General features: G+C 62.0%; 54 protein-coding genes and 1 pseudogene (1 of these 55 only partly in view). 33 read left to right on the top strand and 22 right to left on the bottom strand.

The window, feature by feature from the left end:
- The 4 genes from IT775_RS18000 to gap all read right to left on the bottom strand — a co-directional run.
- Positions 1–31: the 5' portion of a RuBisCO large subunit C-terminal-like domain-containing protein gene (locus tag IT775_RS18000; protein ID WP_212702624.1), read on the bottom strand. It extends 1100 nt beyond the left edge of the window; the window shows 31 of its 1131 coding nt (coding positions 1–31); it begins with the start codon at positions 29–31; its stop codon lies beyond the left edge, outside the window.
- Complete coding sequence (locus IT775_RS17995; protein ID WP_212702623.1) at positions 31–1035, bottom strand: transketolase family protein; 1005 nt, start codon at positions 1033–1035, stop codon at positions 31–33. The genes IT775_RS18000 and IT775_RS17995 overlap by 1 nt, the downstream gene beginning before the upstream one ends.
- An 11-nt stretch (positions 1036–1046) precedes the next feature.
- Positions 1047–1964, bottom strand: a complete 918-nt coding sequence (locus IT775_RS17990) for a transketolase (RefSeq protein ID WP_343231165.1) — start codon at positions 1962–1964, stop codon at positions 1047–1049.
- A 196-nt stretch (positions 1965–2160) separates the two neighbouring features.
- Positions 2161–3198 (bottom strand): type I glyceraldehyde-3-phosphate dehydrogenase, encoded by a 1038-nt coding sequence (gap, locus tag IT775_RS17985; RefSeq protein ID WP_212702621.1) that lies wholly within the window; start codon positions 3196–3198, stop codon positions 2161–2163.
- A gap of 201 nt (positions 3199–3399) precedes the next feature.
- On the opposite strand from gap, the gene IT775_RS17980 reads away from it, so the two are divergent.
- From IT775_RS17980 to IT775_RS17970, 3 genes and pseudogenes are all read left to right on the top strand, one after another.
- Entirely contained in the window at positions 3400–4404 is a 1005-nt protein-coding gene (locus tag IT775_RS17980) for a LacI family DNA-binding transcriptional regulator (RefSeq protein WP_212702620.1), read from the top strand.
- A gap of 250 nt (positions 4405–4654) precedes the next feature.
- A pseudogene (locus IT775_RS21670) lies at positions 4655–4783 on the top strand (hypothetical protein); the annotation flags it as partial.
- 100 nt (positions 4784–4883) lie between these two features.
- Positions 4884–5213 (top strand): hypothetical protein, encoded by a 330-nt coding sequence (locus tag IT775_RS17970; RefSeq protein ID WP_425519564.1) that lies wholly within the window; start codon positions 4884–4886, stop codon positions 5211–5213.
- 239 nt (positions 5214–5452) lie between these two features.
- Here IT775_RS17970 and IT775_RS21615 read toward each other — a convergent pair whose 3' ends face one another.
- The gene (locus IT775_RS21615; protein ID WP_212702619.1) at positions 5453–6454 is read right to left on the bottom strand and encodes an AraC family transcriptional regulator; all 1002 of its coding nucleotides are present in this window, start codon (positions 6452–6454) and stop codon (positions 5453–5455) included.
- A gap of 239 nt (positions 6455–6693) precedes the next feature.
- Between IT775_RS21615 and IT775_RS17960 the strand changes: the two genes are divergently transcribed.
- The 8 genes from IT775_RS17960 to IT775_RS17925 all read left to right on the top strand — a co-directional run bounded on the left by IT775_RS17960 (position 6694) and on the right by IT775_RS17925 (position 13466).
- Complete coding sequence (locus tag IT775_RS17960) at positions 6694–6870, top strand: hypothetical protein (protein ID WP_212702618.1); 177 nt, start codon at positions 6694–6696, stop codon at positions 6868–6870.
- A 289-nt stretch (positions 6871–7159) separates the two neighbouring features.
- Complete coding sequence (locus IT775_RS17955; protein WP_212702617.1) at positions 7160–7345, top strand: hypothetical protein; 186 nt, start codon at positions 7160–7162, stop codon at positions 7343–7345.
- A gap of 241 nt (positions 7346–7586) precedes the next feature.
- A complete protein-coding gene (locus tag IT775_RS17950) occupies positions 7587–7892 on the top strand; it encodes a ribbon-helix-helix domain-containing protein (protein WP_212702643.1) in 306 nt (101 codons plus the stop codon).
- Positions 7893–7999: 107 nt separating this feature from the next.
- Positions 8000–8395: a VOC family protein gene (locus IT775_RS17945; protein ID WP_212702616.1), complete on the top strand. Its 396-nt coding sequence runs from the start codon at positions 8000–8002 to the stop codon at positions 8393–8395.
- A 37-nt stretch (positions 8396–8432) separates the two neighbouring features.
- Positions 8433–8957 carry a twin-arginine translocation signal domain-containing protein gene (locus tag IT775_RS17940; RefSeq protein ID WP_212702615.1) on the top strand — a complete coding sequence of 175 codons (525 nt, stop codon included), beginning with the start codon at positions 8433–8435 and terminating at the stop codon, positions 8955–8957.
- A 24-nt stretch (positions 8958–8981) separates the two neighbouring features.
- A complete protein-coding gene (locus IT775_RS17935; protein WP_212702614.1) occupies positions 8982–10553 on the top strand; it encodes a GMC family oxidoreductase in 1572 nt (523 codons plus the stop codon).
- A gap of 729 nt (positions 10554–11282) precedes the next feature.
- Positions 11283–11807 carry a c-type cytochrome gene (locus IT775_RS17930; protein ID WP_212702613.1) on the top strand — a complete coding sequence of 175 codons (525 nt, stop codon included), beginning with the start codon at positions 11283–11285 and terminating at the stop codon, positions 11805–11807.
- 747 nt (positions 11808–12554) lie between these two features.
- The gene (locus IT775_RS17925; protein ID WP_212702612.1) at positions 12555–13466 is read left to right on the top strand and encodes a LysR family transcriptional regulator; all 912 of its coding nucleotides are present in this window, start codon (positions 12555–12557) and stop codon (positions 13464–13466) included.
- Here the strand turns inward: IT775_RS17925 and IT775_RS17920 are convergent.
- Positions 13457–14053, bottom strand: a complete 597-nt coding sequence (locus IT775_RS17920; protein ID WP_212702611.1) for a DJ-1/PfpI family protein — start codon at positions 14051–14053, stop codon at positions 13457–13459. The genes IT775_RS17925 and IT775_RS17920 overlap by 10 nt on opposite strands.
- A 463-nt stretch (positions 14054–14516) precedes the next feature.
- On the opposite strand from IT775_RS17920, the gene IT775_RS17915 reads away from it, so the two are divergent.
- The 4 genes from IT775_RS17915 to IT775_RS17900 all read left to right on the top strand — a co-directional run bounded on the left by IT775_RS17915 (position 14517) and on the right by IT775_RS17900 (position 18963).
- A complete protein-coding gene (locus IT775_RS17915) occupies positions 14517–15647 on the top strand; it encodes an MFS transporter (RefSeq protein WP_212702610.1) in 1131 nt (376 codons plus the stop codon).
- Between the two features lie 223 nt (positions 15648–15870).
- On the top strand, positions 15871–16203 hold the full coding sequence (locus IT775_RS17910) for a YrdB family protein (RefSeq protein WP_212702609.1): 333 nt from the start codon (positions 15871–15873) through the stop codon (positions 16201–16203).
- Positions 16204–16489: 286 nt separating this feature from the next.
- Positions 16490–17506, top strand: a complete 1017-nt coding sequence (locus IT775_RS17905; protein WP_212702608.1) for a medium chain dehydrogenase/reductase family protein — start codon at positions 16490–16492, stop codon at positions 17504–17506.
- The gene (locus tag IT775_RS17900; protein ID WP_212702607.1) at positions 17503–18963 is read left to right on the top strand and encodes a serine hydrolase domain-containing protein; all 1461 of its coding nucleotides are present in this window, start codon (positions 17503–17505) and stop codon (positions 18961–18963) included. Before IT775_RS17905 ends, IT775_RS17900 begins: the two co-directional genes overlap by 4 nt.
- Positions 18964–19089: 126 nt before the next feature.
- Here IT775_RS17900 and IT775_RS17895 read toward each other — a convergent pair whose 3' ends face one another.
- From IT775_RS17895 to IT775_RS17870, 6 genes are all read right to left on the bottom strand, one after another.
- Entirely contained in the window at positions 19090–19851 is a 762-nt protein-coding gene (locus IT775_RS17895) for an HAD-IIA family hydrolase (RefSeq protein ID WP_212702606.1), read from the bottom strand.
- Positions 19848–20714, bottom strand: a complete 867-nt coding sequence (locus tag IT775_RS17890; protein WP_212702605.1) for a phosphodiesterase — start codon at positions 20712–20714, stop codon at positions 19848–19850. Before IT775_RS17890 ends, IT775_RS17895 begins: the two co-directional genes overlap by 4 nt.
- A gap of 67 nt (positions 20715–20781) precedes the next feature.
- Positions 20782–22035: an ABC transporter substrate-binding protein gene (locus IT775_RS17885; RefSeq protein WP_212702604.1), complete on the bottom strand. Its 1254-nt coding sequence runs from the start codon at positions 22033–22035 to the stop codon at positions 20782–20784.
- Positions 22036–22130: 95 nt separating this feature from the next.
- Positions 22131–23099: a carbohydrate ABC transporter permease gene (locus tag IT775_RS17880; protein WP_212702603.1), complete on the bottom strand. Its 969-nt coding sequence runs from the start codon at positions 23097–23099 to the stop codon at positions 22131–22133.
- Positions 23096–24049 (bottom strand): carbohydrate ABC transporter permease, encoded by a 954-nt coding sequence (locus IT775_RS17875; RefSeq protein WP_246525706.1) that lies wholly within the window; start codon positions 24047–24049, stop codon positions 23096–23098. The genes IT775_RS17880 and IT775_RS17875 overlap by 4 nt, the downstream gene beginning before the upstream one ends.
- 17 nt (positions 24050–24066) lie before the next feature.
- On the bottom strand, positions 24067–25224 hold the full coding sequence (locus tag IT775_RS17870) for an ABC transporter ATP-binding protein (RefSeq protein WP_212702642.1): 1158 nt from the start codon (positions 25222–25224) through the stop codon (positions 24067–24069).
- A gap of 106 nt (positions 25225–25330) precedes the next feature.
- Between IT775_RS17870 and IT775_RS17865 the strand changes: the two genes are divergently transcribed.
- On the top strand, positions 25331–26221 hold the full coding sequence (locus IT775_RS17865) for a LysR family transcriptional regulator (RefSeq protein ID WP_212702601.1): 891 nt from the start codon (positions 25331–25333) through the stop codon (positions 26219–26221).
- A 262-nt stretch (positions 26222–26483) separates the two neighbouring features.
- On the opposite strand, the gene IT775_RS17860 is transcribed toward IT775_RS17865, so the two are convergent.
- The 3 genes from IT775_RS17860 to IT775_RS17850 form a co-directional block, all read right to left on the bottom strand.
- Complete coding sequence (locus IT775_RS17860) at positions 26484–28277, bottom strand: TRAP transporter permease (RefSeq protein WP_212702600.1); 1794 nt, start codon at positions 28275–28277, stop codon at positions 26484–26486.
- A gap of 73 nt (positions 28278–28350) precedes the next feature.
- Positions 28351–29310 (bottom strand): TAXI family TRAP transporter solute-binding subunit, encoded by a 960-nt coding sequence (locus IT775_RS17855; protein ID WP_373051343.1) that lies wholly within the window; start codon positions 29308–29310, stop codon positions 28351–28353.
- 281 nt (positions 29311–29591) lie between these two features.
- Entirely contained in the window at positions 29592–29825 is a 234-nt protein-coding gene (locus tag IT775_RS17850; protein ID WP_212702599.1) for a hypothetical protein, read from the bottom strand.
- Between IT775_RS17850 and IT775_RS17845 the strand changes: the two genes are divergently transcribed.
- Together IT775_RS17845 and IT775_RS17840 are read left to right on the top strand one after the other, a co-directional pair.
- A complete protein-coding gene (locus IT775_RS17845) occupies positions 29803–30486 on the top strand; it encodes a DUF4386 domain-containing protein (RefSeq protein ID WP_281414375.1) in 684 nt (227 codons plus the stop codon). The two genes, IT775_RS17850 and IT775_RS17845, sit on opposite strands and share 23 nt — an antisense overlap.
- A 91-nt stretch (positions 30487–30577) precedes the next feature.
- Positions 30578–31165 carry a hypothetical protein gene (locus tag IT775_RS17840; protein WP_212702597.1) on the top strand — a complete coding sequence of 196 codons (588 nt, stop codon included), beginning with the start codon at positions 30578–30580 and terminating at the stop codon, positions 31163–31165.
- 125 nt (positions 31166–31290) lie between these two features.
- Here the strand turns inward: IT775_RS17840 and IT775_RS17835 are convergent, their stop codons facing one another.
- The 4 genes from IT775_RS17835 to IT775_RS21610 form a co-directional block, all read right to left on the bottom strand.
- On the bottom strand, positions 31291–31575 hold the full coding sequence (locus tag IT775_RS17835) for a hypothetical protein (RefSeq protein WP_212702596.1): 285 nt from the start codon (positions 31573–31575) through the stop codon (positions 31291–31293).
- 137 nt (positions 31576–31712) lie between these two features.
- The gene (locus IT775_RS17830; RefSeq protein ID WP_212702595.1) at positions 31713–32309 is read right to left on the bottom strand and encodes a LysE family translocator; all 597 of its coding nucleotides are present in this window, start codon (positions 32307–32309) and stop codon (positions 31713–31715) included.
- 192 nt (positions 32310–32501) lie between these two features.
- Complete coding sequence (locus IT775_RS17825; RefSeq protein ID WP_212702594.1) at positions 32502–33308, bottom strand: AraC family transcriptional regulator; 807 nt, start codon at positions 33306–33308, stop codon at positions 32502–32504.
- A gap of 312 nt (positions 33309–33620) precedes the next feature.
- The gene (locus tag IT775_RS21610; protein ID WP_212702593.1) at positions 33621–34568 is read right to left on the bottom strand and encodes a helix-turn-helix domain-containing protein; all 948 of its coding nucleotides are present in this window, start codon (positions 34566–34568) and stop codon (positions 33621–33623) included.
- Positions 34569–34984: 416 nt separating this feature from the next.
- Here IT775_RS21610 and IT775_RS17815 point away from each other — a divergent pair, with 416 nt between their 5' ends.
- From IT775_RS17815 to IT775_RS17805, 3 genes are read left to right on the top strand one after another with little or no spacing between them, the layout of a single operon-like run.
- On the top strand, positions 34985–38974 hold the full coding sequence (locus tag IT775_RS17815) for an Ig-like domain-containing protein (protein ID WP_246525712.1): 3990 nt from the start codon (positions 34985–34987) through the stop codon (positions 38972–38974).
- Positions 38943–39569, top strand: a complete 627-nt coding sequence (locus tag IT775_RS17810) for an autotransporter outer membrane beta-barrel domain-containing protein (RefSeq protein WP_212702591.1) — start codon at positions 38943–38945, stop codon at positions 39567–39569. Before IT775_RS17815 ends, IT775_RS17810 begins: the two co-directional genes overlap by 32 nt.
- Positions 39570–39600: 31 nt before the next feature.
- The gene (locus IT775_RS17805; protein ID WP_212702590.1) at positions 39601–40008 is read left to right on the top strand and encodes a GFA family protein; all 408 of its coding nucleotides are present in this window, start codon (positions 39601–39603) and stop codon (positions 40006–40008) included.
- An 84-nt stretch (positions 40009–40092) separates the two neighbouring features.
- Here the strand turns inward: IT775_RS17805 and IT775_RS17800 are convergent, their stop codons facing one another.
- Positions 40093–42063 (bottom strand): hypothetical protein, encoded by a 1971-nt coding sequence (locus tag IT775_RS17800; RefSeq protein WP_212702589.1) that lies wholly within the window; start codon positions 42061–42063, stop codon positions 40093–40095.
- A gap of 79 nt (positions 42064–42142) precedes the next feature.
- A complete protein-coding gene (locus tag IT775_RS17795) occupies positions 42143–42931 on the bottom strand; it encodes an O-methyltransferase (RefSeq protein WP_212702588.1) in 789 nt (262 codons plus the stop codon).
- Positions 42932–43169: 238 nt separating this feature from the next.
- On the opposite strand from IT775_RS17795, the gene IT775_RS17790 reads away from it, so the two are divergent.
- The 3 genes from IT775_RS17790 to IT775_RS17780 are packed head-to-tail and all read left to right on the top strand — an operon-like array spanning position 43170 to position 46384.
- The gene (locus IT775_RS17790; protein ID WP_212702587.1) at positions 43170–44126 is read left to right on the top strand and encodes a lysylphosphatidylglycerol synthase domain-containing protein; all 957 of its coding nucleotides are present in this window, start codon (positions 43170–43172) and stop codon (positions 44124–44126) included.
- A gap of 7 nt (positions 44127–44133) precedes the next feature.
- Positions 44134–45420: a glycosyltransferase family 2 protein gene (locus tag IT775_RS17785; RefSeq protein ID WP_343231163.1), complete on the top strand. Its 1287-nt coding sequence runs from the start codon at positions 44134–44136 to the stop codon at positions 45418–45420.
- Between the two features lie 4 nt (positions 45421–45424).
- Positions 45425–46384: a glycosyltransferase gene (locus IT775_RS17780; protein ID WP_212702585.1), complete on the top strand. Its 960-nt coding sequence runs from the start codon at positions 45425–45427 to the stop codon at positions 46382–46384.
- Positions 46385–46576: 192 nt separating this feature from the next.
- Here IT775_RS17780 and IT775_RS17775 read toward each other — a convergent pair whose 3' ends face one another.
- A complete protein-coding gene (locus tag IT775_RS17775) occupies positions 46577–47344 on the bottom strand; it encodes a DeoR/GlpR family DNA-binding transcription regulator (protein ID WP_212702584.1) in 768 nt (255 codons plus the stop codon).
- 192 nt (positions 47345–47536) lie between these two features.
- Here IT775_RS17775 and IT775_RS17770 point away from each other — a divergent pair, with 192 nt between their 5' ends.
- The 9 genes from IT775_RS17770 (at position 47537) to IT775_RS17730 (ending at position 55611) form a co-directional block, all read left to right on the top strand.
- Complete coding sequence (locus tag IT775_RS17770) at positions 47537–48508, top strand: ABC transporter substrate-binding protein (RefSeq protein WP_212702583.1); 972 nt, start codon at positions 47537–47539, stop codon at positions 48506–48508.
- Positions 48505–50211, top strand: a complete 1707-nt coding sequence (locus IT775_RS17765; protein WP_212702582.1) for an ABC transporter permease — start codon at positions 48505–48507, stop codon at positions 50209–50211. Before IT775_RS17770 ends, IT775_RS17765 begins: the two co-directional genes overlap by 4 nt.
- Positions 50199–51275 carry an ABC transporter ATP-binding protein gene (locus IT775_RS17760; RefSeq protein WP_212702581.1) on the top strand — a complete coding sequence of 359 codons (1077 nt, stop codon included), beginning with the start codon at positions 50199–50201 and terminating at the stop codon, positions 51273–51275. The genes IT775_RS17765 and IT775_RS17760 overlap by 13 nt, the downstream gene beginning before the upstream one ends.
- Positions 51268–52353 (top strand): MBL fold metallo-hydrolase, encoded by a 1086-nt coding sequence (locus tag IT775_RS17755; protein WP_212702580.1) that lies wholly within the window; start codon positions 51268–51270, stop codon positions 52351–52353. Before IT775_RS17760 ends, IT775_RS17755 begins: the two co-directional genes overlap by 8 nt.
- The gene (locus IT775_RS17750) at positions 52350–52913 is read left to right on the top strand and encodes a histidine phosphatase family protein (RefSeq protein WP_343231162.1); all 564 of its coding nucleotides are present in this window, start codon (positions 52350–52352) and stop codon (positions 52911–52913) included. Before IT775_RS17755 ends, IT775_RS17750 begins: the two co-directional genes overlap by 4 nt.
- The gene (locus tag IT775_RS17745) at positions 52901–53347 is read left to right on the top strand and encodes a phosphatase domain-containing protein (RefSeq protein ID WP_212702578.1); all 447 of its coding nucleotides are present in this window, start codon (positions 52901–52903) and stop codon (positions 53345–53347) included. The genes IT775_RS17750 and IT775_RS17745 overlap by 13 nt, the downstream gene beginning before the upstream one ends.
- A 185-nt stretch (positions 53348–53532) precedes the next feature.
- Positions 53533–54363: a M90 family metallopeptidase gene (locus IT775_RS17740; RefSeq protein WP_212702577.1), complete on the top strand. Its 831-nt coding sequence runs from the start codon at positions 53533–53535 to the stop codon at positions 54361–54363.
- A gap of 137 nt (positions 54364–54500) precedes the next feature.
- The gene (gene ybaK, locus IT775_RS17735; protein ID WP_212702576.1) at positions 54501–54974 is read left to right on the top strand and encodes a Cys-tRNA(Pro) deacylase; all 474 of its coding nucleotides are present in this window, start codon (positions 54501–54503) and stop codon (positions 54972–54974) included.
- A gap of 124 nt (positions 54975–55098) precedes the next feature.
- The gene (locus IT775_RS17730) at positions 55099–55611 is read left to right on the top strand and encodes a GNAT family N-acetyltransferase (protein WP_212702575.1); all 513 of its coding nucleotides are present in this window, start codon (positions 55099–55101) and stop codon (positions 55609–55611) included.
- Positions 55612–55908: the final 297 nt, after the last annotated feature.

Below are 55908 nucleotides of genomic sequence, written 5' to 3'. Positions count from 1 at the left end.
AGATGCGATAGGTAACGGTGAAGCGGGCCATTACAGGGCCTCGGCCTTGACGGCGGAATGCACCGCCTCGACCCGGACCGCGTCCAGCGCCCCCTCGTCGATGCCGGTTTTCTCGCCGGTCAGCCGTTCGATCCCGCGCACCAGCGCCAGCGCGTCCAGCCCGTAATAGTTCATCAGGTAGGGGCGCGACCCGCCATGGGCATAGGTATCCTGCAGCCCCAGCCGGATCAGCTTCTTGGCCAAACCGGCCTCGGCCAGCGCCTCGGCGGTCATCGACCCGATACCGCCCGCGACAAGGTGGTTTTCTAGCGTGATGACGCCGTGTTTCACGCTTGCCGCATGGGCTACGATGGCGTCGGCGTTGAAGGGCTTCAGCGTCGACAGGTGCAGGTGGCGCACCGATACGCCCGCCTTGTCCAGCGCGCCGCGGGCGCGGATCGCTTCCTCGGTGGTGATGCCGGCGGTGATCACCAGAACATCGGTGCCCTCGGACAGAACCCGCATCTGCCCCACCTTCAGCGGGCTGTTGAACAGCCGCGGGACCGACCCGCGCAGCACCCGGCAATAGACCGGGCCGTCGATGCTGTCGGCGGCTTCGACTATGCCTTCGACCTCGGTCGCGTCGCCGGTTTCCAGCACGGTCATGTTGGGGATCGTGCGCATGATAGAAATATCCTCGATCGCCTGGTGCGTCATGCCGCCGGGCGTGGTGATGCCGGGCAGGAACCCCATCAGCCGCACCTTGCGCCGCGGATAGGCGACCGAGGCCATCAGCTGATCATAGGGGCGCCGATAGAGGAACACGCCGAAGGTGTGGATGAAGGGGCGAAAACCCGACAGGCCCAGCCCGCCAGCGAAGGACAGCATGTTCTGCTCGGCCATGCCCATGGACAGGAACTGGTCCGGGTGGCGGTCGCGGAAACCATCGATTTCGCAACTTGAGGTGAGGTCGGCGGACAGGCACAGCACCTCGGGGTGCTGCACCGCGTATTTTTCGAAAGCGCCGGCATAGGGGCGGTTGACCATTTCGACCATCGCGTTTCTCCTCACTGGCCGTAGTTGATCGGGTCGATGCCCAATTCGGCGGCGATTGCGTGGTTCATGTCGGCGCGTTCCTGTTCGGATTTGAAACGCACGTAATGCAGGCGTGGGAAGCGCTGCTGCAGGAATTCCATGCCCTTGGTCGGGCTGGAATGGGCCAGCATGATCAGCGGGCGGCCTTCATGCGGTTCGGCCTTTGCCTGACGCATCGCGCCGATGTCATGGGCATCGATTTCGACCACCACGGCGCCGAAATTACGCAGCTTGGTGGCGATGTCGCCCACTTCCATCACGCTGTCCATCGCGCCGTCGCATTGCTGGCGGTTGACGTCCATGATGGCCCAGAGGTTGTCGATCCCGTGATGGGCGGCGGCCTGCACGGCCTCCCAGGTCTGGCCTTCCTGAACTTCGCCGTCGGACATGAAAACGCAGACCTCGCCGGTTTCGCCCCGCCGCTTGCGGCCCCAGGCCAGCCCCGCGCCGGTCGACAGGCCGATCCCCAGCGTGCCGTTATGCACCTCCATGCCGGGGCTGTGCTCGGCACCGATCATTTCGACCGAAGACCCGTCCTTGTTGAACATTTCAAGCCCCTCTGGCGCCATGCGACCGACCTCGATCAGGGTGGCGTAGGCGACCAGCGCGTAATGCGCGGGGGCGATGAACAGCCGGTCGTAATGCGGCTCGAACGGGCCGTTATAGCCGGCGCCGGTCACGTAGTCGGGATTGTCGGCCGAAGGCACGCCCGAAAAGGGACGCGGGATCATCGGCAGCGTCGGCTGACCGAGGTTCAGCGCCTCGTTGTAGAGAAAAGCCAGCTGTTCGGCGGCTGAACAGGCCTGGCTGAGATAGCCGCCATTGTTGCGCATCGAATGTTCAAACACCCGCCGCCGGATGCCGAGAGCGACCTCTTCGGTGGTTTTCACGTTCTGCAAGCCAGGCCCCCGTTTCATAAACTCTGTTCGTCCCCCTTATCCGACAGGGATCATACAATAGTCAATAGAGTTTGACTAATGATAATGATTGACCTGTCAGGCAAGGTGGTATCGGGCAGGGAAGGGCGGTTTTCGGACTTCGCGGTCATAGAAAAAGGCGCGCAGAAGATTCGCGCGCCTCAGTGGCTCAGCCGGCCACAAGCTCCGGCATCTTGGCCGTCTTGCGCATCAGCGCGGCGATGCGCCGTGCGGTGTCGAGCATGCGGTTGGAGAAACCCCATTCGTTGTCATACCAGCTCACGATCCGGACCAGCCCGTCCTTGGTCACGGTCGTCTGCGCCGCCGCGAAGCAGGAAGAATGGGGGTCGTGGTTGAAGTCGATGGAAACGAGCGGGGCGTCCTCATAGGACAGGACCCCCTTGAGCGGCCCTTCCGCCGCCGCGCGGATCGCCGCATTGATGTCTTCGCGGGTGGCTGGGCGTTCGGGCATGAAGCTCAGGTCCACCAGCGACACATTCGGCGTGGGAACGCGGATGGAGGATCCTTCCAGCTTACCCGCCAGCCCCGGCAGTACCTGCGAAATCGCGCGCGCCGCCCCGGTGGAGGTCGGGATCATCGATAGCGCCGCGGCCCGCGCACGGTAGAAATCGCGGTGATCGGTGTCATGCGACGGCTGATCGCCGGTATAGGAGTGCACGGTGGTCATGTAGCCGGTCTTGATGCCGAAAGCGCGGTCGAGAACCATCGCCACCGGCGCCAGGCAGTTGGTGGTGCAGGAGGCGTTGGATGTGATCACGTCCTTCGCGGTCAATTCGTCGTCGTTGACGCCGTAAACCACGGTCCGGTCCACATCGGTGCCCGGGGCCGAAATCAGCACCCGGCGGGACCCGTTCTGCAGGTGCCGCGCGGCCTTGTCGCGGCTGGTGAACAAGCCGGTGCATTCGAAGGCGATATCGACATCCTGCCAAGGCAGGTCCTCGGGATTGCGGATGGCGGTCAGGCGGATGCTTTGGCCGGCGACTTCGAGGGTATCGCCCGCCAGCCGGAGATCGGCTTGCAGGCGACCATGTACGCTGTCGTATTTCAACAGGTGGGCCAGGTGATCGGGCGGGGCCAGGTCGTTGATGGCGACGACTTCGAAGTCGTCCGCGCCGCTTTCGATCAGCGCCCTCAGAATGCCGCGGCCGATGCGGCCAAATCCGTTGATTGCAATCCTCGTGGTCATATCCGTTCTCCTCTCCGGTGACTGCGGCTTTGCCTGCTCCGTTGTCTTTATTGTCTTGGCAGTGATTCCGTTATCGCTACCGTTATCGTTACCGATAACGTTACCGGTTGTTGCGGGCAAGATATAAAACGATGGCAAGCCCGCGCCGGGCCGCACGCTTTGAAGCTTGCGAAGACGCGGAATGTGTCGGACTATCGGCGGATGGGAAAAAAGCTTCTGCTGAAAGACATTGCCCGCCTCGCCGGGGTGAGCGAGATGACTGCCTCGCGCGCATTGCGGGGCGCCCCGGACGTATCCGAAAGCACCCGCCAAAAGGTGCAGGATTGCGCCCGCAAGGCCGGATACGTGCCGAATCGCATCGCCGGGGCGTTGTCGTCGAAATCGGTCAACCTAGTGGGCGTGGTGGTGCCGTCGCTCAGCAGCTTCGTCTTTCCCGAGGTGCTTTCAGGGATTTCCTCGGCGCTGAAGGGCAGCCCGCTCAAACCGGTGATCGGCGTGACCGGCTATGACCTGCAGGAGGAAGAGGAGGTGATCCGCGAAATGCTCAGCTGGCGCCCCTCGGGCCTCATCGTTGCCGGGCTGGAACATAGCGAGGCGGCGCGCACCATGCTGCAGGCGGCCGATTGCCCCGTGGTCGAGATCATGGATACTGACGGCGACCCGGTCGCCCATTGCGTGGGCATCTCGCATCTCGAGGCGGGGCGCGCGATGGCGGATGCGCTGGCCGCGCGGGGCTATCGCAGGATCGGCTTCATAGGCACCAAGATGCCGCAGGATTTCCGGGCCGAAAAGCGGTTGCGCGGCTTCCTGGACGGGCTGGCGGCTCATGGGCTGGAACTGGCGGATCGGGAGCTCTATTCCGGCACGTCTTCGATCGAGGCGGGGCGCAGGTTGACGGCAGAATTGCTGGAGCGGACGCTGGACCTGGAGTGCATCTATTTTTCCAGCGACGTGATGGCGATCGGCGCATATATGAATTGCCTTGCAGCGGGGCTAAGGATTCCGGAGGATCTCGCAATCGTCGGGTTCAACAACCTGGAGCTTCTGAAGGGCCTGCCGCTGGAATTGGCGACGACCGAGGCGCATCGTTTCGAGATCGGGGAACGCGCCGCAGAGATCGTGCTGGCGGCGCCCAAGGAGGCCGGCGCGGGGGATGTGACGATCGTGAAATTTCAGCCGTCCATATCGCCGGGGCAGTCTCTGTGACTCAGACGCCAGCGCGGTACGAGAATTGCGGTCGTGTTTTCGCCAGATCGCCATCGCCAACTCTATCGCTGATCCGGACATATCCATAGCTTTGTTTTCCGAGCGGTGATCGGCGGTGTGCGCTTAAAATTGGGCAGCCGAGGGGCGTCGTCTGTCGTGCTTGCTGCTGCACTGCGGCGTTCCGGGGCTGCGCAATTCCGGCTTCGCGCAATCGGACGTGACCTATTGGGCTGCGACCGGCACCAGCACGATGGAGGGCAGGGCCCCGTCGGAGAAACCGCGTACCATCGCGACGCTGGTCGAAGAACATATCCACTTGGTCGCACTGGTCGATAGTGGCATCAACGGTGTTTCCGATCTGAAAGTCAGGCTTCTCGACGTGGGTCATAGCAAGGGCAAGACCATCACGCTGCAAAGGGCTCTGTCCGGGGTCGGCGTGCCGCTGTACCCGGATTTCTTATGCCTTTCCAGAAGCGCCCATGACACAGCAAGAGCCCGCCGCCGCGCAGTCCGAGCTGACGCCGGAGCTGCTGGCAGAGATCGAGCGGAAATACGATCCCGAACTCGCCTTTTGCCCTACCGGTCGCACCATCGCCATCGTGATTTCCACCGCTCTCGTGGCGATGGCCGTCTATCATTTCTATGCCGCGGGCTTTGCGCTGATCCGCGAACTTTTGCATCGCGGCATTCACTTGGCCGAGTTACCTGGCTCCGGTCTCGCCCGACCTGCGCAAAGACTGTCAACACCCTGCTCGGCGGCGACTGGACGCTGCGCCAAGGAATCTGGTCTTCTGCTGCCACGACTTTGATCCTTGCGTCCTGCAGGGATCAAACAGTGTCCAAATCCCGCCCCCGCAACCAAAATTCCAAATACATATCAATGTGATCGCGCCTCAAGAGGCGATTTTGCTTTCGGGCCTGGCGATCCGGTCGCAAGACCCAATAGGCCTGAAAGATCTCCCTCCAGCATGAGGTCCAGGCCGCCCGCGATGATCGCATCACCCGTTTCAAAGCGCAGCTGGCTGTGTTGGCCGAGGCTGTAGAGTGTTCAGTCAGGCGATGACGAGCGGTAAGCGCCCGGTGTTTGTCCAGACCAGCGCTTGAATGCCCGCGTAAAGGCACTCTGTTCTGAAAAGCCGGTGAGAAAGGCGATCTCGGAGAGCGAATAGCGTGATCCCGAGACGAGTTGCTGGGCCAGTTGGCGCCGTGCGTCGTTCACCAATACCTGATAGGTCTTGCCCTGTTCCGACAATCGCCGTTGCAGGGTTCGGGGCCCCATCGCCAGCGCCGCCGCAACCTCGGACAGTTGCGGAACGCCGCCGCTCAGGAGCTTCGCGATTTCCTCCATCACCTGCTCCTCCAACGGACGTGCCGCTTCCTTCGTTTCAGGCAAGGTGGTCTCGAGATGGTCGGTGAAGAACTTCCAGATCGCCGGATCGCCGACGGATGTGGCGCGGTCGATGTCCTCGATCGCGAATTGCATTCCGTCAATCTCGGCCCCGAAGATGGGCTCGATCCCGAAATGTTCCACCAGCGGATCGGTCGAGCCGCCACGGTCGTGCGTGAATTGCACTCTGAGCGGGGTCAGCCCCTGCATTGTGTTCTCGCGGCTGAGGGTCAGCGTGGTTGCCAACGCCGCTTCGTTCGCCAGCTGTGCGCCCAGTCGGTCCGAGCAGGGCTTTTCGTGGGTCCAGCAAAAGACACCTTCACGGTCGATATAGCTGAACTTCGACACCTGGTTGTGAAGCCGCGTGTACCGCCCAAGGCGTTGGAAGGCGTGGCGCAGCGTCGGCGCCGCCTTGAAGGCCAACCCGAAGGCGCCGAAATCCTCGCATCGCATACCCGCGCAGACCCGCATGTGGAACCGCAAGTTGGGCCATTCGCTGTCGGCGATGGCTTCCAGCAGGGTGTGGTAATCGTCCACAGACACCATGTCTGCGGGGTCCTCGGGCTGATCCGGGTCCAGCCCGACGATGCTGTAAAGCCGCGCGGTGTCCTCGACCTTCACTGCCTGCTTTATCTGCTTCCTGGCATAGAGTGCAGAAATCACCTCTCCATCCCCCCGATCCGGAACCCACTCACGTTCCCGTGATGATTACTCACACGCTTTGACACGCCGGGTCAATGCTTTGACACGATCGGTCAATACCCGGTGAGCGGTCCTCGTCTAACCTGAATGCGTTCAGGACCAAAGGCACACGAAACCACATTCAGATGGCGGCAAGGCCTTCCACGAACAGCCCCGCATCGCGCTCGGCGAGCGCCGAAATATCCGAGTGAGGAAACGAAATGAACAAATCTGTTAAGAACCTGGGCCTGACCCTGGTCACCGCCCTGTTGGGCGCAGGTGCAACCGTCACCGCGGGCGCCATGATTGTCGGGCTGGGCAGCGGCTCAGGCTTGGCGCAGGGCGTGGTCGCGCACGCCGTCAAGGTCTCAGACGTCTTCGCTGTTGCCGTTTGGTAGAACGGCGCCCCCGGGGGGCCATCAAGGCTGCCTGCGACATGTGATCCGGACGGTCGGCGTTGCTCTTGTGCTAACCGTCCCGCGACCGGAACTGCCTCCCCGTTCCCCTTTCGGAGACTCCGGTCGCCTTGCCCGATCCCGGCACTGCCCAAACGGGATCGGGCATCCGTTTCCATCCGCCGAATTCCCGGGCGGCCTCGTCCCGCAGGCCGGCCTGGGAGCCCCGATCCCGGCAGTTTTCCGCTTCGGGCAAACGCCAACCATTGGCCATAAACAAAGGACCCAGACCATGACGACCAAGATCGTCCTTTTGTTCTTCGCCTCCAGTCTCTTCCTTAGCCTCGCAGCGCCGAGCTTTGCCGAGGACGAATACAATGTCACGACCGGCTTCGCGCCCGGCGGCACATCCCTCGCTTTGCGCGGCGTCGATGCCATCGCGCTGACAACAAGGAACGCCCAGGCGTATTTTGGCTAAACCTGCGCCTTTCAGGAAGTGACGCTGCCCGCCGCGGCATGTCTTCATTCGAGTGGATCGGGAACAGGTATTCGATCATTGGCAGGCGGCCAACAGCACCTAGGAAATTCAAGGTGATCCCAATCCAGCGCTTTCGGTCTGTCCTGTCTCCGAGGCGCTGCGTCGCTCGAACAATGAACGATAGCATTAAGTAGAGGTTTTGAACTATACTGATCGAAATGCGACAGGAGTAAACACGATCATGTGTCAGGTCTTCGCCCAGCAAGCCCCCGAACGCTATTCATCGACCACCCGCCGTTTGCGCCTGAACGGGCAGAGCACCAGCATCCGGTTGGAAAATGCTTTTTGGGATATACTTGATCGAATTGCTGAGGCTGACGGTGTTTCGACGCCGGCCTTCGTGTCCAAACTGCATTCCGAAGTTCTGGAGACACGCGGCGAACCTGATAATTTTACATCCCTCCTGCGAACGGCCTGCCTGATTTTCGTTGCCCAGCCGAATGCCACGGATCACCATGACACCAGCACCTCCATGGCCGCAGAATAGGCGCGCTGCCTGCAAATCTGGCATGTAGTAAACCTGTACTACCCACGGCACGTGAATCGCAGTCATCCTGAATTGGTCAATCAAACGAACCAATTCAGGAGGCCGCCTTGGCCAAAGCCATTCATAGCATGATCCGTGTCCTCGATGAGGACCGCTCTGTCGCGTTCTACAACAAGGCCTTCGGCCTTGATGTGGCCGACCGTCTGGATTTTCCCGAGTTCACGCTTGTCTACATGAGCAACGCGGAAATCGGATTCGAGCTGGAACTGACCATCAACAAAGGCCGGACCGATCCCTACGACCTGGGTGACGGATACGGACATCTGGCCGTGTCGGTAGACAATCTGGACGCTGAACACGCCCGCTTTGAGGCCGAGGGCCTCAATCCCCGAAAACTCGTTGAATTTGCTCCCGCTGGTGAACTTGTGGGCCGCTTCTTCTTTGTCGCGGATCCAGACGGATACCAGATCGAGGTGCTCGAGAGAGCGGGACGGTTCCAGTGAGACTGTGACATCACGCATTCCATAGGAGGAAAACAGGATGGAACGCACAACAGGCCCCAAGGGGCTGACACGCCGCCAGTTATTGTCCCGCGCCACGGCGGCAGGCGCGGCATTTGTAGTCGGGGCGGGTTTTGTCGCCGCCCCGAACGCGGCATGGGCCTATGAGACTACTCATTTGGACGCGCGGGCCTTTGCCACGCTGGTCCAGATGGCGCGGGACATTTACCCCCACGACCGCATCCCCGATGAAAACTACGTCGCGGCCGTGAAAGGCTATGACACTGCCGAAGCAGCGCCTGCGATTGCCGCAGGTCTGGCGGCACTGAATGCCGCCGCACAGGGCAAGGGTTTTGGCTTTTACCTGGATACGGGCTGGGAACGCGACCGCGTGGATATCCTGCGCAGTATGGAAGAGAGCGCCTTCTTCCAGCAGATCCGCGGCGGCCTTGTGACCGGTCTTTATAACCAGAAAGCCGTGTGGCCGATCTTCGGCTACGAAGGGGAGAGCTTCTCCAAGGGCGGTTACATCGACCGCGGCTTCGACGACATCAACTGGCTGTAAGGCCATAGGGGAGGAGAAAAGACTATGGCTGCACCTTTTGATCTGAATGACGACAGCGTGGTCGTCATCATCGGCACCGGTGCTGGTGGCGGCACTCTGGCGAACGAACTGGCCCAGAAGGGTATCAGCGTTGTGGCGCTGGAGGCAGGCGGGCGCTATCTGCCCGAGGATTATATCAACGACGAATGGGAAAGCTTTGGCCAGCTCGCCTGGACCGACCCGCGCACCACGTCTGGCGACTGGCGCGTAGCCAAGGACTTCAGCGGCCTGCCCGCGTGGATCGTCAAGGCAGTGGGCGGCACCACCACTCACTGGGCGGGGGCATCCCTGCGGTTCCAAGAGCATGAGTGGAAGGCGGCGAGCACCTATGGCGCAGTACAGGGAGCGAACCTGCTGGACTGGCCCATCGACGCGGCAGAAATGGACCCGTGGTACACCAAGGCCGAAGAAAAAATGGGCGTGACCCGTACCGGCAACCGCCCCGGCCTGCCCGGAAACAACAACTATAAGGTCTTCGAGGCGGGCGCGAAGGCGCTAGGGTATGAAAAGGTCCACACGGGTCGGATGGCGATCCAGACACGCGACGACGGCGAGCGTATTCCTTGTCAGCAGACCGGCTTCTGTTTCCAGGGCTGCAAGTGGGGCGCCAAGTGGTCCACTGCCTACACTGAGGTCCCTGCAGGCGAGGCCACCGGCAATCTCGAAGTGCGAGAACGTGCCCACGTCGCCCGCATCATGCACAACAAGGCAGGGAATGTAACTGGCGTCGAATACTTCGATGCGGACGGCAACCTTCAGATGCAGAAAGCGCGGGTTGTCTGCCTTGCGGGCAACTCGTTTGAATCTCCGCGTCTGTTGCTGAACTCGGCTTCGTCCATGTTCCCCGATGGTCTCGCGAACAGTTCGGGTCAGGTTGGGCGCAACTATATGCGCCACATGACGGGTTCGGTCTATGCGACGTTCGACAAGCCCGTGCGCATGTGGCGGGGCACCACGATGGCGGGGATCGTACAAGACGAAGCACGCCATGATCCGTCCCGCGGCTTCGTCGGCGGCTACGAGCTTGAGACCTTGAGCCTCGGTATTCCGTTCATGGCGGCCTTCCTTGATCCGGGCGCATGGGGGCGTGAGTTTACCTCGGCTCTCGACAGCTACGAAAACATGGCGGGTATGTGGATTGTGGGCGAGGACATGCCTCAGGAAACCAACCGCGTGACGCTGAATCAAGACGTGACCGACCAGCACGGCTTGCCGGTGGCGAACGTCCATTTCAGCGATCACCCGAACGACATGGCCATGCGTAACCACGCCTATAAGCAGGGCATGGCCATGTACGAGGCGGTCGGTGCGACCCGCGTCTTCCCGACACCGCCGTACCCGTCGACCCACAACCTCGGCACCAATCGCATGTCTGCCAATGCGCGGGACGGCGTGGTCAATAAGTGGGGGCAGGCCCATGATATCAAGAACCTGTTTATCTCGGACGGTTCTCAGTTCACCACTGGCGCGGCGGAAAACCCGACCCTGACCATCGTCGCGCTTGCGATCCGTCAAGCGGATCACATTGCGGCCGAGATGTCCCGCGGCAATCTTTGACTGGTAACACCTCCATGAATATTTGGACTGCGCGTTTTTTACGCGCAGTCCATCCTCAGTTGGAATTTCTGTCGGTCCCGTTCTTGTGACTGTGTCCCTTGAAGCAAACTTGGCAATCGATAAATAACCCAGTCACGGCGGTTAGAAGTTCGTCCGCTTTGCAGGTATTGGGGCCGACCACGGCGATCGTCCTTTTCTCGCCCTCTCCGGTCGATCAGCTGCGTCTGCTTCGGGCTGAGTGCAGTCATTCGACGCTTGGCGTTATGGGGCGAACCGGCTTTGTTGCACAAACAGTCTGCGCAGTTTCATGTCGTGTATCCAGTGTGATAGCTGGAGGGCATGAGCAGCTGGACCCCGACGAAATACACGACCACAAACTGGTCGGCTTGCAATAGCGCGCTGAAGGGGGTGTCCGCCCGCCAGCGGATTTATGCAACAAAGCCGCCTGTACTCACTTCCTAATTCGAAACGAAGATGCTGGGGGGTGCACAAACGGCAGGAATGTGAAAGCTGCACCGCGGCGTTGACCTACATGGAGAATGCCCCCTGTGCGCCGGTCGTGCCCGGCAGGACCAGCTAAGCGCATCAACTTTGCAGAGTCCGGTTTCCGCGCTTAGCTGCCGTTGGAGTATACCGCAGCGAACCGTTCCTTCGCGCCAATAGCGGACGTTACATTTCAGCATATTTTGGCTACACTGCTGCATTTGGATCATTATCGGAGGACTTCCCATGAAGATGACAGCTTTGGCGGCAGTGCTGACCGTCGGCTTTACATCGCTACTGTCCGCACATGAAAGCGCGACCGGCGTGGTAAAGGAGCGCATGGAGAAGATGGAGCGCTTCGAGGAGCTCATTGAGCGCATCTTCGCGATGTTTCATGGCGAGTTGACTTACGACGCTGCGGTGGTGCGGCGCGCAGCCGAGGAAATCCGGGGCGGGGCAGGAAGGCATTTGACGGAGCAATTCCCCGAGGGCTCAAATGGCTCGCCGAGCGAGGCGAAGGACGAAATTTGGCGCGATTTCGAAACTTTCGAACATTACGCCTTCATGCTTGAAAACTGGTCAGGAAAATTGGCGGTCCTAGCAGGCGAGCGGGCACGCGGAGAGCTACCGAAAGATTGGGAAAAAGTCGAAATGGGCCCGGCAATGATGCAGGGCGGAGGCATGATGGGCCGTGGTGGCCCCGTCTTCGCGGCTTGGCATGTCGCTGCTGCCTGCAACGCCTGTCATGCGGAATTCCGTGAAGAAGAGTGACCGGTTCACTTGAACCCGTCGGTGCGGTCATTGGTGCCAGCCGATGCGAAGGTTCACTCTCCGCCCTCTCTAGCCGATCAACTACGTCCGCTTTGGGCTGAAAACGGTCATCTGACAAAAACCGTCAGATGACCGCTCCGCAGCGCTCTGTGAACTTTCATATCCTGGAGTGGCCGTGTGAATGATAGCCGCACACGTTATCCGGCCGGATCAAGCCGTGTCCAAATCCTACCCCCGCCACTAAAAAAATAACCACTACATTTTGGCATGTTGCGAGCCGCCTCCCAGGGCGGATTTGTCGTGCCCGGAAAGCCCTGGATGCAATCAGGAAGCAGGATATAGCGTTGCGATCGCTCCCAGACTTGCCCTCTAGAAAAAAGCGGCTCGTGCTAAGGTTCCATGCCGACAAACAGGTATTGGAGGCCGGCATGGTTGACCTCCTTTAACCTGTTCGCGTGGCAGGCCACGCGTCATGATCGCACCTTAGACAAATATCCATACCTCATCAGCCGCCAAGGTTCTGGTTCGCATTCGACTGAAGGGGTTGCCCGATATCGCGCATCATATGGCCGTTGCGGCGCGGAAGCCCATGTTGCCCGTAGTCGGCAGGGCAGCGGAATAGAGCGCTGAGAGATACCAGTGGGGACACCAGCCTGTTTGCTGCAATCGTGATTGCCCTCTATTTGCCCAAATGCGAAAACATGGTAATCCGCACAGCCGTGATATGTTTTTCACGGGATCTGAATTATGAACAAGTTGAAGGCGATGATGGCCTTCCGGCGCGTCGCGGAGTTGGGCAGCTTCACTGACGCGGCCGCGGATCTTGGGCTCTCGAATGCAGGCGTCAGCAACTATGTCAGCCAGCTGGAAAAGGAGCTCGGGGTTACCCTTCTGATCCGCTCCACCCGGCATGTCGCGCTCAGCGAGATCGGTCAGTCCTATCTGTACAAGGTACAAAGAATTCTCGATTGCCTTGAAGAGGCGGAAGATGCCGCACGCGGGCTGCAAACGAAGCCGCACGGACGTCTGCACGTGAACGCGCCTGCCACCTTCGGACAGCTGCATGTGACCTCCTGCATACCGGCCTTCGTCCGACGTTATCCGGACGTGCAGTTGGACTTGTCCCTGAATGACCGGGTCGTGGACCTCATCGAGGAACGCGTGGACATCGCCCTCCGGGTCAGCACCGGGCTTCCGGATTCAACGCTGGTGGCCCGCGCCCTTGCACCAATCGACCGCGTCGTTTGCGCCGCCCCAGCCTACCTGGAACGCTACGGCGCACCGACAAGCCCCGAAGAGCTGACCCGCCACAACTGCATTACCTACAAACTGTCGGACAGTTCCGTCGATTGGCCTCTGGGCGAAAAACGCTATCCGGTGTCCGGTATGGTCAGGGCGGACAGCAGCGTCGCGGTGCGTGATCTTACCGTGGGCGGCTCTGGCATTTCCTTGCTGCCGCGTTTCATAGCCGCCCCCGACATCCGTGCCGGTCGTCTGGTCCCTCTCTTGGAAGGGTATCCCCCCGAGCCGTACACGCTTTATGCCGTCTTTCCGCCCGCCACCCGGCCCTCGATCAAGGTCCGCTTGTTTCTCGAACATTTTCAGGACCATCTCGGAAGTCCCCCGCGTTGGGAGCGGGAGGCTGAAGTTCAAAGCTGACGGGAGGCCTCGCGAGGCGGGTAGTCATAGGCGATGTAGTTGCGCGCTTCGTCTTCTGCGTCCGGCCCGAAGAGTTCGCGCACAAGCCACAGGGACATCTCGATCCCCGACATCACGCCGCCGGCGCTGACCACGTTTCCATCTCGGGCAAAGCGCACGCCTTCCGCGACCGTGGCCCGGCCCATGTCGCGTAGGTCACCGATAAATCCATGATGCGTGGTGACGGTCTTGCCGTCCGCAAGACCCGCGCCGACCAACAAAAAGGCCCCCGTGCAGACGCTGCACATCCATGTGCAGTTCTTGGACGCCTCTTGCAGCCAACCTACGGTAGCCGGATTGCCGATTTCGCGCCGGGCCCCGCTGCCCCCCGGAATCACGATCACGTCCAAAGCCGGCGCATCGGCATAGGAAACGTTGGGAAGCACGCGCATACCCTTCTCGCAAGTGACTGGGGCTACGGTTTCCGAAACCAGCAGAATCCGGTTCCCGGGGTCTTCGTCGGCAACGGCCGCAAGAACCTCCCAGGGGCCCACGAAATCCATCTCTTCCGCACCATCGAATACAAGCACGCCGATCGTCATTCCCATGTACCGCCTCCTGCGCAAATGTGTGGTGAAGCATTATTGATCTGCAGGGATTTCCTTCATTTCGACTGGCATGCCTCACGCACCCATCTCGGCGACCGCAGCGGGTAGCTGAGGCTTCCGCCGATGCCGGCAGTCTTCCTGCTTCAAACTTTCTCTTTAATAGTAGCAGTTCGCATCGAAACTTTAATTTCGATTTCATGAAATATGAATTCGCAGTTCCCGCGATTGTCCAAACCGGCGCCTGCTAAATATTTCTGCCGGGAGCAACAACGGCGGAGAACGCTATGCCTTACCTTCTCACTCCAATACAGTTTATGCGACGTGGTCCGGAGCCCTGGGGATGCGCTTTGCCTCCAGTTATGGGATACCGCGTGTTCGCCTCCGCGCGCCGCAGGCACCGCTCCGAAGGCTGCCAGAAAACACACATTTCTCCGAAACTCACTGCCATGCCGAGGGCCGGACAATGAATTCATTTTCCCTGTTCTTCGTTGCGTTCGTGATCGGGCTTGATGAATTCCTTCTTGGCCCGCTTCTGACGCCCATCGGGAACGACCTGGGCGTCGCCCCGGAGCGTATCGCCCTCCTCGTGGCCACCTACAATCTGCCGCTTGCTCTGCTCGCACCGGTCTTCGGGACCCTGTCGGACCGAATTGGGCGCAGCCGGGTGATCTTTCCAGCCGCGTTCCTGTTTTCATGCGCATCACTGTTCACGGCGATGGCCCCTTCATTCGGGTTGGCGCTTTTGGCGCGCCTTCTGACCGGAATCGCGGCGGCAGGGATGCTTCCCGTTGCCTTCGCCATGGCATCGGAATCGGAAGACAGTGCAACGGCGATCAGCCGGGTCCAGGCCGGCCTGACGCTCGGGATTATACTGGGGCCGCTCAATGGCGCACTCATGGACGCTATTGCGGACTGGCGCATGGCATTCGTGACACTGGCTGTGGCCAGCGGTTTTCTGGCGTTCCAGATGAAAAGGTCGCCACGCAGGACAAAGTTAGAGGCGCCTGGAGAGACCGGCCGCATCCGCGCCGTTCAAAGAGCATTGCCTGGCATTTTGGCCATGCTGTTCGGGCTTGGCGGTGCGATCGGCATTTTCGCGATCGTCGGGGCGCGAATCCGTGATCTTCACGGCTTCGATACTGCGCAGGTGTCTGCGCTGTTCGCAGGATTTGGCGCGATGACGGTCCTTGGCAATCTGCTGGCGCCGCAGTTGATCCGCATGATCGGGCCGCGCTTGTCCGCCGGGATTTGCCTTGCCGCCGTGCTTGCCGGGGTGTTCGCCCTATTTGCAGCACCCGGCGCCGATTTCTCACTCACCCTTGCGGGGCTGGGTCTTTGGGCGATCTTCGGCGGCTGCGCCGCACCGTCTCTGCAAGCCGCGCTTGCCGATACAGGGGGCGGTAATCGCGGTTTCATTCTTGCCATGGGCGCAAGCGCACTCAACGCGGGAACCGCTCTGGCGTCTGCCTTGGCTGCCGAGCTGCATCTGCTGTCGGCGCAGATGGTCGCCTGGCAGGCCACCATGACGCTCTTGCCCGCCAGCCTGCTTCTTTTGTTCTGGGGGCTCCGGGCAAGCGCACACGAAACCGCCTGAGCATTCAGGTGCCGAAAACGAGCCTGCCTTGCTCCATTGCTTTCTGAAGCAAGGCGGCCATGGTGCTACCCTTGGCCCGCGTTTCATTGGTCAAGCGCTTCGGGCGCGATGGGACGTTCTGGCTGGTGTGGGCGCGAGCCTCGACAGGGCGGGACAGGCCGCGCTACATCGACAATGAGTCCCAGCCGAAACCCGGGTTGGGATCGCACGACGGAGGTCCGGTATGGTCGGCATGAGCCACGCGCTAGCGTTACTGGTCGAGATTGCAGCCCTGATCGCAGTCTGGCGCGCCGGTTTCCGCGTGGCAGCTGGTGGCATGGCCGGGTGGGGCGCTGCAATTCTCGCGGTCTTGGTTGTCGGCTCTCTGTGGTATTTCTTCGCCGCGCCGAACGCGTCCAGCCGTCTGGAGTTCCCGGGCCTGCTGATCTTCAAAGCTTGTGTCTTTGGGGTGGCAGTCGCCGCTTGGTGGTATGCCTCCGGCCCGGGCTGGGCCATTGGATTCTCCGTGGCGGCAGCAACGCATCTCGCTGTTGTCCTTGCGATCGGCGACCTTTGATCTGCGCCGATCCGCAAGGTTCCAGACAGCAGCGCCCGAGCTCCGCTTCGTTGTGCAATACGGTTATCGCCCTCCTGTTCCCGCAATCATAATCCCGGTGGACCGGCGGCCAGTCATGCGGCAACCCACGAACCGGACCGCTAAGGTGGGGATGATCACAGGTCACAGCCTCGAGGCGCTTGACCCATGTCAAAGACCACCGGGGAACCGCTGCCGATCATTAAGCCAAATTCGTCTGAAGTATTTGCCCCGCTCCTTCACAACCTGAAACCATCATAGAGAACCAATGTCTTTCAAACGTATCTTGCTGAAAAAATATGGCGGCCCGGAGGAGCTGGAGCTTGAGACAGTTGCGGAGCTGCCGAAACCGGGCAAGGGCGAGGCGCGCATTCGGGTTGTCGTAACAAGCGCGGCGTTTACCGATGTCATGATCCGGAAGGGGCAATATCCGGACGTCAAGGAAAAGCCGCCCTTCGTCCCCGGTTATGATCTGGTCGGGATCGTAGACGCTCTGGGACCTGGTGTGTCGGACGTCACCGTGGGCGATCGGGTTGCCGACCTGACCACGATCGGCGCCTATTCGGAGTACGTCTGCCTTCCGGCCGAGCGCCTGACCCGAGTGCCCGATGGTATCAGCCACGAAGATGCCCTGGCGATGATCCTTTCGGCTGTGACACCCTACCAGATGCTCCACCGCGTGGCGAAGGTCCGTGCGGGGCAGAGCATCCTGATCCACGGCGCGGGCGGTGCTGTCGGCACGGCCATGCTGCAGCTGGCGCGGGACGCAGGTGTCACCGCGTTCGGCACGGACGTTGCTGCAAAGCACGCCCTGATCCGGGAATTCGGTGGCCAGCCGATTGACGCGCAGGCCAGCGATCCCGGGGCGGCGATCGCAGGGGCGGTCGGAGAAGGAGTGGATTTCGTCTTCGATCCGCTGGGGGGCGAAAGCCTATCGCGTTCGCTTCATGCCCTCAAACCCGGCGGGATGCTTGTCGCCTTCGGCTTCATGAACGAGGTCCTGGACCGCGGCGGATCGATCCCACTCGACTTCGTGCGACTGAAACTGTGGGACTGGCTGCCGAACGGACACGCGACGGCATTTTATTCTATCGGTGCAATGCGACGGCAACATCCCGAGTGGTTCAAGCACGATCTCGCCGCGCTCTTCGCGATGCTCTCCGAGGGGCGGCTCGCTCCAGCCATTGCCGAAGTCCTGCCCTTAGCCGATGCGCGCCGGGCGCATGAAAGGCTCGAGGCGGGCGACGTGGAAGGCAAGTTGATCCTAAGAGTTTCCGACCGATGAAGAAAACGGTCTCGTGCCTGGCGGCGGCAATGCTGATCGCCGGGGCGACGTCACCGACGGTAGCCCAGGATTCCGGTCTTGACCCGGACACGGCGGCGGGCGTGACTGTCACTCCGGCACCCGTGGCTGCGCGCCCCGAGTCGCCACACCTCTATCAGCAGCTCACGCGCCTTGTGCCCGCGCGCATGGCAGCAAACGACGTCGCCGGCGTGGTGATCGTCGTGCTGCGCGGGGGCACGCCGGTCTGGACCCGCGCTTTTGGCATGGCCGATCCCGCCACGGGACGCGAAATGACAGACGACGCGCTTTTCCGCGTGGAATCGATCTCCAAGCCCGTGACGGCCTGGGGCGCGATGCGATTGGCGGAGACCGGGAGGTTCGATTTGCATGCCCCAGCCGCGGCGTGTCTCTCGGACCGGGTACTGCCCGCCGGAACGGCCCGGTTCACCGCCCAACATCTGCTTTCGCATACGGCGGGGATAGGTTTGGGCGACTATGCGGCGCGATACGATCCCGAGGAGGCGCGGCCAAGCCTGACCGCGCATCTGGCCCGGGACTTCACGCAGACCGGCACCCCGGGTGCAGGCTTTGCCTATTCCGATACCGGTTTCAACCTGCTCGAGCTCATGATCGAGAACTGCACCGGCGAGGATTTCGCCGCCCTGATGGCGCGCGAAGTTCTCATCCCCCTGGGCATGCATGCTTCGAGCTTCGATTGGACCGGGGCCGAGATGCCGGTGGGGCACGACCTGCGCGGGCGGCCCGTCGCCGCCTACGTCTATCCTGCGCACGCCTCGGGTGGGCTTCATTCCACGGCGGCGGATATCGCCCGCTTCGCCACGGCGAACATGGCCGGTGCCCCGCAGTCAGTGCTTTCGCCTGACGCTGTACGGAAACTACACCGGCCGGTCGTGCAGGTCGGCGGGCTGTTCGGTATCGTCGCCGAGAGCTACGGGCTGGGGTATTTCACCGAGACCCTCTCGGACGGGCGCGCAGCGGTCTGGCACGGCGGTCAGGGCTATGGCTGGATGACGCATCTGCACATCGTGCCGGAAACGGGCAACGGCATCGTGATCCTCGCCAACAGCCAGCGCGCTTGGCCGCTCTTCGCGGAAGTGCTGCGGACGTGGTCGGAAAGCATCGGCGTGGCCCCGGTGGGCATGACACGCGTGCTCTGGGCCGAAATGGTCGCCCGCTTTTCCATCGGGTTGCTCATCCTGACAGGCGTCGTCGCCCTATGGGGCGCGCTGCGTCGCCGGGCCAGAGGCCGGAAGCTTCGAATCCTGGCAGGAGGTTTAGCCGTGCCGCTGATCGGCACACCGATCTGGGCGGCAGTACAGGACTATCTGTTCCTGTTCTCGATCCTGCCTGGGCTTTGGCCTTGGATCGCGGCGGCAGCGGGGCTGACCGGGCTCGGCCTTGGCGCGATTGCCCTCGGACCGGGTGAACGAACATGAGCGCGTCAGGGACTGACTTCGTCCGTTTGCTGGGGGCGGCTACCCGTCACGGTCGATTGCCGGGTATGGGGCGAAAGTGCGGAACCATCCCACGGTAACCGCGACCTCATGCGGTCCGCTGCTCCGTTACAAAAAGTCACTTAGCCAGCGGCCCGCTGCCGGCCCTACGAGGATCGGATACATATCTGCCGATTGGGCCGCCCGGCCATCCGTTTGCGGATTGTCTCCGATCATGACCGCATCCTCGACTGCGACAGGCCCGAGGGCCTGCAGCAGCAAACGCGGGTTCGGCTTCCCGATATTGATGACACTGGACGGCGGATGGCACGCCGCCAGCATTTGCAGCAGGGCGCCACTTTCGATGGCCGGTCCATGCTCCCCGGGATGGGTGATGTCGGAATTGGCCAGAATGACCGGCACGCCGCCAGCTATGTGATACAGGGCTCTTTCCAGTCGGGCCAAGGTCAGATCTGTGTCCCGGCACACCAGAACCACGCGGGGCTTGCTGTCGCAATGTGTCAGATCCAATCGCGACGCGGCGGCGCGCATCCGTTCATTGGACAAAAGGAACACCGGACCCGGGCCGTGCCGGTTTGCGACCCAGGCCAGCGCTTGCTGTCCTGCCAGCACCAGCTGATCCGGTCGCAATTCGAAACCCAGGCGCACCAGACGCCTGTGCAAGCTCTCCTGCGTGTCCGTCGAATTGTTGGAAACAAGCATCAGCCTGTCGGCGAAGCGCTGCACGAAAGCCAACGCGCCGGGCAGAACCCGCGCGCCTGAAACCAGGCAGCCGTCTATGTCGCACAGCACGCGCTGGGCGGTGCGCAGGCGTTTTCTGTCGCAGGCCTCTGTCGCCGGTGAAACTGCGCGCCGTGCGTCCAAGCTCATAGGTCCTGGAACCCTTCGTGACGCATATTAAGCTGATAGTCGACGTCGCTCGTGCCGTCTGGGGCGGAAAGGGTAAACCGTGGAGACTTGGCTGCGAACTCGTGCATATGCACCACCACGGTGTCGTCGGACAGCAAGACCACACCGTAAGCGGGTTGCGCCAAGTCACCGGGAATGGGGTTGCCAGCAGGGCCGAGATCAAGCCCAACCTGGTGATTCAATCCCCGCATGCACGAGAAAGAGATGCCGCGCCAATTGCCGAAAATTGCCCGATGCACATGGCCGAAGAACAAATGTTGTATCTGGTCCTTGTAAGGCGCCACGGTCTCGTGGAACGGTTCGCTGTCAAGCATCATGATGCTGTCCATGCTCTTGATGCCGGTTTGGAAAGGTGGGTGGTGCATGAACAGCAGCACCGGGCGGTCTGCCTCGGCCAGCTGTGCGGCAAGCCATTCCCGGCGCGCTGCGCAGTAGCCGCCCGCATGAGTGCCGGGCATCTTGGTATCGAGGTAGATGGCGCGGTGATGGGGCGTGTCAAAGGCGTATTGAACAAACCCGTTTCGGTCGCGCGGTGCATGGGGAAAAGCCCCGGTAAAGGCTGCGCCGTCATCATGATTGCCCACCATCAGATGCACCGGCATCGGCAAGCGATGAATTTCGCGGGCAAATGCGACATAGGCATCGGCATCGCCCCAATGGGTCATGTCGCCGGTGACGATCACAAAGGCAGCGTCACCGTGCTCTTCTATGATGCTGTCGACGGCGCGGGCAAGCCTGCGGGCGGGATTGGCACCATAAAGCAAACAGTCGCCACCAATGACATGGGGGTCGGTCAGGTGGATGAATTTTGTCGGGGTCGTCATTACAGGGATCTTTCGTATGAAGAGAGACCGGGGCCGCACGGGGGGCGGCCCCGGAAAGTCGGAAGGGTTAGCCGTTGGGCAACAGGTCGTTGACCTGTTCCACCAGTTCCTGTTGCAGCTCTTCCATATCGTCAGCTTCACCGGTGACGATCATTTCCAAGCCATCATAGATCACTTGTGTGATGGCGAGCCCGTTGGCACCGGGATAGGCCTGCCAGTCGCTGAGCAGAGGCAGCTGGTCGACCGCGGTGCGCTTGTTCGGGTTCTGGCTGTAGAAGTCCGCGAGGATCACCTCGTTGGCAGCCTTGTTCGGCGGCATGTAACCGGTGGTTTTCGCCACTTCGGCGGCACCTTCGCCAGATGTGATATACGTCAGCCAGGCCCAGGCGGCTTCAAGTACCTCCGGGTCGTCGGAAGCCGAGGTCAGCATTGCTGCATTCCCGCCCGCGGGCAGGCCCTTGGGCGCACCGTCGATGCCCGGAAACTTGCCCGTGGAAAAAGCGAAGTCCGCCTTGGCGCGCTCGATGCGCCCGACCGAGGAGGTCGAGGTGAACAGCATCGGCAATTCCCCGGCCGAGAAAGAAGCGATGGCTTCGTTGGGGCTCAGGTTCTTCATCTCGCAGCCATCGACGATCGCCTTGACGGTTTCCAACGCGGTCAGCGCTTCGGGGCTGTCGAGCGTGAGGCGACCGCCCTCGACCGTGGGTTTGCCCTGGGTCCACATCAGCGACTGAAGGAACCAGTTGCCGGTGATCGCCCAGTCCCAGTAGACCGGGTTTTTGGAGCCCGCCTGTGCCAGCTTTTGGCAGGTGCCGATCATCTCTTCCCAAGTCTTGGGGAGTTCGGTAACGCCCGCGGCCTCAAGGGCATCCATGTTGTAGTAGCCGACCGGCAGTGAAACCGCGAAGGGCAGGCCGTAGACGCCATCGTCAAAGGTCGAGAGTTTCAGCATCGCGTTATGATAGCCGTCGGTCTCGAAATCCGCCTCTTTGGAGATGAAGGGTTCGAGCGACCGAGCGATGCCTTTTTCCACCAGGATGCGCTGGCGGTTCAGCCCCTGCATGCTGACATCAGGCAGGTTGCCCGAGATCGCTTCGCGCAGGACGGTGTTGGTGCCCGCTTCGTAGCTTTCGTAGGACGAGCGCAGCTTGATTTCGATGTCGGGGTGCTTCTCTTTGAACTTGGGCAGGATCGCCTCGAAGGTCACATCGAAGGCCGCCGAGTAGGGGTAGGCGAATTCAATCGTGACCGCCTCGTTTGCCTGAACGGCCTGGGTGAACAGTGCGGCTAGGAATGCAGCGCTGAGGGTGGAACGGATCATGTTTTGCGTCTCCAGTTTACTGAAGGTCCCGGCGGGGTTTGGCGATCACGCCGGGACCGGATATCCGGCGGGGCCGGATTGGGGTGGCCAAGCGGCTATTTCATGCCGCTCAGCGTGATGCCTTCGATGAATTTCCTCTGGGCCAGCAGAAAGGCCGCGATCAGCGGGGTTACGATCACCGTCGCCGTGGCCATCATCGGCCCATAGAGACTGCCGTCGATGTCGGCCTTGAATTCGCGCAGTCCCAGCGGTGGCGTGAACAGGCTGCGGTCTCCGGTCACCACCATGCGGGGCCAGAAGTAGTCGTTCCAGTGCGCCACCACCGAAAAGATCGCAAAGGCCATCAGCGCCGGCACGGCGGTGGGCAGCATGACGCGCCAGACAATTGCCAGTTCACCCATGCCATCCATGCGCGCGGCATCGACCAGATCGTCGGGAACCGTCATGAAGAACTGCCGCATCAGGAAGATGCCGAAGACCGAAATCGTCCATGGCACGACGAGCGCGGCGTAAGTGTTGATCAGCCCCAGCTTCGCAAGCCCGACATAGATCGGCAGCGCGATGGCATGGACCGGGATCAACAGGCAGAACAGCACCATGCCGAACACGGCCTCGCGCCCCCAGAACCGCAGTTTCGATAGGGCATAGGCCGCCGGCAAGGCCACGACCACCTGGATCACGAAGATCGACAGCGTCACGATCACACCATTCAGAAGATAACACAGCAGGGGCGCTTCGCTGAAGGCGCTGGTGTAGTTGAACACGGCCGGGCGAACCTGGCATTCCGCGCGCACCTCTTCCAGAAGTTGGCCAAGGACATGGCTGTCGTCCTGACCGGGGAAACGGGTACGGGCCGTCTCGACGTCGCTGCGGTCCGGCGTGTTGCGGCCAACGCATTGTTCATCCGTCATAAGGGCCTGGCTGCCGGCAAATCCGCCAATGCCGCGTTCGATCTCCGCCGGTGATTTCAGCGAATAGCTGACCATCTGGTAGAAGGGCACGATCACGATCAGCGCGCCGAACAGCAGTACCGCGTGTTTCAGAAGTTCGTTGAAGCGGGTCATGAGTAATGCACCTTGCGTTCGGTCAGGCGGCGCTGAATTACCGTGATGATCATCACGAAGAGGAGGAAGAGCATGGTGATGGCGGCGCCGACCCCGATCAGGTTCTGCTTGATGCCTTTCTCGTAGATGGCGAACATCATCATGTAGGCGGATTTCGAGGGCCCCCCGCCGCGCGGGAAAAGGGCTTCGACGGTATCGAACACCTGAAAGGCGCGGATGCAGGTGATCGTGACAACAAAGACCGTGGTCGGCCCGAGCGCGGGCCAGGTCACCAGCCGGAACCGTTCCCAGGCGCTGCGGGCGCCATCCATTTCGGCGGCGTTGTAGAGGTCCCTCGGAATCCCGGTAAGACCGGCAAGATAGAGCACCATATTGAAGCCAAAGCCCTGCCAGATGCCAATGAAGCAGACGACCCACAGGGCATAGTCCTTGTCGCCCAGCCAGATCGGCATCCCGTTGGCGCATCCGTCGGCCAGCCACGGCCACAGGCTTTCTATCCAGGTGCCGCAGCCCATTTCCAACGTACGGTTCACCATGCCAATGGTGGGGTGCAACATCAGTTCCCAGACGATCGCCATTGCCAGCAAGGTCGCCATCACCGGCAGGAAGTAGATCGTCTTGTAGATTTCCCGCCCGCGGCCAAGTGAATTGATCAACAGAGCGGCCCCGAGGCCGAGGCCCACCGACATGGGCACGACCACCAATACGTAGGTTAAAGTCGCCCAAAGCATCTTTTCGTAGGACGAGCGGGTGAAGAGTTTCTCGTAGTTGTCCAACCCGACCCAGTTCAATTCGGTCGCGCCCAGAGAATAGTCTGTGAAGCTCAGAACCAGTGCGGAAAGCATTGGCACCAGCAGTATCAACAGCATCAAGGCCAGCGCCGGGGCAGACAGCAGCCATGCCATCGTCTGCGGGGAACGGGCGGCGCGGCGGCGGGTTTGGGGGGGCATGTCCACGGCAACCATTGTCAGACCGCCTGTGCCAAGGATTTTGCCGGGGCCGTCAGGATTTCGCGCACACGCATCCCGGCGGCATCAAAAACAAGCGCGGAGGCCGGATCGAAATCGAGCCCCGCTTCGCTGCCGATCTGAAGCGCTGCGGCTTGCGCGGGAGCGGCCCGGAGGACCAGCCTGCCCTGGAGCCCCTCGACCGCAACCTGGGCGAAGAGTTCCGAACCGAGGTGTTCCAGATGCACGACGCGGCCGACGATTTTCGCGTCCCCCCTTGCGAGGTGCAGCGTTTCAGGGCGCAACCCGATTTGAAGGGTTTGGCGGCCCGGACGCACCGCAATTGGCAGGTCGCGACCCAGAACCGACAGGCGGCCCATCGCATCCGCTTCTGCCGGAAGCACGTTGATTTTGGGCGATCCGATGAATTCGGCGACCCGCAGGTCGTCCGGATCGGCATAGACTTTCTGCGGCGGGGCGCATTGCAGGATCTCTCCGCCCATCATCACCGCGATCCGGTCGGACATGGTCATCGCTTCGACCTGATCGTGGGTGACGTAGATAAAGGTTGCCCCGAGTTCGCGGTGCAGTTCGGCAATTTCAGTCCGCGTGTGAACCCGCAGTTTGGCATCGAGATTCGACAGCGGTTCATCCAGCAGAAAGGCTGCGGGGGCCCGCACCAAGGCCCGGCCAAGCGCGACCCGCTGGCGCTGGCCGCCTGACAGCTCGCCAGGTTTCCTGTCCAAGAGCGCCCCGATCTCGAGCGTTTCCGCTGCCTGCGCGACCGCCGCGGCGATTTCTTGTTCGCGCCGCTTCGCCCCCGGCATCAGCCCCCCGGCTAGCGGCAGCCGCTGCCAGCGGGTCATCTGCCGCATTCGCAGCGGCACGGCGATGTTTTCGGCCACCGTCAGATGCGGGTAAAGGGCATAGGACTGAAACACCATCGACAGGTTGCGGTCCGCAGCGCGGATGCCGGACACCGGCTCGGTGCCAATGGAAATGCTGCCTGCGCTTTCCTGTTCGAGCCCGGCAATGATGCGCAGCAAGGTGGATTTCCCACAGCCTGAAGGTCCCACAAGTGAAACGAACTCGCCATCCGCGACCTTCAGTTCGATGCCTTTCAAGATCTGCGTATCACCGAACGATTTACGCAGATCCGTGATTTTTACTTCGGCCATTTGACGCCCCAAGAAATACAAGATTCGGGGGCTGTATAGAGGGGAAACTTTCGCTAGTTGTGACGCTGTATAAGTTTTGATTATGCCTCCAGAAGCGAGATACAACATGGAACGGCTCAGCTCCTCTCAGATACGGGTATTCAATGAAATCGCCAGTCAGGGCAGCTTTTCAGGCGCCGCCCGGGCGCTGGGTGTTTCCCAGCCGGCGGTTACGGCGCATATCCGGACGATCGAAAAAGCCTTTGATGTCAGGTTGTTCGAGCGCAGCGGAGCGGGGGTTCGACTGACCTTCATCGGGCGAAGATTGTACCAGCACACCGCGCCGTTGCGTGATACCGAGCGGGAGGCCGCGGAAATTCTGTCCCGCGCCCACACCTTGGAAATCGGCGAACTGTCGATTGCATCGGGGTCGCCGGTTCCTGCGATGCAGCTGGTTTCACGCTTCAGGCAATCCTATCCGGGTATCAAGCTGAAGCTGATATTTGGCGACTGGCAACTGGTGGTAAATGCTGTCCGAGACCGCAAAGCCGACTTGGGTTTGCTGACGGACGCCCCGGTATCGGATGACATCGTCCGCAAGCCGTTTGCCCACCAGAGGATCGTCGCCTTGGTGCCGCAATCTCACCCGTTGGCAGATCGCAAGGTCGTGTCTCTGCGCGACCTGGTGGCTGAATCGGTTCTGTTCCGCACCGGAAATTCGCAAACCCAGCGTGCCGTTAGCCAAGCCCTGAAAACGCACGGGCTGTCGATTGAACCCTTGTTCGTTCTCGAGGCAAGGGAGGCAATATACGAGGCCTGCGTCCAGGGGGTCGGCATCGGCTTCATGTTCGATGCGGCTTCCACGCGGCAGGACGGGGTGGTCCGGATACCGGTCAAGGAGCTTCCGGATACCCATTCTGAGGATGTGTTCTGTCTGGCCTCCCAACGCAATCTGCGGGCAACGGATGCATTTTTTTCCATGGTCGAAACAGACATAGGCGGCGGCTTCCCAAGCTGATCGGCCGGTTGCCCGGTCAGCGCCGACATCACCGCCGCACGAAAGAAACACTTCCGCGCAGCGGTTGCTTCGCGTAGGCGACCCGCCGGCAGTCTTTCATCCGGCCGAAACTGATCGTCTTCTGATCCGGCGTCTAACGTTTGAAAAGGACACAAAGGCGAGCAGGTCTGGCAGCGTTATTGGCTTGCCTGATGCCGGACGCGCGCGCCCTTTCTCCATGCTCTTCCCTATCTCGAATGCGTGTTCAGAGAGCCCTCTCTTTTCAAACGAGTGCAGGACCGAAAAGCAGCCCGATCCCCAGCAGCGCCAGACCTGCGCGCAAGGGTCCGGCCGCACGCCCGATCATCGCAAAGGACAACGCTGCCAATCCCGCCGCCAGAGCGGCGAAGGCCAACATTGCAGCGGCCGGATCTGACGGCAGCCGGATCAGCGCGGGCCATGTGATCATGCCCAGCGGGATCAGGTAGAGACCGACGCCCAACGCCATCGCGGTCACGGCGACCTTGATCCAGTTTTCGTCGGCCATGCCTGCCGCGATGAAAACCGCGCCGCACACGGGCGGCGTGATCGTGGACAGAAGCGCGAACCAGAAGACGAACAGGTGGGCCTGAAGCGGCTCCAGCCCGAGTTTCATAAGCGCGGGCCCCGCGACCGAAACGCAGATGACGTACGCGGCGGTGGTGGGAACTTCCATCCCCAGGATCAGGCAGGCCAAGGCGGTCAGCAGCAGAGAAGCCCAAAGCGCGCCGCCGGACCCTTCGAGGATGACCGAGGTGATTTTCACGCCAAGCCCGGTTGAGCCCAAAACGCCGATGATGATCGAGGCGCAGAAGATGATAGCGGCGATCATCGACACCTGGCGCGAGGCGGTCAGCAGGGCGTCGGCCACGCGGGTGGCGGTTTTCACCGGGTCGAAACGCAGTTTCCCATCCACCAGCAGCAGCAGCGCCCCGGCGAGGATGGCCAGACAGGCGGCATATTGCGGGGTGTATCCGGCGGCGAACATCCCCAGCATCAGCACGGTGAAGGGCACCAGGAAGAACAGAGAAGTGACCACGACGTCGCGCATTTGCGGGCGATCGGCGGCATCCAATCCCTTCAGGTCGAACCGGGTGGCATAGGCGTTGATTCCCACCCAGACCGCCCAGAAATACAAAAGCGCGGGCAACAGGGCGGCGCCCATGATCTGGGTGTAGGGGGTGCCGGTCAGTTCGACCATGACGAAGGCACCCGCCCCCATCAGCGGCGGCATGATCTGCCCGCCGGAACTGGCCACCGCCTCGACCCCGGCGGCGAGCCGCTTCGGATAGCCCAGGCGCGTCATGGCGGGCAAGGTAATCGCCCCGGTCGACGCGACATTCGCGCTGGCCGAGCCGGAAATCGATCCGAACAAGGCCGAAGACAGGACCGAAACCTTGGCCGCGCCTCCCTTCAAGCGCCCGGCGGCGGCGGCGGCGACGTTCATGAAGCCTTGCCCGGCCTCGCCTGCGTTCAGGACGGCCCCGAAGATCACGAAGATGGACACAACCCCGACCGACACGGCGGTGAGACTGCCCCAGATGCCGCCCTCGGCAATGGTCATGGTGCCCAGGAACGATCGCAGCGGCACGCCGGAATGGCCGAATTCGCCCGGGATGTGATGACCGAAAAAGGCATAGAGCAGCGCGACGGCCGCCACCAGAGGCAGGGGCCAGCCGATGGCGCGACGGGCGGCCTCGATCACCACGGCCAGCAGGGCGAAACCGACACCCACCTGAAACCGGTTTTCCAGAAATCCGTATTGATCGCCCAGCATGTCGGCGTTCCACGCCACCCAAACGGCGGCGGCGATGCCGATGGCGCTGAGTACGCCGCCCGATATCAGCCGCCAGCGCCCGGTGACGCCGAACAGGAACACCCACGGCAGGATCAGCGCCAGGTGCAGCGGTCGGCTGACAAGGTTGGGCACAAGGCCCGAGAAGATCAGCCCGATGTGGAAGGCCACCAGCACGAATGCCAGCGCGATCCACGCCCATCGCAGCCACGGTGATTTCGGCAGATCAGTCAGCCCGCTCATTTTTATAGCCTTTCCGAAAAGAAAGCCGGGCCACAATCGGCCCGGCCCGTTTCCTTGCGCGCAGGGATGCGCGTTACATCTGGCCTTCGGTCAGGGCGATGCCTGCCTCGTTGTAATAACGGACCGCGCCGGGGTGGATCTTGCCGGTGATGTTGCTCATCAGGCCGGTGTCCACACCGCCCCACCATGGCGCGCCTTCGGCCATCGCGGCCTTGTTTTCCCAGAAGGTCTTGGTCAGCTGGTAGGCGGTTTCGTCGTCCATCTTGGTGGTGGTGTAGGCCACGACCGGCAGCGATGTGGTGACGATGTCCTGATCCTGTCCTGCATAGGTGCCTGCGGGGATCACGAGGCGGGTGCGCTTGGTCTGCGCCACTTGGTCGTCGTTCAGCGACAGGACGGTGACGCCGGCAGACGCCGCGGCCTCAACCACATTGGGGGCGGGCCACGAACCGGCGGTCACGAAACCGTCGATCTGACCGTTTTTAAGGGCGGCCACGGCGTTGGACAGTTCCGCATCGGCGATCTGCACCTTGCCTTCGAGGCCGAAGAGCTTCAGGTATTTTTCGCCCTCACGCGCGCCGAAGCTGCCCTTGCCGAGAAGGATCGTCTTGCCTTCGAGATCGGCAAAGCTGTTTACCCCGCTATCGGCGGACATGACGAAGTGCATGGTCAGCGAGGGGATCGGGAACAGGGCGCGAATATCGTTGAAGGACGGATCGCTCTTGCCTTCGAACATGGCCTTGCCGCCCTGGGCCAGTTTCACCAGAACCGGCGGCGTGGTGAACACATAATCGCCGCCGCGCGCACGGACTTCCATCACGTTCTGGACCGATCCCTGACCTTCTTCGACGGTGACGATGATATTGCCGTCCGAACCAGTCTTCATGGCCTCGGCGACCTGCACGCCCATCTGGTAATAGGATGTTCCGGCCTTGGCCGATTTATAGGTAACGCGTGTTTCCGCCGATGCCGGCGCCGCCATCATCGCACCGGCGGCAAATGCTCCGGCCACCCACTTCATTGCATTGAACATTTTTAACTCTCCCAATGGTTAAGACAGAGAAAGCACGATCCAGCGAAAGGGGGCAATAGACCGAGATAGAGCGTCGGAGCAAATCGATCGAAACGCTTCCTCAGCCGGCTGACGGGCCGCGCATGCGACCCGACCGGAAGGTAAAATTCCACGGCAGCAATGCTGCGAACGCTCTGGACGCGCAAAGGCGGTTCCAAGCAAGCCATTCGATACGGATACGCATATTGCTTCTGCGTATTTCCCGAGTTTGCGCGTTTTCCCGCATATGCCAAGCTCCTTCCTCAAAGGAACGTCGCGCGATGAATGATGGGTATGGCGCGCGCCTTGCGAACCAGCCAGAAAGGTTGGCCCGCCATGAGCCCGCCGCAGGTTTTGACGACCAGAGGGCCGAAATTCATGTGCGTCCAGCGCGGCGCGGCCTGTCGCTTCATCGCGACGAGAATGCTCTGACATGAGAACGCAGAACCGAAATCACAAGCAAGGTTTGACCCAATGTCCACTGCCAGTTTCAACATTCGCCTGGCCGGCATCCTCGTTTTCGCCGGCATCGGCGCGGGATTGCTGAGCGTCGCCCCGGCCATCGATTCCCCCGAGTATCTTTTCCAGGCTGCGCAGCAACCATCGCAGGTGAAAATCGCTGCGATGGGGCAGGTTCTGCTGGGCTTGTGTTACCTGGGGTTTGCGCTGCTCCTGTTTCCAGTTGTCCGACATTTCGGCGAAACGCTGTCGCTGGGATTTCTCAGTTTTCGAATCCTGGCGGCAAGTGTGGCGATCGTCGCGACAGTGGTCATGTTGGCTATCTTGAACCTGAGCCAACTGGTTGAGGTGCACCGCCCCGATGAAATTTCCGCGCTCACGACACTGGGTGATGTTCTGAGGGGCGCACGCGATCAGTTGAACCATGTCTTCATGGTGATGGCGCTTTGCGCCGGGAATACGATGTTCTTCCTTCTGACCTTCAGGGCGCAGCTGCTGCCAAGCTGGTTGTCGCTATGGGGCATTGCAGGCGCGGGCCTGTCCGTTGCGGCAAGCGGGGCTGTTCTTTTCGCCAAGATGGAGATCATCACAGTTGAGTACATTGCACTGAACCTGCCGACCGCAACGGCTGAACTTCTTGTCGGTTTCTGGCTCTTGTTCAAGGGGCTGCAACGCGCCCCACAGGAATGCCCGGCCTAGTCCTTGAACCAACGGGGCGGCGGATCAGGCGCCACGGCATAGGCAATTCATTCGTTCCAAACTTTTTCAAATGTGACAGGAGATTTCCAGCATGCACACCAACACCGTCCGCGCCGTTGCCCTTCTGGCGTTTACATCGGCGGCGTCCTGTTCCGCTGTGCCTCGGTCGAACCCGTCTTCCGGTGCGCGGTTCGATCCGTTGAATGCCCGGCCAGAGACCATCGCCGTTGCCATTGGCGTGCCTCCAGCCTTCCAATTACGGACCGGAGACGCCAAGCTGAGCCTGAGTTTCGTGGATGACGCTGCCGCGGAGACCGTGCTGCTGAACGAAACCGTCGCCCTTGAAGTTCTGCCGAATGCCCAGGGGGCGCCGAGGGGTGGCGTGCGCGAGAAAGTTTATGTTTTGCGTGTCGCGGCCGGCGACCTAGGTCGCCTGGAAAGGGCCCAAGCGGACATCCTGGACTTCAAAGCGAGGGGCGAGGATGGGCGTGGCACGGTCGCGGTCGAGGTCTCGGGCGGGTGCTTCGCCGGGCCCGTCCCCGAAACCCTTCCAGTAAGTTCGTGGTTGCAAACGGATCCACGCGACGGTTTCGTTCGGCTCACCCGATCTGCGGATGCCTTTGCTGCATTTGACCCGGACATTGCCACGACGCTGCGCGACAACTTCATACCGTGCTAAGATAAACGCGGCTGTTCAGCGGACGGAGTGTACTTTCGCTGCGGTTGCGCCAAGGTCGGTTTTGGGAAGCGGTCCCCGAAACGGACGTCCCAACCACAGCCAGCCGTCGCAACCGTATCGTGATCTCAATGCCCAAGCCACCATCCAAGTACGATCCCGACGAGGCCGGACACAAGCGTCGCTGCCTTCCAGAGGTTTTCGCGGCGGACGATGCGGTCTTTTGATCGAATATCGATGATATCACTTGCAAATATGCGCAACAGCTCGGGCTCAGTACCAAGCGCTTCCGCCTCGCTTTTCAGGAGCTCCTTGGAGTCTGCTTCAGCAAGAGCTTTCAATCTCGCGTGAGTGAAACGGCTGCTATCCTTTAATGCTTCATACACCTTTGTGACTGGGATGCGCTCAGACATGAATTCCTCCTCCAGTAGGTTAGGGCCGATAATCATGCGTGAAGCAGCATCTGCCAAGTCGGGCTTGAACGGGTCCTGCGCAGTGGACTGCCCGAACTCTTGACGTGCGGGGGAACCGAATATTGGGCGAACGGCCTTCAGGTGAACGTGTCTGCCAGCATCCATGCAACGGAAAGCAACAAGGCCGCCGCCATGATACGGTTGAACAGGCGCATCCTTGCCGGTGCGACACGTGCGCCGCTCCATGCCCAGAAAGAGAGGGAGACCCAGCAGATCAGCCCGTACAGGAGCGTAAAGACGGCCAGTCCGGTCACCCGGTCGGCCAGCGGCAATACGAAGGCGGAGAGCGAGGAGACCACCGCGAGCCATGCTTTCGGGTTGAGCCCCTGCACCAGCGCCCCCGACCAGAAGCCCGGGGCGCGCGGGAGGTCGGGCCGGTCTATCGCGCCATCGCCCCGTACGAGCCCCCACGCCATCCAGAGCAGGTAGGCGCTGCCCAGCAGGGTCATTGGCGTCAGCAATGTCATGACCCAGCTCACGCCCTCCAGCATCCCCGTCCCGAGGGCCAGAAGCAGCACGAGGAAGCTCACCGTCGCACCGGTGACGAAGGCAAGGGCCCGGCTGACGCCGTAACGCGCACCGGCCATCGCTCCGATGATGTTGACCGGACCTGGCGACGCCGAGGCCGCGAAGGCAAAGCCCGACATGGCCAGAAGGGTTTCGAACGGCGGCATGACTCAGCGCTCCAGCGGCAGGTGACCGCAAAGCCGGTCCGCCGCCTTGCGAGAGCCTGCAAGCATGTTGGCCGGACGCACCGGAAGGCCTTCGGAGGGAATAGTAACTGGTTCGAATGACATGATGAGCGTTCCTTTTTCGAAACACCCTGTCATGGATTGGCCGGGCGGAGATTGTACGAAATTGACCTCTCAGTGCCGGATCAGCGCCCCGGGTGTCACGCCGTAGTGACGACGGAACTGCCGGATGAGATGCGCCTGGTCGCAGAAACCTGCCACCAGGGCCGCCTCGGCGGCCGGTACCCCGTCGAGCATGGCCTGGCGCGCATGATCGACACGCGCCTGCATGATCAGACCATGGGGCGTCAGCCCCGTCGCGCGTTTGACGCTTCGGATCAGATAGGACACGCTCAACCCGACCTCGTCCGACAGTTCGGCGAGGGTCAGCGCCTCTCCGGCCTCGATCCCAGCCGCGATCATTTCGCGCAACCGCCTGAACGCGCGTGGTTCGCGGCCCGCAGGGCGCAACGCGGCGCGGCCATAACAGGAGAAGGCCTTGGCCAAGACATCGTGAAGGCTTTCTTCCACCGCGAGCCGGTGATCCTTCAGGGTCGGGGTGTTCAGGCTGAGCGCTAGCGCAGAAAGCGCCCGCGTCACCTGCAGCCCCTCGTCGCGCGGCGCGATCGTCGAAAAACCGCGCAGATCACGCAAGTCCAGCATCGCGCGGACCGCAGCCTCGGAAGCGTAAAGCATGTTGTAGCGCACCCAGCCCGCCGCGGCGTGCCCGGTATGGGCCTCTTCGGGATTCATGAGAGACAGAGTGCCCGCCGGCAGAACCATGCTTTCGCCCCGGCAGACATAGCCGCCCGCGCCTTCGGCGATTGCGCCGATAGCAAACCCTTCATGCGCATGCCGGCCGAAGGTCTGGCGACTGAACGAGGCCTCGAACAGTTCGATGCCGTGATGTTCACTCAGATGATGATATCGATTTCGCTTCATCATTTGTAATTTGCATCGGTCAAAATGGAATGGGAGGGGCGGGTAATCGGTCGCCCGCGGCACGTGCCCTGAGGCCGACGGCGAAGCGATCCTTCGTTTTTGCGACGGCATCGGACGAAATCACGATGAATGAGACGATATGACGGGTTCCCGCCCGGTGCGGGCCGCTCGCCGCGCTTTGTCCAAACGTGCGCAATGAAGCCGCCATTCCATGCGAACAGGCCGCTCAGTGATGGCTGCGCTTCAGGCGCACGGCGCAGATGCAATCCGGCGGACAAGATTCCAGTGAAATCGGTCATATCGCGCCCAAGGTCAGTGCCGCCGGGGGCGCGGCGGTTTTGCAGCGGGCTTTGCTGTCCGGCCCGATTGCGCGTTTAACCATTCGCGCGGCGGCAGCCCCATCCGTTTCCGGAACGCGTATGTGAAACCGCTGACGCTGGCATATCCCAGGCGGCTGGCGACCAGCTTGATGGGCGCGCCGTTCAGCAACGCGTCACAGGCCGCCTGCAGCCTGATCTGTTCCGCGCCCTGTACCAGGGTGCAGCCGAAAACCTCGCGGTAGGCCATGGCGAGCCGGTTCACCGGGACCCCGAGAATCCCGGCCAGGTCTCTTGCGCCCGGCGGGGCCATGGGATTCGCTTGCATGAGGGAATGCGCTTCGCGGGCTGCACGCAGATCGTGCGATGCCGGTCCAGGCACGGCGCCCGGCGCCAGGCGGTCCAGCTGAAAACACAGGACCTGCAGCGCGGCCGTCTCGATGAGCTGGCGGCGGATCGGCAGGGCGTTTCGCAAGGCCCCGGCCAAGATTTGGCGCAAGTATTCTGGCAGGGGATGCGGCTGGTGAAAGGTTCCGGTGCCGGCGCCGTCCAAAAGCGCGCGCACGGCCGGGGGGACCTTGCCCGCGAACCAGCCTTCGACGGTTTGCAGGGACGCCATAACTCCGAACAGGCTGTTTTCACGCCGGGCGAAACGGAACAGCGCCCCGGATTTCTGTGGCCGGATCAGCCCTGTCGCACCGCTGCTGTAGGTCGTGCCGCAATTCAATTTGGCCTCAAACCCGCCGCTAAGTGGCACCTGGGTGTAGACATAATCTGCCGGGCGGGTGCTTTGCACCTCCACCATGTCCGGCCCGCGGGACCGGAAATGCGACAGGCTCCAGGACAGGCCACTGCCCGCGCTGTCCGGGCTGCTGGCGTTCTCGATTTCCACCTTGTCCGTCCGCACCCGCGAGGTTCCCGCTTCGCGGAAATGAAGACTCACAGGGGAGATACGGCGCTTTTGCGAAGGGCAGGGCGTCATGGCGTCAATAAGGGATTTCAAATGCTCAAACAGATGAGTGAAATCCTAGTTCTCTGCCGCCATGCGGGCAAGTCCCGGATTTATTTCTCCTTTTAGTTAGGCGAAAGGCTGGCGGTTCTGGGCGGCGCAACCGTCCTGCGGGGACTTCTCGACAAAAAAAGCGGGGTTCTCGACAAACGCGTCCTCCTGCGCCTTGCGCCGGGACCGGGTAATCTTTGCCACGGGTCCCGCTCGTGCCTGAACATAAGGCCGGGCAGCCCCGTCAAGACAATTCCGCCTTTTCCAGCAGCGCCGGACCGGCCGCGGCATGCCTTGGCATGTGCCCGTGGCGGTGCGTGACCGGACCGGGCGGCAGGCAGGAGGATGAAGTGACGGAAATGGCGTGGATCGCGGCGACGGCCGGGCAAGTGTTTGGAAAACTGACCGGCGGGATAATGAAGGCGGTGGTGGCCGGACCGGGGCTCGTTGCGGCGGCGTTCTGCAGCATGGCACAGCCGGCACGCGCCTTGGATACCGTGAACGGCGGGAACCTGGTCAAGTTTCAATTTGGCGGCTGCCTGGTTGATACGAGGGCCGACCACTTGGGCGCCTACTTGAAAATTCACAGCGCATCACATGGTACGGTCGCGCCAGAAGCATCGATTTACAACATGACAGTGGGCGCACCGTTGTCATTCGCAGTTCCGGTCACCGCATCCTGCCTGGAGAGCGCCTGCGGGCTCCAGGACGTGACCGGTCTGACGCAGAACGGCGCCGATCACCCCCATGTATCCATGGATGACTACCTTGGTTTTGCATTCAATGCGATCGCCCCGGGCGTCGGGCGGCAGCAATATGAGGTGGCCCTTTCCGGCGTGACTGGAACGCAATTGGTCAATAGCGCGACCATGATCGATCCGGCGCCCACGGTCACGCTTTCGGGCCTTGATAGCACCTTCACCGGCCGACAGAGCCTCACCGCAACCTTCAGCGAGCCTGTGACCGGCTTTAGCCCCTCGGATATCCAGGTCACCAACGGCACTGCCTATGGGGCCGCCGCGTCCGGCAGCAGCTATGTCTTCACGCTCGAACCTGCTGGCCCGGGCGCGGTCTTGGTCTCTGTTCCCGCAGGCGCAGCAACTGATAGTGGCGGCCTGGGGAACGCGGCCTCCAACACGCTGAGCGGCACCGCCGCAGGGGCCAGCAGCGTCAGCGCGGATTTCCACGCAAGCCCGCAAGCGGGATTTGCCGTGCCGCATTCGGTCTTCTTCCTGAACCAGTCCTACGCCACGCCCTCCGGTGCCGAAACAATGATGACCTGGCGCTGGGATTTCGGAGACGGGAACACCAGCACGGCGCAGAACCCGATCCATACATACACGAGCTTCGGCACCTATACCGCGACGCTGGAAACCTGCGTCTACGCCACCTGCGACACCCAGAGCACAACCATCGAGGTGGTGAATGTCCCCGCCACCATGACGCCGGCGCTGTCGGGGTTCAGCGGCAATGTGACCGGACCGCAGACGGTGACGGTAGCATTCAATGCGGGCGTCGATGCGGCGGACCCGTTACAACTGTCGGATTTTTCCACCGACAACCTGACGCTTTCGAACCTGCCCGCGGGAACGCCCTCGCCTGCCTATGATCAGGCGCAGACCTATACGCTGACCGCGACCCCGAATGGGGACGGGGCGGTGTCGCTATCTCTGCCCGCGGGCGTCGTGGCCAACTACCGGGGCATTGCCAACGGCCTTTCGAACACGCTCGCCGGCACCGTGGATACCGCGCCGCCGGTCATCACGCTGGTGGATCCCGGTCCCAGGACCAGCCCGGTCACCAGCTTCCAGCCTGAATTTTCCTTCAGCGCGGACGCGCAGCCAAATCCCGGAAGCGTTGTCACGATCTCCGGTGCGCAGCAGTACGGCCCCGTTCAGGTCGTCATGCCCGCCAATACGATCACGCTGGAAGCTGTCCCCCGGAGGGACGGGCCGGTGGCGGTGATCTTCCCGGCGGGATTTCTCAGGGATGGCGCCGGAAACGTCAGCGCGGAGACCCGGATCACGCTTGGCAACGCAGATGTCGACGAGCCGCAGCCGGTGATTTCCGGCGTGCCCCTCTATGTCGCTGGCGACTTTGACGCTTCGGTCGACTTTTCCAAGCCGGTGGAAGGATTCACCGCCGCTGATATCCAGGTAACAGGTGGCACGGTGTCCTCGCTTTCGGGCAGCGGCAGCAGCTATATCGCGACGATCACGCCGGACGGTAGCCGCAACATCACCATCGACATCCCGGCAGAGGCGGCGGAACATGTGGCGCTTGCCGGTGTGCCCGGCGTCTTCAGCGCTGCCGCTGCGTCGGTTCGCACGTTTTATAATACCGCGCCCGTGGCGGATGCGGGGCCCGATCAGGCGGTGCGAAGCGGCACGGTGGTCGCGCTTGACGGCTCGGCCAGCGCGGATCCCGATGGGGACCCGATCGCCTTTTACTGGACCGCGCCGTCCGGGATCACTCTTGGCGATCCCACGGTCGCCCAGCCCAGCTTTACCGCGCCGGTGCTCGCCCCGGGAGATCCAGACCAAACCCTGACCTTCAGCCTGGCCGTGACGGACGGGTTTCAGTCTAGCCAGGACAGGGTGAAGGTACGGGTGATGGCGGATGTGGCGCTTACCCTTTCGGGCCTGCCCGCGACGATCACCGGGCCCACGACGATCACCGCGGATTTCAGCGAGGATGTGACCGGGTTCGGCGCCGCCGATATCAGCCTGCGCAACCTGGCGCTCAGCAACTTCACCGCGCTGAGCGCCAGCCGCTACAGCTTCGACGTGACCCCGCTGGCCCGCGGGCCGGTGGAGATCCTGGTGAGTGCCGGGGCCGCGCAGGATGCGGACAACAATGCAAGCCTTGCCTCGAATGTCCTGACGGCGACGGGTTTCACCAACGGGGCGCCTGTTGCCTATGCCGGCGCGGATCGGGCCGTCCGGTCCGGCGCGCGGGTTCAGCTGGATGCGAGCGGCAGTTCCGATCCTGACGGCGATACGCTGACCTATGCCTGGTCCGCGCCCGGCGGCGTGACCTTGGACGATCCTGCCCTGTTCGCGCCCAGCTTCACCGCGCCGGACCTGGCGCCGGGAGATCCAGATAGGCCTCTCACCTTCTCTCTGATTGTGGATGACGGAACCAGCACAGGAAGGGACGAGGTGCAAATCACGGTCATGGCGGTGATTGCGGCGTCGCTGGCCGGGCTGAGTGGCACGGTGTCGGGTCCGCATGCGGTAACCGCCACATTCAGCGCGCCCATCACCGGCTTTGACGAAGGCGATCTGGAACTGACGAATCTTTCCCTTTCCGGGTTCACCCGGATCGACGGGCAAACCTACAGCTTCACGGTGGCGCCTCTGGCGCGGGGGGAGGTGAGGATCGAATTGCCCGCAGGCGCCGCCGAGGACAGCCGGGGGAATGCGACAGCGGCTGCCGTGCTCTCCGCCACCGGCTTCACCAATGCAGCGCCGGTTGCCGATGCCGGGCCGGATCAGGTCACGGGCGGCGGCGTGGAGATCACGCTGGACGGCAGCGGATCATCCGACCCGGATGGCGATGCGCTTAGCTATACCTGGGTCGCGCCCGCGGGCATCACCCTGGATGATCCCACATCGGCGCAGCCATCCTTCGCCGCGCCCGCGCTGGCCCCCGGCGATCCGGATCGGGTTCTCGACTTAACTCTGACCGTGAGCGATGGCACGGAAAGCCGGGCCGATACGGTGACCGTCACCCTGCGCGCGGCGGTGAGCGTGACGCTCTCCGGGCTGCCGGACAGTTTCACCGGCCCCGGCCGGCACACGGCCGATATCCTTTTCTCCCGGGCGGTCACCGGATTCGATGCCGCGGACCTGGTGGTGCGCGGCGGTGAGGTGCAGTCGCTGACCGGGTCGGGCGCGGCCTACCGGGCTTCGATCCGCGCCAGCGGCAAGGGCGATCTCACGGTCTCTATTCAGGCTGGCGTGGTGCGGGATGGCGATGGCATCGCGAATGCGGCGTCGAACCGGCTGACCGCGGTGAACCGCATCGTCGAGCACACGAGCGAGCTGATCGCGGGCTTCATGCAAAGCCGGGCCAACAACCTGATCGGCAACCAGCCCGAGCTGTCCCGCTTCATGCTGGGCGGCGGCGGAGGCCACCAACTGAATGCCGCGGTGAGCCGGGGTAGCATGAACATGGATATGGCGCTGACGCCAACCGGCGGCGCCTTGGCCACCCTGCGCGGCGCCTTCAGCGAGGAGGACGGGCGCGACACCGGCTATGCGCTGGCGAGCTTCGGCCGCCACATAGCGGTACGGCCGAACCTGCTGGCGGGTCATGCTGCAGTTCGACTATGCCAAAGCCGATGAAGGTGTGGCCAGCACGGAAGGCTACGGTTGGCTCATCGGCCCCTATTTCGCCTATCGGCACCCGTCGCAACCGTTGGTCTTCACCGGGCGGTTGCTTTACGGGCGCACGGAGAACGAGATCGCGCCGCTCGGCACCTACCGGGACGCGTTCGAGACCGATCGCTGGCTGGCCCAATTGGGTGCCACTGGCCGGATCGAGGCCGGACGCTGGACGGTGTTCCCCTTCCTGGACGTCACCCATACCCGCGATGATCAGAAGGCGTATGCGGATTCCCTGGGCAACCGGATCCCGGCGCAGGGCTTCCGCCTCACGAATGTCGAACTGGGTTCGGATTTCGAGCTGCAGCTAGCGCGTGAAGACGGCCGTCGGGTTCTGACCGGCGGGATCTCGGGGATCTGGTCGGCCACGTCCGGCTCCGGCGCATCGGTGATGCGCGAGCCCGCCTATGAGGGCGGCCGCATTCGGGTGGAGCTGGGCTATGGCGGCTGGCTGCGCAACGGCGCCCGCTTCCAATTCAGCGCCTTCGGTGACGGCATCGGCGCGGACGGTTATACGGGCTATGGGCTGGAGGGGACGTATTCGCTCGCGTTCTGAGGGGCTGCGACGCTTTTCAAGGAGAGGTTTGATGACGGAAACAACCAAGGGGTCCTGCCTGTGCGGCGGGGTCGCGTTCGAAATCCATGGCAAATTCGGGCCTTTCTTACTGTGCCACTGCGCGCGCTGCCGCAAGGACACGGGGTCCGCCCATGCGGCGAACCTTTTCGTGCCGGGCGGACGGATCAAGTGGACGCGCGGCAAGGCATTGGTCCGATCCTTCCGGCTTGCGGGAACGCGGCACAGCAAGAGCTTCTGTACGGTCTGCGGCTCGGCCGTGCCGGACGTGCAGGAGGAAGGCGCCCTGCTGGCTGTGCCCGCAGGCAGCCTGGATACGCCGCTGGACAAGCGCCCTGAAGCACACATCAGCTGGCAAGGCCGTGCCGACTGGGACGAAGGGCTGGACCGCCTTCCAAGGTTGGCGGGCCTTCCGGAATAGACAATCACCTTACATCGGCTGCGCTCTTCGGTCGGCTGGAAACCGTCGGGCCGCGGCAGTGTTGGGCAACATGCCGGCCATGCGCTAATGGGCCAGTTTGGCGTCACGCAATTTTGCGCAGTCATATAGATAGATATCGTCGATCAGCACTTTCTTGTGCTCGGGCGTCCGGGATTGGATTTCACCCGTAAGATCCGGATAGTAGGTTTCAATTGTTACGGGTAAGGGCCAACGTTCTCCGGACGCAGAAGGAACGTTGGTGAAGAGCGCCATCAGGTCAAGTGCAGGCAGGTTTTCGCATACGGTCTGAATCGCTTGCGCGTTTGCGGGGCCGTTGCGACCCAGGTCTTTGCGCAACGGGCAATACCCGGTTTCCGTCACGCGGAAGTCGATGGTGTTCAACGCATTCAGTTCATAGCCCCGCCGCGCGAATTCCGTGGCGACGTTTCGATCCGCGATTATCGGCGCGGACTGAATGCAGGAAAAGAAACTCGGTTGTTTCATGACCAGCCAAAGAAATCCGGCCCCGCCTTCCCAATAGACCATTTTCCCGGCGAGTCGCTCGGCCAGCCCGCTCTGAGGGGGGGACCCGGCCTCCGTGTACCGTTTCCAGGCCGAACGGTTGTCCCAGGTTGGCAAGGTTATCGCGAGCACTGACAAAGAGCACGCGAGAGAGGTCCAAAGCCTCCATCGATTGAGGCCAGTAAGAGGGAGCACGAGAGCCGTGCCAGCAATGATCACGAAAACAATCCTGAGCAGGCGGATTACCGGCGCGGTTTCCTGGCTGGGGTCTGTCAGCGCGACCCACAATATGGATCCCCCCACCAGGCAGAACAGCACCATCGCCACGCCGCCAAGGATGCGAACCGCCGATGCCGCCCTGCCACCAAGGTCGAGCCGCCAAAAATGCGTGATCAGCGCGATCAGGGCGAAAGGCACGGAAGCCAAGGGGGTATGGGTCAGCGGGGTGGTCAACACGCTAAATCCGATGGCGAATGCCAGCATCAAGCGCACCGACCCTTGGAGGGTCGAACTCAATAGCAGCGGCAGGCTCATCAGGTTGCCCAGCACGACGATCAGCCAAAGGCTCCGCCACAGGTGAAGATTGACAATGAAATAGCTGTGCAGGACGTCACCGATCCATGCGATCGCGCAAAAAAGAGCGGCAATGGTCAAGGTGCCGCGTGCAAGGCTTGTGAAGGCCCTGTTGTTCAGCGTGGTCGCTATGATCAGAACGACCGCCTGTGTGATGATGCTTCCGGCATCCAGAAAATCCCAATTGTTGAAGGTGAAATGGGGGACCAGGTCCAGAAGCAGGGTTTCCCATTCAGTGTCAAAGGTTCGATAAATGATATCGAACATGGTGCTATTGGCGATGCCGAGGACCGCAAACAGGACTGCGGCGAAAGCAACCGGAAGCCAGATTCCCAGCGTTGTTCCGAAGAAAACGCTCATGATGACCAGAGCGCCGGGACCGGCCATCAACGGATGAAAAACCATTCCCCCAAGCGACAGGGCCAGCGCCAGATAACGTTTTCCCGATACCGCCGCCGCCAGCGCGTACAGCATCATGGCTTCGGAAAACAGGCGCGGTGTCGCAATGCTTTCGCTGATCTTGAGAACGTTGTTATAGCCGTAATGGGAATTCATCAGCATTGCGCAGCCGACGGCCAACAGGGCCATGTTGACCGACCCCATCAAGCGCAGGGCAAGCATAACCAGCCCTGCGAACCAGAGCCCCTGCCCAACGATCACCAGCACCATGTGTGATATTCCGGGGGACCACTGTTGCAGCAGAGCGCCATACAGGGCCGGAAAAATGGTCACAGTTCGGTGGCCGTTCAGAAAAAGCAGGTCGTTTTCAAATCCCGGGACGCCGAGCTTGTAGAAGCTCAGAGCCGTGTAATGCCGCGCATCGTGGACGATGCCCGCATAGCGATGGCCCAGCAGCCATATGCAGATCAGTGCCGTGCCGATCGCTACGATTGCAAGTGGACTGCGATGGGGCAGGGGGGCGGACAGTATGTTTTTCAGTTTCTCGGAGAAAACGGTCATCCACATAATCCACTAGGCGTCATAATGATTTGTCCCGATCTGCAGGAAACCCGGCCCGCCCCGAATGTCTTTCGAAAGGCTACTTTCCCGGCACCCTGACAAGTCCAATACCGCAGTTCCCTTGTCGTGGGTCCGCAACGATCGTTTCGGTGTCGTAGCTGTCATCTGCTTCGATTTCCCGCCAGAGCCGGTTCACTTCGATTGAGGGATCCGAATGATTGGGAAGAATATCGTGCACCGCGATCGTTCCATTTTCCGTCAACAGGGAACCGTAGCTTTCAAAGTCCTGCCGCGCCCCTTCGTAGGAATGATCCGCGTCGATCAACAGGAAATCCACGCCCTGATCGCCAAGCAGATCCTGCACCTTTTGTACCGTTTCGGGCGCATGGGAATCCGCGCGGATCAAATGAAGTTTCTGGCCGGGCATGGCAAAGGACTTGTAATGGTTTTCCTTCCACTTTGGGTAACCGCCACCGTTGCGGCCGTAAGGCAAATCCACGCTGATGACCGTCGCGTCGGGCGAAGCGAAGCGGCACAGCAAAAGAAGGGTTCCGCCCCGGGCGGTCCCGATTTCCAACACCGTTTTGGGTTTGTTTTCCGCAACGATCTTGATCAGAGCGGAAAGTTCCGGGGACAATTGCATCGGGCGAATTGGGCGGCCGAATGGGCTTTCCATCACGGCATGCACCGCGGCATCGACGTCCCGGGGCAATCCGGTTTCTGCAAGTTCGCGCATGGTCGCAGCCATGAACAGGCGATCGTGCTGATTCTGAAGCTGCATCCACAGAAAGGTCGCCAAACGGGTTAGCCACACATGCCGGCGGTCTTTTTCCCAAATCCTTACCTGTCTCTTGATGCTGTCCAGCACTCAATCACCTTGTTGAGTTTCGGTCTCTGTGTGCCGGGCTTGATACGGGCGCCGAAACATTTCTCGCGTGGGAAGTAGAATGTAACATCGGTAGGATTTCAGGGTAGGCGAAACCACACCATCAGTCTATCGGATTGTAATTGTTGGTTGGGCCCGGATTTTGACGCATACTTCCGACAGCAAGCCATAGGGCATGTCGCGTTGAATTGTGCCACGGGCGGGGAAATCGAACAGCACCATGACCCGACAATTAGTTCGACAGATATTGTGGTTCGGCTTTTCAATCCTGCTGATTGTGATTCTGCTGCGCGGCTTTGGGAGTTCTTTCGGCACGGTGATCCAGACAATCGTGTCGGTTCCTCTCTCCCTGTTCGTCGCAGTCGTGACGCTCACGTTTCTTGGACAGTTTGTCGGGGCGCTGAAATGGCATGTCGCGCATCGCGGAATGCGCGGCATCGACGGGTCTTGGGGGTTTTACAAGGTATTGGAAGTGACGAACCTCGGGTCGCTTGGGGCGCAGTTTCTTCCCGCGCAGTTCAGTCATCTGTTGGTCCGGTGGATCGCTTCGTCAAAAGAAGAAAACCGGAAACTGCAGGCCATGGGGTCGACAGTCTACGAACAGGTGTTCGATCTGATCCTGTATGTGATTGCAGCGACTTTGTACGTTGCCTATTTCTGGATCGGCATCCCGATTTGGATACTTGTCCTATGCGGCATGCTGTGCGCCGCGGTGCTGACGGTACTTCTGAAGGCGGGCTTGAATGGGTGTCGCTCTCTGGTTCGAAGGATGTTCGGGGCGTTCGGGTTTTGGAAAGCCCTCGCTCATTTCGAAGAGGTCACAAGCAGGGCCACCGAGGTTTCCGCGATCGATAATCTCAAGATTTTTGCGCTTTCCATTGTCGGTTTGCTTCTGAGAGGTGGGAAGGTTTTCGCGATTACGTCCGTTCTGGCGCCGACGGCGGATGCAATTGCGGCTTCTGCGGCTTTGCCACTGGCCGGTTTGATTTCAATTCTGCCGATTACTCCAGCGGGATTGGGGGCCGTCGAATGGACATGGAGCGCGGTTCTCGTTTCGGCGGGGGCACCTGCGGCGGCAGCGGCGCTGGTCGCGGTGTCCTATCGGCTGATCAGCGCATTGGCGTTGCTGGTCTTGGCAGTTTTGTTCTGGGGGATACGGGGCCTGCGCGAAGTCTAATCAGTGCGTGACACGTCCCGCCAGACAGGTAAGTATTGTGAAAAGTGAACTTTTTGAGCTCAACGATTGTGGCGGAGCAGCTGTTTTGACAAGTCGCGAAACCGAGCGGACACAAAAAGAAACTGTCGCTTTCGTGCTGCCCTGCCTGAACGAGGCAGGGACCATTGAACGCTGTGTGCAGCGCTCTCTTCAGGCTCTCGAAATTCTGCAGGCGCGGCATGGCCTGACAGGGGAGGTCATCGTCGCCGACAACGGCAGCGACGATGGCAGCCAGGACCTGGCGGCAGCGGCAGGCGCGCGGGTCGTTGCCGTGGCCGAAAAGGGGTACGGTGCCGCGCTGATCGGCGGGTTCGCGGCGTCGCAGGCCGGCTATCTCGTGATGGGGGACAGCGATTGTTCCTATGACTTTCTGGAAGCGATCCCGATGGTCGAGGAACTGATGAAGGGGGCCGACATATGCATGGGGTCACGCTTCAAGGGGGAAATCAAACCGGGCGCGATGCCGTGGAAAAACCGATATATCGGCAACCCGGTCCTGTCCGGCCTGCTGCGGATACTATTCAGGACGCCGATCGGGGATTCTCATTGCGGTTTACGCGCGATCCGCAAGGATATCCTGGAGGATCTCAACCTGACCTCCAAGGGGATGGAATTCGCGTCTGAAATGGTCCTGAAGGCGGTGCTGAAAGACCTCGACATCGCGGAAGTGCCGGTGACGCTGTCCCCGGACGAACGCGGAAGACCGCCCCATCTGCAGCCATGGCGCGACGGGTTCCGCCATTTGATCTACATGTTCCTTCTCAGCCCGAGGCATCTTTTCATTCTCCCGGCGGTGATCATGGCGGCGCTGGGAGTCGCGATCTTCTCGATCTTGTTTTCCACGACAGGCGCCGAAGTTGTCCATCTCGGCCCGTTGCGCTTCGGCGACCACTGGAGCGTCGTGGCCAGCGCCCTGCTGATCGTGGCTTTCCAGGCCGCGATCATGGGGGTATTCGCGACGATTTACAGCATCCAGCAGGGGGTTCGAAAACCTTCGAGATGGGTGCGGCGCGTGATGAAGATTTCGCGGCTGGAATGGTGGATTCTTGTCGGCGCCGTCCTGATCTGTGCGGGATTGATCTGGGCGATATCCATCACGGCGGGCTGGATCGCCTCCGATTTCGGAGCCTTGCAGCAGATGCGCGAACTGATCGGGGCCGCAACCCTTATCGTGATCGGTTTTCAGATCCTGTTCGGGGGATTCCTGATGTCCATATTCGCCGGTAACCGGTCCTCTCACATCAAGGCGCTGTAGCGCGATGGCCACAGGTTCGCAAACCCCGTGGCTCAGCATCTTGCTGCCAGTCTACAATGGTGCGGCGACATTGCGGGACTGTCTGGGATCGCTGACGGCGCAAGCGGCCGGGACCGAGGTCATACTTGTCGATCAAGCCTCCACGGATGGGAGCCTCGAAATCGCCAGGGACTTTGAAGGCCGGCTGAACATGACGATCATTTCCGCCCCGCAAAACAAGAACTGGATGCAGAACACAAACCTTGCCCTGCAATATGCCAGCGGGGCCTTTTCGACGCTCCTGCATCAGGATGATCTCTGGCTGCCGGGCCGGACGGATATGCTGCTGGATTTCGTGGCGCGATATCCGGAGGGAAAGCTCTATGTCCACAACGCGCTCTATATCGATGAAAATGGCCGCCCCTTGGGCCGGTTCGGTCCTCCCTTTGGAAGGTCCGAGCGGTTGATCCCGTCGCAAACCGCGTTGCGCAGCCTGCTGGTCCAGAACACGATTTCATTACCTGCGGCGATGTTTGCGACGGACATGGCGCGGGAAATAGGCGGGTTGGACGAACGGCTTTGGTACACGGCGGATTGGGATTTCTGGTTACGACTGGCGCGGCGGGGGCCGTTGGCATGGTCGCCCGAAACATTCTGCGGCTTCCGGCTGCATTCCAAGTCGCTGACGGTGCAGGGATCGCGCGACCTGGAGGCGTTTCGGCGGCAACTGGATATCCCGGTCGGACGGCATCTGGAGGCGATGCCAGAGCCGCAAAGGACGCGGGTCGCGCGCGCCGCCCGGGCGAGCAATGCGCTCAATGTCTGGCTGGCAGCGGCCTTCCATGGGCCGTCCGCGCCGATTGCGCCGGTGCTTTGGGCCATAGTCAGGCTGGGCCCGATCGGGGTGGCGTCCTTCCTGCGGCATACACGGATATTGCGCCGGGTTTGGCCCAGATTGACATTGCTGAGGCGGGGGAAACGGTAGCGCCCTGTCTGAGGCCGTCACCAATGAGACAGCGTGCGGTGATTTGCCGTGACAGGAACCCGGACAGGACAGGCATCCGGCATGCCACACGCAAGCAACAAGTCTCGGCTTGCGTCAGTGTCTGATTTTCGGAGGCGGGATAAAGCGCGGGTTTCTTGCTTGCAAACATACCGCGTTGCGAAAGGTATGCGGCTACACCTCAATGATTTCGCAACCACAACGCCGGCCTGACTCTTTCAAGGGAATGGGGCAAATGCCGCCGCAGACTACCCGTTCCAAGTCTTGCATTCGCCCCCAACGGTGCGGTGCCTGGCGTCCGATCTTGGCGTGATCGACGACAAGGGTACGGGTCCGTGCGCAGGCGGAAATGGCCTGCCGGGCGCGGATTTCGTCAAGATTGAAATCAAGAAGTTCACCGTCTCCGGACAGCCCGCCGACGGAAAAGATGGCGTGGTCGAACTTGAGGCCGGCAAAGAATTCGAGGCTTTCGGCGCCAATGAGGTCGAGATCACGCAGGCGCACCTCGCCGCCGGCAAGCAAAACGGTGATCCGCTCGGCCGTGCGCAGCGCCAGAACAACGTGGATGTTGTTGGTCGCCACGGTAATCCCTTCGTGATTGGTCAGCGCCCGCGCGACGGCTTCCACCGTCGTGCCCGTTCCCAGGGCGACGGTGGCCCCGTTCGGAATCGATGCGGCGACGGCCGCGCCGATCCGGTTCTTTTCGTCGCGCGAAACGGCCAGGCGCGGTTGGTAGCTGATGTTTTCGGTGGCCGAGGTCAATGTCGCACCACCATGCCGACGGCGCACGATGCCGGCTTCATCCAGCGCGCGCAGGTCCGCCCGCAGGGTTTGCGCGGTGACGCCCAGCATGTCCGCCAGCGCCGTCGCCGAAAGCTCCCCATAGCTTGAAAGCAGGTTGACGATATGATCGCGGCGCCGCGCCGCGTCCCCCTTTTCCATTTTCGTTCGAAGCCTTTCTGGTTCTCGAAAATGCTACGTTCTGCATCGCCGTGTCACAATGGTTATTCAGAAAAAATCGAACTTTTTAGGTCTGTCACTAAAGCGTCACGAGAAGCCGATAGGTAGCGGCCAAGGAAGCCAAAACGTTCGTGTTGGCTTTCGTTCGAAAATAAATCCTGTATGGAGAAATCGATGTCCCGTTCCCTTCTGGCTGCCGCCGTCGCCCTGACGCTGCCCACCATGGCGGCTGCTGAAACGCTGACGCTCTACACGTCGCAGCCGAATGCAGACGCCCAGAAAACCGTTGACGCCTTCATGGCCGCCAATCCCGATATCGACGTCGAATGGGTGCGCGACGGCACCACCAAGATGATGGCCCGCGTGGCGGCGGAAATCGAAGCCGGCGCGCCGCAGGCCGACGTCCTGCTGATCGCGGACATGGTGACGCTTGAAGGTCTGGCGCAGGCTGGTGAGCTGGCCGCTTACAAATCGCCCGAAGCCGCGGCCTTTGATGCTTCTCTCTACAGCTCCGCAGGCTACTACCATTCGACCAAGCTGATCACCACCGGCATCGTCTATAACACGGGCGCCGAAATCGCCCCGACCTCTTGGGCCGACCTGGCCAAACCGGAAATGGCGGATCTCGTCGCGATGCCGTCGCCGCTCTATTCCGGCGCCGCGCTGATCCACCTGGCGACGCTGACCGGTGCCGAAGGTCTGGGCTGGGACTACTACGAAGACCTGGCCGCCAACAACGCGCGCGCTCAGGGTGGCAACGGCGGCACGTTCAAATCCGTCGCGGCGGGCGAAAAACCCTATGGCGTTCTGGTCGATTTCCTCGCCATCCGCGCCAAGGCCAAGGGATCGCCGGTCGAATTCGTCTTCCCCGAAGAAGGGGTGTCCTATGTCACTGAACCCGTCGCCATCATGGCCGGCACCAAGCACATGAAGGCGGCCGAGAAATTCGTCGACTTCCTGCTCAGCGAAGCAGGCCAGGAACTGGTCGTCGACATGGGCTATATCCCGGCTCGCAACGGCGTGGCGAGCCCCGAAGGGTTCCCATCGCGCGACGAGATCAAGCTGATGGCGTTCGATCCGGCCAAGGCCCTGGCGGATACCGAAACCAACAAGGCGCGCTTTGCCAAGGTGTTTGACGTCCAATGAGCGCGACGTCTCACGACAATGGCAACAGCCGGTCTTTGGACCGGCTGTTGCCCCTTATCCTGCTGCCCGTCGGCCTGATTGCCCTCGGCCCGGTGGTGCGGTTGCTGCTGGAGGGGATCGGCTTCGGCGATGGGTTCACGACCGACCACCTGACCACCATTCTGACCCGCGACAGCACCCGGACGGCGCTGATGCATTCGCTGCTGACCGCGGGCGGCGGCACCGTTCTGTCGATGCTGATCGGCGCTGCGTTCGCTTTCCTGGTGGCGTTGACCGACATGCGCGGCAAGGGGGCATTGGTGTTCTGCCTGATGATCCCGATGATGATCCCGCCGCAGATTACCGCGCTGGCCTGGATGCAGATGACCGGCCCGTCCTCGGTGCTGCTGAAAACGCTCGGGATCGCCCCGCCGCTGGGCAGCCCGCAACCGCTGCATTCCGCCACCGGCATCATCATCCTGCTGGGTATTCAGCATGCGTCGCTTGTTTTCCTGACCCTGCGCGCCGGGTTGCGCATGATCCCCGCCGATCTGGTCGAGGCCGCGCGGATGTCCGGCGCCGGGGCCTTCCGGGTCTGGGCGCAGACGGTGCTGCCGCTGTCGATGCCGTCCCTGATCGCAGGCGGCGCGATGGCCTTTGTCACCGCCCTTGGCAATTTCGGCATCCCGGCGATGTTGGGCATTCCCGCCCGTTATTCCACCCTGCCGACGCTAATCTATCAGCGACTGGTCGGCATGGGGCCCTCTGTTCTGCCCGAAGTCGCGGTGCTGGCGCTGCTGATCGGTACGGTCGCGATCGTCGGTGTGCTGCTCAGCCGCTTCATGCTGCTGCGCCGGGGATTCGGCCTTGTCGGCCTGTCCGGTACACCGCTGGCGCTGTCGCTGGGGCGCGCGCGACTGCCGGTGGAAATTACGCTCTGGGCTTTCATATTCGCAATCCTCGCCCTGCCTTTGTTCGCGCTTCTGGCAACATCCGTGATCCCGGCATACGGGGTGCCGCTGACGTTCGACAGTGCGACGCTCAAGGCGTGGGTGGACGTTCTCTTCGTGCAGCCGGTCACCCGCCGCGCCTATGGCAATTCGCTGTTCCTGGCGACGCTTGCCGCCGTGATCCTGATGGCGATCAGCCTGCCGCTGGCCTGGTTGATGGAACGCCGCGCAAATCGCCTGAGCCGAACCATCGATGCCCTGATCGACCTGCCCTACGCGTTGCCCGGCGTCGTCCTGTCGATCGCCTGTATCCTGACCTTCCTCGATCTGCCGTTCACCGACCTGACGCTTTACGGCACCATCTGGATCATCCTGATGGCCTATCTCGCCCGGTTCTTCGTGGTGATGCTGCGCCCGATCCAGGCCAGCCTCGCCCAGCTCGACCCGGCGATGGAGGAAGCCGCCGCCAGCGTCGGGGCGCATCTGGGCCGCCGGTTGCGCGACATCGTGCTGCCGCTTGCCGCGCCGTCCGCTGCCGCGGGGGCGATCCTCGTCTTCCTGACGGCGGTGAACGAACTGACGGTGTCGGCGCTCCTGTGGTCCTCGGGGACCGAAACGCTGGGCGTCGTCATCTACAACCTCGAAGACAGCGGCGAAACGGTCATGGCCTCGGCGCTGGCCATGTCGATCGTCGTTCTCATCATCGTGCTCATGGGGCTGGTTCAGGCCGGAGCGAAACGTTTCCCGAAAGGAGTTATCCCGTGGCAGAGCTGACATTTTCCAACCTCACCAAACGCTTCGGCGGGGTGCCCGCGCTGGATGGAATCAATGCCGCGATCGGCGCCGGGGAATTCGTGGCGCTGCTCGGACCCTCGGGCTGTGGCAAGACCACGTTGCTGCGCCTGACGGCAGGGTTCGAACAGCCCGACGAAGGCGTGATCCGGATCGGTGGCGACACCGTGGCGGGTGCCGGCCGCTTCGTGCCGCCCGAAGTGCGCGAGATTGGCATCGTGTTCCAGTCCTACGCGCTTTGGCCGCACAAGAGTGTGGCCGGCAACGTGTCCTATCCGCTCGAGGTGCGGCGCATCCCAAGGGCGGAACGCGTAGCGCGGGTGGCCGAGGCGCTTGATCTGACCGGGCTGCGCGATTTCGCCGACCGGATGCCGTCGCAATTGTCCGGCGGCCAGCGCCAGCGTGTCGCGCTGGCCCGCTGCCTGGTGTTCGAACCACGCGCGGTGCTGCTTGACGAACCGCTTGCCAACCTCGACCTGGCCTTGCGCGCGTCGATGCAGGATGTCTTCTCGATGTTCCACCGGCGCACCGGCGCGACCATGCTTTACGTGACCCATGACCAAAGCGAGGCGCTGGCGCTGGCCGACCGGGTCGCGGTGATGGAGGAGGGGCGAATCCGGCAATTCGCCGCCCCCGAAGTCCTGTATCGCGAACCTGCGGATTGCTTCGTCGCCGGGTTCGTCGGTGACGGCGCGGTGGTTCCGGCGCGGCTGACCGGCCGGTCCGAGCCGGGCCGGGTCCTGCTTTCCGTGCTGGGACAGGATATCTGGTGCCGCAGTTCCACCAATGCCCCCAGCCATGTCAGCATTCGGCCCGAAGCGATCACCCTGTCGGATGATGCGCCGCTGCGCGCGCGGGTGAGCAGCTGCACCTATCTGGGCGGCCGTTTCCGCCTTGTGCTGGATGCCGAAGGCGAAGCGCTTGTGGCCTTCGCGCCGCAGCGCGCCGCGATTGGAGAAACGGTCGGAGTGCGCATCCGCGACCCATGGGCCTTTCGCGACCCCGCGGCGCAAACCCTGATGGCGGACGCGTTGACCCATGCGTGACAGTCATTTCGGAACCACCCCCTGGGTCGAGGTCCTGTCGGGCCTCGGCGAAAAAGGCCCCGCCTGCATCCGCTTGTGGACCGGCCGCGCGCTCTGGGTATTGGATGTGGGCTTCGGCCCAGAGGCGACATCGCCGTTCGAACCGCACTGGCTCGATGGCGCGGAGCGGGTTTTCATCAGCCATGACCATATCGACCATATCGGCGGCGCGGCCCATGCCGTGGCGGCGGGGTTGCCGATCTATTGCACCGATCAGACCGCCCGATCGCTACCGCCCGGCGCGGCTTTCATGCCCTTGCCAGAGGTCGGTCAGACGACGATCGATGGCGTCAAAATCACGACCGGGCGCAACGGCCACGCGCTCGGCGGCGTCTGGTTTCATTTCGCTCTCGGCGACGGATTGTTCTTTTCCGGCGACTGGTCCGAGGAAAGCAACTGGTTCGCCTTCGACCGCCCCCCCGCCGCCGCCACCGCGATGATCGATTCCTCATATCATCTGGATGACGTGCCGCAGGCGGACCGGCTTGCGAAGTTGGACCGAACCCTCGAAGAACTGCGCTGGCAACAGATCCTGTTTCCCGTCCCGCCCTCGGGCCGGGCGGGGGAGCTGTCGCTGCACCTCATGCGGTACGGCGAAGTGTCCATCGATGACAGTTGCCGGCTTGCGATTTCCCGGGCCATTGCCAGCGGCAGCCTGACAGAAGGCGCCGACGCCTTGATGCCCGTGCTACAGCGCGGTTTCGACCCGTCTGCCCGGTTTCTGATCTGCGATACGCCCAATGCCGATGGCGGCATGGCGTGGCAACTGGTGCAGGAGTGGCGCGATACCGGACGGCTGGGGCGGGAATCCGTTGTTCTGTTTACCGGCCACATGACCGCCCATGCCCGCGCCATTGCCGCGCAGGGAGGCAGGTTTCTGCGCTGGAACGTGCATCCGCCTCTTTCCGATCAGGTCGGCATGGTCCGGCGGCTTGGGGCGCGCCGTTTCGCGCCGCTTTTTTGCAGCCAGCCGGAGGACTATCTGCTTGAGCCGCGTTTCGATGCTGCGCTGGTGCTGAACGAAAGGTGTCTGCTGTGATCGGTCCGACCCGCCCTTTCGTCCTGATCCGTCATGGTCAGACCGATGCCAACCGCGACGGCGTGATCGCCGGCCGTACCGAAGCGCGGCTGACCAAGGCAGGCCGCAGCGCCGCCCGCGCCCTTGCCGACTGGGCCTGGCCCGCTCCGATCGCCTTGTTCTCCAGCCCGCAGCATCGCGCGCGCGAAACTGCCGAACTTGCCTTTCCCGGCCACGAGCCGATCTTGCTTGATGGTCTGCGCGAACGCGATTGGGGCCGGTTCGAGGGCCTGCAGGTGACCGACGCCCCGCCGCGCGAAGAAACGCCGGAAGGTGGCGAAGCATGGCTTGACATGATCGCCCGTGTCGCCGCCGCCCTGCGCGTCGCGCAGGATCGCGCGCACGGGGCGCTTCCCGTCGTTGTCGCCCATTCCGGCGTCGTGCGCGCCGCGCGCCGGTTTGCCGGCGGGTCGCTGCATGGCCCGTCGCCGGCGAATACCACACCCTACCTTTTCGCGCCCGGCCCTGGAGGTTGGCGCGAAACCATGCTGCACAAGAAGGATAACAGATGGATTGCGTGATCTTCGACATTGACGGAACGCTGGCCGAATTCGATGCGCCGCGGCTGGGGCATCTTGTTCATGGCGTGACCAAGCAGTGGGATGCCTTCCATGACGAAATGGCCGAGGCCCCGGTGATCGAACCGGTGGCGCGGCTTCTGGCCCGGTTGCAGGCACAGGGGGAAGCGATCGTACTGTGTTCCGGGCGTCCGGACGGATGGCGTGACCGGACCACCGCCTGGCTTGCGCGGGCAGGCATCCAGCACGATGCGCTCTACCTGCGCCGCCATGACGAAGACGAAGCAAGTGATCCCGAGGTCAAATGCTCTGCCCTCGAGCGGATCCGCGCGGACGGCTACCGCCCTTGGCTCGTGGTCGATGACCGAAGCTCGGTCGTCGACTTCTGGCGCGAGGCAGGGCTGACATGCCTTCAATGTGCGCGGGGCGATTTCTGACGCCTTTCGGACTGCCGGTTCCGGCCGGAAAGCAGGATTTCGGCGTGTGACGTGCGACTGAAAGCCGTGCCGCCAGGGCCGGTCCGCGATCTTACTCAACGCATCGCAACAAGCGTCGCCGGTTGTTTTGTGCCATCCGATATCTAGCTATGTAAGGTGTGGTCCGGCCGGCGAGGGAAGCATCGATGACAGTTTTTCTTATCCTCATGCTTGTCGCGGCGGGCGCATTCGGAATTTGGTACCGGTCGCGGCGACGGGCGCGCGCGGACCTTTTCACCGCAGAGCTTTCGGATCATCAGCGCGCCATCGTCGCAGAACAGGTGCCTCTGACCCGGAAACTTCCGCCGGACCTGCGTCGCAAGCTCGAAGGCAAGATCAACGCATTTGTGAACCAGATCGATTTCATCGGTTGTAACGGGTTGAAAGTCACGGAGGAAATGCGGCTTTCCATTGCGGCGCAGGCCTGCCTTCTCGTCGTGAACAGCGATGCGTGGTACGATACTCTTCGGACCATTCTCATCTATCCGGATGCTTTCAAATCGCGGCAGGCCGAACACAACGGCTATGTGGTGACGGAACGCGAAACGGTGCGGACGGGCGAAAGCTGGGCGCGGGGACCGGTCGTTCTGTCCTGGGCGCATGCCCGGCAGGGCGCCATCAACGACCGGGATGGCCACAATGTCGTGTTTCATGAATTCGCCCACCAGATCGACAGCCTGTCCGGCGATACCGACGGTGTCCCGATCCTCGACGGGAACCAGAACTTCGCTGACTGGGAGCGCGCATTCGTCACCGCATACGAGAGCCACGTTCAACATGTCCAGGCGGGGCGCAAGACGGTGTTCGACGCCTACGGGGCGGAAGGACCGGAAGAATTCTTCGCGGTGGCGGTCGAGGCCTTTTTTGAAAAAACGGCGGTCCTCAAGCGGAAGGAACCGGCGGTCTACGAGCAGCTGGCGATGCTTTTTCGGCTGGAGCCGTTGAGTTGGGCGGAACCTGATCATCGGGATCCATAGGATCGGGCGACCGGCGTTGGGACGCAGGACCGCGATGTGTGGGACGCGGGAGCGTCGACACGCGGCTGGCATCGTTGGTCGCGCTGTGCTTCATTCGGTTCGCGCGGAGATCGCTCCGCCGAAGCAGGAGGCAAGATATGGCACGCGGTACTCCCGCAACTCAGGCCCTGAAGAAGGCTGGCATGTCCTTCGAGCTCGTCGAGTACGAATACGTTTCCGGCGCGGCACGCATCGGTCTGCAGGCGGCCGAGGTCATGCAGGTCCCGGCCTCCCGCGTTTTCAAGACCTTGATGGTCGAGGTCGACGGCAAACCGGCCTGTGCAATCCAGCCATCTGATGCCGAGGCCGACATGAAGGCGCTGGCCAAGGCATTCGGGGCCAAGTCTGCCCGCATGATGAAGCCCGAAGCCGCAGAACGCATGACCGGATACAAGGTCGGCGGGATAAGCCCGCTTGGTCAGCGCAAGCGGGTTCCCACCCCGCTGGAGGCTTCAGCCGAGGCGCATGAAAGCATCTACATCAATGGCGGGAAGCGCGGCCTTCAGATCCGGTTGGACCCGCGGGCGCTGGCGCGTGAACTGGGCTGCCTTGTCGCCGCGTTCGTGCGATGATGAGGAGCGGCACGCTGCGTCGATGTCCTGGGCCGAACCGGGCGCGCGCATGGCATTTGGGGCAAATTGACCCGAACAAGCCGGCTTGCAACGCCGCCTTCCCTGCAACGCGATGGGACCCGACATGAAGCTCAGAACCGCATCCACTTCCGACGCTTCGAGCATCGCGGCGCTTTCGATCGAGGTATGGTTGGGTACCTACCTTCGCCGCGGGGTAAGCGGCTTCTTTGCCGATTACGCGCTGGCCGAATTCACCACTGCCAAAATCGAGGCCCTGCTCAGTGACCCCGAAGAATTCGTCGTGGTGTCCGAAAACGAAGAAGGCATCGATGGATTCATACGCGTTTCGACAAGCAGTCCGGGACCGGTGGACGGGTGTTCCGAGACGGAAATATCGACGCTCTACGTTCAGCCAAGGCATCACGGAAAGGGGTTGGGCAAGTCGCTTCTGGCCGCGGGGCTGCATCATTGTCGGCACAACGGCGCGCAATCGGTTTGGCTCGCGACCAATTCCGAGAACACTCCTGCGATCGACTTTTATCGATCCCAAGGCTTCACCAGGATGGGGCATACGCATTTTCGCATCCAGGACCGGGCTTACTTGAATGAAGTGCTCTCGTGCAGACTGACCAGCTGACCGCTGGGCGCGCCGGCGGCGGAAGATTCGCGCGATTTCCGAGTCGTTCGGGTGATTTGCGGGGGGGGAATCGTGCCGCGGGGGCCCGTGTCGCCTGTTTTTCGCGGGTCGAGTCGCGGCAAACGCGGGCCATGTCCTTGATCCATGTTCGGGGAGGGGTGAAAATAACCCATAAAAATTAAGCATTTAGGCAATGGTTTCTTCGAAATCCCGCAGCTGTGAAAAAACTGCTTGCGGAGGTTGGTGGTTATCCTTAGAACCCCCTTCACCGGCGGCGCTGAGGCGCCAACGGGACGC

The sequence above is a fragment of the Thalassovita aquimarina genome (genome assembly GCF_018219815.1).
GTDB classification, from domain to species: domain Bacteria; phylum Pseudomonadota; class Alphaproteobacteria; order Rhodobacterales; family Rhodobacteraceae; genus Thalassobius; species Thalassobius aquimarinus.
This window is presented reverse-complemented; position numbering and strand designations above follow the sequence as displayed.

Bases quoted from the DNA above. Each gene is read 5' to 3' on its own strand.
- IT775_RS17995 (WP_212702623.1), bottom strand. From the start codon at position 1,035: ATGGTCGAAATGGTCAACCGCCCCTATGCCGGCGCTTTCGAAAAATAC.
- gap (WP_212702621.1), bottom strand. From the start codon at position 3,198: ATGACCACGAGGATTGCAATCAACGGATTTGGCCGCATCGGCCGCGGC.
- IT775_RS17980 (WP_212702620.1), top strand. From the start codon at position 3,400: ATGGGAAAAAAGCTTCTGCTGAAAGACATTGCCCGCCTCGCCGGGGTG.
- IT775_RS17970 (WP_425519564.1), top strand. From the start codon at position 4,884: ATGACACAGCAAGAGCCCGCCGCCGCGCAGTCCGAGCTGACGCCGGAG.
- IT775_RS17960 (WP_212702618.1), top strand. From the start codon at position 6,694: ATGAACAAATCTGTTAAGAACCTGGGCCTGACCCTGGTCACCGCCCTG.
- IT775_RS17955 (WP_212702617.1), top strand. From the start codon at position 7,160: ATGACGACCAAGATCGTCCTTTTGTTCTTCGCCTCCAGTCTCTTCCTT.
- IT775_RS17950 (WP_212702643.1), top strand. From the start codon at position 7,587: ATGTGTCAGGTCTTCGCCCAGCAAGCCCCCGAACGCTATTCATCGACC.
- IT775_RS17940 (WP_212702615.1), top strand. From the start codon at position 8,433: ATGGAACGCACAACAGGCCCCAAGGGGCTGACACGCCGCCAGTTATTG.
- IT775_RS17935 (WP_212702614.1), top strand. From the start codon at position 8,982: ATGGCTGCACCTTTTGATCTGAATGACGACAGCGTGGTCGTCATCATC.
- IT775_RS17930 (WP_212702613.1), top strand. From the start codon at position 11,283: ATGAAGATGACAGCTTTGGCGGCAGTGCTGACCGTCGGCTTTACATCG.
- IT775_RS17925 (WP_212702612.1), top strand. From the start codon at position 12,555: ATGAACAAGTTGAAGGCGATGATGGCCTTCCGGCGCGTCGCGGAGTTG.
- IT775_RS17920 (WP_212702611.1), bottom strand. From the start codon at position 14,053: ATGGGAATGACGATCGGCGTGCTTGTATTCGATGGTGCGGAAGAGATG.
- IT775_RS17915 (WP_212702610.1), top strand. From the start codon at position 14,517: ATGAATTCATTTTCCCTGTTCTTCGTTGCGTTCGTGATCGGGCTTGAT.
- IT775_RS17910 (WP_212702609.1), top strand. From the start codon at position 15,871: ATGGTCGGCATGAGCCACGCGCTAGCGTTACTGGTCGAGATTGCAGCC.
- IT775_RS17905 (WP_212702608.1), top strand. From the start codon at position 16,490: ATGTCTTTCAAACGTATCTTGCTGAAAAAATATGGCGGCCCGGAGGAG.
- IT775_RS17900 (WP_212702607.1), top strand. From the start codon at position 17,503: ATGAAGAAAACGGTCTCGTGCCTGGCGGCGGCAATGCTGATCGCCGGG.
- IT775_RS17895 (WP_212702606.1), bottom strand. From the start codon at position 19,851: ATGAGCTTGGACGCACGGCGCGCAGTTTCACCGGCGACAGAGGCCTGC.
- IT775_RS17890 (WP_212702605.1), bottom strand. From the start codon at position 20,714: ATGACGACCCCGACAAAATTCATCCACCTGACCGACCCCCATGTCATT.
- IT775_RS17885 (WP_212702604.1), bottom strand. From the start codon at position 22,035: ATGATCCGTTCCACCCTCAGCGCTGCATTCCTAGCCGCACTGTTCACC.
- IT775_RS17880 (WP_212702603.1), bottom strand. From the start codon at position 23,099: ATGACCCGCTTCAACGAACTTCTGAAACACGCGGTACTGCTGTTCGGC.
- IT775_RS17875 (WP_246525706.1), bottom strand. From the start codon at position 24,049: ATGCCCCCCCAAACCCGCCGCCGCGCCGCCCGTTCCCCGCAGACGATG.
- IT775_RS17870 (WP_212702642.1), bottom strand. From the start codon at position 25,224: ATGGCCGAAGTAAAAATCACGGATCTGCGTAAATCGTTCGGTGATACG.
- IT775_RS17865 (WP_212702601.1), top strand. From the start codon at position 25,331: ATGGAACGGCTCAGCTCCTCTCAGATACGGGTATTCAATGAAATCGCC.
- IT775_RS17860 (WP_212702600.1), bottom strand. From the start codon at position 28,277: ATGAGCGGGCTGACTGATCTGCCGAAATCACCGTGGCTGCGATGGGCG.
- IT775_RS17855 (WP_373051343.1), bottom strand. From the start codon at position 29,310: ATGTTCAATGCAATGAAGTGGGTGGCCGGAGCATTTGCCGCCGGTGCG.
- IT775_RS17845 (WP_281414375.1), top strand. From the start codon at position 29,803: ATGTCCACTGCCAGTTTCAACATTCGCCTGGCCGGCATCCTCGTTTTC.
- IT775_RS17850 (WP_212702599.1), bottom strand. From the start codon at position 29,825: ATGTTGAAACTGGCAGTGGACATTGGGTCAAACCTTGCTTGTGATTTC.
- IT775_RS17840 (WP_212702597.1), top strand. From the start codon at position 30,578: ATGCACACCAACACCGTCCGCGCCGTTGCCCTTCTGGCGTTTACATCG.
- IT775_RS17835 (WP_212702596.1), bottom strand. From the start codon at position 31,575: ATGTCTGAGCGCATCCCAGTCACAAAGGTGTATGAAGCATTAAAGGAT.
- IT775_RS17830 (WP_212702595.1), bottom strand. From the start codon at position 32,309: ATGCCGCCGTTCGAAACCCTTCTGGCCATGTCGGGCTTTGCCTTCGCG.
- IT775_RS17825 (WP_212702594.1), bottom strand. From the start codon at position 33,308: ATGAAGCGAAATCGATATCATCATCTGAGTGAACATCACGGCATCGAA.
- IT775_RS17815 (WP_246525712.1), top strand. From the start codon at position 34,985: ATGGCGTGGATCGCGGCGACGGCCGGGCAAGTGTTTGGAAAACTGACC.
- IT775_RS17810 (WP_212702591.1), top strand. From the start codon at position 38,943: ATGCTGCAGTTCGACTATGCCAAAGCCGATGAAGGTGTGGCCAGCACG.
- IT775_RS17805 (WP_212702590.1), top strand. From the start codon at position 39,601: ATGACGGAAACAACCAAGGGGTCCTGCCTGTGCGGCGGGGTCGCGTTC.
- IT775_RS17800 (WP_212702589.1), bottom strand. From the start codon at position 42,063: ATGACCGTTTTCTCCGAGAAACTGAAAAACATACTGTCCGCCCCCCTG.
- IT775_RS17790 (WP_212702587.1), top strand. From the start codon at position 43,170: ATGACCCGACAATTAGTTCGACAGATATTGTGGTTCGGCTTTTCAATC.
- IT775_RS17780 (WP_212702585.1), top strand. From the start codon at position 45,425: ATGGCCACAGGTTCGCAAACCCCGTGGCTCAGCATCTTGCTGCCAGTC.
- IT775_RS17775 (WP_212702584.1), bottom strand. From the start codon at position 47,344: ATGGAAAAGGGGGACGCGGCGCGGCGCCGCGATCATATCGTCAACCTG.
- IT775_RS17770 (WP_212702583.1), top strand. From the start codon at position 47,537: ATGTCCCGTTCCCTTCTGGCTGCCGCCGTCGCCCTGACGCTGCCCACC.
- IT775_RS17765 (WP_212702582.1), top strand. From the start codon at position 48,505: ATGAGCGCGACGTCTCACGACAATGGCAACAGCCGGTCTTTGGACCGG.
- IT775_RS17755 (WP_212702580.1), top strand. From the start codon at position 51,268: ATGCGTGACAGTCATTTCGGAACCACCCCCTGGGTCGAGGTCCTGTCG.
- IT775_RS17745 (WP_212702578.1), top strand. From the start codon at position 52,901: ATGGATTGCGTGATCTTCGACATTGACGGAACGCTGGCCGAATTCGAT.
- IT775_RS17740 (WP_212702577.1), top strand. From the start codon at position 53,533: ATGACAGTTTTTCTTATCCTCATGCTTGTCGCGGCGGGCGCATTCGGA.
- ybaK (WP_212702576.1), top strand. From the start codon at position 54,501: ATGGCACGCGGTACTCCCGCAACTCAGGCCCTGAAGAAGGCTGGCATG.
- IT775_RS17730 (WP_212702575.1), top strand. From the start codon at position 55,099: ATGAAGCTCAGAACCGCATCCACTTCCGACGCTTCGAGCATCGCGGCG.